The 57,671-nt window shown below is 53.8% G+C and carries 50 protein-coding genes and 1 rRNA gene (1 of these 51 running past the window's edge); 17 read left to right on the top strand and 34 right to left on the bottom strand.

The genetic code is table 11. The features are described 5' to 3' along the window. Both IAE30_RS05405 and gmhB read right to left on the bottom strand, forming a co-directional pair. A 16S ribosomal RNA gene (locus tag IAE30_RS05405) occupies nucleotides 1-524 on the bottom strand; the annotation flags it as partial. A gap of 408 nt (nucleotides 525-932) precedes the next feature. Beyond that, nucleotides 933-1,493 carry a D-glycero-beta-D-manno-heptose 1,7-bisphosphate 7-phosphatase gene (gene gmhB, locus IAE30_RS05410; RefSeq protein WP_045813794.1) on the bottom strand — a complete coding sequence of 187 codons (561 nt, stop codon included), beginning with the start codon at nucleotides 1,491-1,493 and terminating at the stop codon, nucleotides 933-935. Nucleotides 1,494-1,681: 188 nt separating this feature from the next. Between gmhB and metN the strand changes: the two genes are divergently transcribed. The 6 genes from metN (at nucleotide 1,682) to proS (ending at nucleotide 7,239) form a co-directional block, all read left to right on the top strand. Further along, nucleotides 1,682-2,713, top strand: coding sequence for a methionine ABC transporter ATP-binding protein MetN (gene metN, locus IAE30_RS05415; protein WP_038648875.1), 1,032 nt, complete (start codon nucleotides 1,682-1,684; stop codon nucleotides 2,711-2,713). After that, entirely contained in the window at nucleotides 2,706-3,359 is a 654-nt protein-coding gene (locus IAE30_RS05420) for a methionine ABC transporter permease MetI (protein WP_034829428.1), read from the top strand. Before metN ends, IAE30_RS05420 begins: the two co-directional genes overlap by 8 nt. A 37-nt stretch (nucleotides 3,360-3,396) precedes the next feature. Continuing rightward, nucleotides 3,397-4,212 carry a MetQ/NlpA family lipoprotein gene (locus tag IAE30_RS05425; RefSeq protein ID WP_034829430.1) on the top strand — a complete coding sequence of 272 codons (816 nt, stop codon included), beginning with the start codon at nucleotides 3,397-3,399 and terminating at the stop codon, nucleotides 4,210-4,212. 115 nt (nucleotides 4,213-4,327) lie between these two features. After that, nucleotides 4,328-4,729, top strand: a complete 402-nt coding sequence (gene rcsF / locus IAE30_RS05430; protein WP_200678409.1) for an Rcs stress response system protein RcsF — start codon at nucleotides 4,328-4,330, stop codon at nucleotides 4,727-4,729. Next, nucleotides 4,726-5,430 carry a tRNA (N6-threonylcarbamoyladenosine(37)-N6)-methyltransferase TrmO gene (tsaA, locus tag IAE30_RS05435; protein WP_200678413.1) on the top strand — a complete coding sequence of 235 codons (705 nt, stop codon included), beginning with the start codon at nucleotides 4,726-4,728 and terminating at the stop codon, nucleotides 5,428-5,430. The genes rcsF and tsaA overlap by 4 nt, the downstream gene beginning before the upstream one ends. A gap of 90 nt (nucleotides 5,431-5,520) precedes the next feature. Then, nucleotides 5,521-7,239 (top strand): proline--tRNA ligase, encoded by a 1,719-nt coding sequence (proS, locus tag IAE30_RS05440; protein WP_200678415.1) that lies wholly within the window; start codon nucleotides 5,521-5,523, stop codon nucleotides 7,237-7,239. 30 nt (nucleotides 7,240-7,269) lie between these two features. On the opposite strand, the gene arfB is transcribed toward proS, so the two are convergent. Beyond that, a complete protein-coding gene (arfB, locus tag IAE30_RS05445; protein WP_200574350.1) occupies nucleotides 7,270-7,680 on the bottom strand; it encodes an alternative ribosome rescue aminoacyl-tRNA hydrolase ArfB in 411 nt (136 codons plus the stop codon). Nucleotides 7,681-7,896: 216 nt separating this feature from the next. On the opposite strand from arfB, the gene IAE30_RS05450 reads away from it, so the two are divergent. Beyond that, on the top strand, nucleotides 7,897-8,097 hold the full coding sequence (locus tag IAE30_RS05450; protein ID WP_013507964.1) for a YaeP family protein: 201 nt from the start codon (nucleotides 7,897-7,899) through the stop codon (nucleotides 8,095-8,097). After that, nucleotides 8,084-8,347, top strand: coding sequence for a Rho-binding antiterminator (rof, locus tag IAE30_RS05455; RefSeq protein ID WP_200678417.1), 264 nt, complete (start codon nucleotides 8,084-8,086; stop codon nucleotides 8,345-8,347). The genes IAE30_RS05450 and rof overlap by 14 nt, the downstream gene beginning before the upstream one ends. Before the next feature lie 40 nt (nucleotides 8,348-8,387). Here rof and IAE30_RS05460 read toward each other — a convergent pair whose 3' ends face one another. The 21 genes from IAE30_RS05460 to rpsB all read right to left on the bottom strand — a co-directional run bounded on the left by IAE30_RS05460 (nucleotide 8,388) and on the right by rpsB (nucleotide 32,762). Continuing rightward, nucleotides 8,388-8,696, bottom strand: coding sequence for a cytochrome c (locus tag IAE30_RS05460; RefSeq protein WP_200679078.1), 309 nt, complete (start codon nucleotides 8,694-8,696; stop codon nucleotides 8,388-8,390). Between the two features lie 14 nt (nucleotides 8,697-8,710). After that, nucleotides 8,711-10,012, bottom strand: coding sequence for a tRNA lysidine(34) synthetase TilS (gene tilS, locus IAE30_RS05465; protein ID WP_038648894.1), 1,302 nt, complete (start codon nucleotides 10,010-10,012; stop codon nucleotides 8,711-8,713). A 53-nt stretch (nucleotides 10,013-10,065) separates the two neighbouring features. Then, nucleotides 10,066-10,455 (bottom strand): VOC family protein, encoded by a 390-nt coding sequence (locus IAE30_RS05470; protein ID WP_038648896.1) that lies wholly within the window; start codon nucleotides 10,453-10,455, stop codon nucleotides 10,066-10,068. A 72-nt stretch (nucleotides 10,456-10,527) separates the two neighbouring features. Then, nucleotides 10,528-12,678: a lysine decarboxylase LdcC gene (locus IAE30_RS05475; RefSeq protein WP_200678419.1), complete on the bottom strand. Its 2,151-nt coding sequence runs from the start codon at nucleotides 12,676-12,678 to the stop codon at nucleotides 10,528-10,530. A gap of 365 nt (nucleotides 12,679-13,043) precedes the next feature. Continuing rightward, nucleotides 13,044-14,003 carry an acetyl-CoA carboxylase carboxyl transferase subunit alpha gene (gene accA, locus IAE30_RS05480; RefSeq protein ID WP_034829454.1) on the bottom strand — a complete coding sequence of 320 codons (960 nt, stop codon included), beginning with the start codon at nucleotides 14,001-14,003 and terminating at the stop codon, nucleotides 13,044-13,046. Between the two features lie 12 nt (nucleotides 14,004-14,015). Further along, on the bottom strand, nucleotides 14,016-17,498 hold the full coding sequence (gene dnaE / locus IAE30_RS05485; RefSeq protein ID WP_038648903.1) for a DNA polymerase III subunit alpha: 3,483 nt from the start codon (nucleotides 17,496-17,498) through the stop codon (nucleotides 14,016-14,018). 31 nt (nucleotides 17,499-17,529) lie between these two features. Continuing rightward, nucleotides 17,530-18,156 carry a ribonuclease HII gene (gene rnhB, locus IAE30_RS05490; RefSeq protein WP_200678421.1) on the bottom strand — a complete coding sequence of 209 codons (627 nt, stop codon included), beginning with the start codon at nucleotides 18,154-18,156 and terminating at the stop codon, nucleotides 17,530-17,532. Then, nucleotides 18,149-19,297, bottom strand: a complete 1,149-nt coding sequence (gene lpxB, locus IAE30_RS05495) for a lipid-A-disaccharide synthase (RefSeq protein WP_038648907.1) — start codon at nucleotides 19,295-19,297, stop codon at nucleotides 18,149-18,151. The genes rnhB and lpxB overlap by 8 nt, the downstream gene beginning before the upstream one ends. A 3-nt stretch (nucleotides 19,298-19,300) precedes the next feature. Continuing rightward, complete coding sequence (lpxA, locus tag IAE30_RS05500) at nucleotides 19,301-20,089, bottom strand: acyl-ACP--UDP-N-acetylglucosamine O-acyltransferase (protein ID WP_045832791.1); 789 nt, start codon at nucleotides 20,087-20,089, stop codon at nucleotides 19,301-19,303. A gap of 3 nt (nucleotides 20,090-20,092) precedes the next feature. After that, complete coding sequence (fabZ, locus tag IAE30_RS05505; protein WP_013507953.1) at nucleotides 20,093-20,548, bottom strand: 3-hydroxyacyl-ACP dehydratase FabZ; 456 nt, start codon at nucleotides 20,546-20,548, stop codon at nucleotides 20,093-20,095. A 194-nt stretch (nucleotides 20,549-20,742) separates the two neighbouring features. Beyond that, nucleotides 20,743-21,768, bottom strand: a complete 1,026-nt coding sequence (gene lpxD, locus IAE30_RS05510; RefSeq protein ID WP_045813806.1) for a UDP-3-O-(3-hydroxymyristoyl)glucosamine N-acyltransferase — start codon at nucleotides 21,766-21,768, stop codon at nucleotides 20,743-20,745. A gap of 3 nt (nucleotides 21,769-21,771) precedes the next feature. Next, complete coding sequence (locus tag IAE30_RS05515; protein WP_200678431.1) at nucleotides 21,772-22,272, bottom strand: OmpH family outer membrane protein; 501 nt, start codon at nucleotides 22,270-22,272, stop codon at nucleotides 21,772-21,774. A gap of 95 nt (nucleotides 22,273-22,367) precedes the next feature. After that, nucleotides 22,368-24,779 carry an outer membrane protein assembly factor BamA gene (bamA, locus tag IAE30_RS05520; RefSeq protein WP_038648919.1) on the bottom strand — a complete coding sequence of 804 codons (2,412 nt, stop codon included), beginning with the start codon at nucleotides 24,777-24,779 and terminating at the stop codon, nucleotides 22,368-22,370. Between the two features lie 51 nt (nucleotides 24,780-24,830). Then, a complete protein-coding gene (gene rseP, locus IAE30_RS05525) occupies nucleotides 24,831-26,180 on the bottom strand; it encodes a sigma E protease regulator RseP (protein WP_038648921.1) in 1,350 nt (449 codons plus the stop codon). Nucleotides 26,181-26,192: 12 nt separating this feature from the next. Next, nucleotides 26,193-27,050 carry a phosphatidate cytidylyltransferase gene (gene cdsA, locus IAE30_RS05530; RefSeq protein WP_038648924.1) on the bottom strand — a complete coding sequence of 286 codons (858 nt, stop codon included), beginning with the start codon at nucleotides 27,048-27,050 and terminating at the stop codon, nucleotides 26,193-26,195. Nucleotides 27,051-27,068: 18 nt separating this feature from the next. Then, nucleotides 27,069-27,821 (bottom strand): (2E,6E)-farnesyl-diphosphate-specific ditrans,polycis-undecaprenyl-diphosphate synthase, encoded by a 753-nt coding sequence (ispU, locus tag IAE30_RS05535; RefSeq protein ID WP_034829480.1) that lies wholly within the window; start codon nucleotides 27,819-27,821, stop codon nucleotides 27,069-27,071. Nucleotides 27,822-27,987: 166 nt separating this feature from the next. Continuing rightward, on the bottom strand, nucleotides 27,988-29,190 hold the full coding sequence (ispC, locus tag IAE30_RS05540) for a 1-deoxy-D-xylulose-5-phosphate reductoisomerase (RefSeq protein WP_196250123.1): 1,203 nt from the start codon (nucleotides 29,188-29,190) through the stop codon (nucleotides 27,988-27,990). Between the two features lie 238 nt (nucleotides 29,191-29,428). Continuing rightward, a complete protein-coding gene (gene frr / locus IAE30_RS05545; RefSeq protein ID WP_038648929.1) occupies nucleotides 29,429-29,986 on the bottom strand; it encodes a ribosome recycling factor in 558 nt (185 codons plus the stop codon). 143 nt (nucleotides 29,987-30,129) lie between these two features. Continuing rightward, the gene (gene pyrH, locus IAE30_RS05550; protein WP_034829488.1) at nucleotides 30,130-30,855 is read right to left on the bottom strand and encodes a UMP kinase; all 726 of its coding nucleotides are present in this window, start codon (nucleotides 30,853-30,855) and stop codon (nucleotides 30,130-30,132) included. 154 nt (nucleotides 30,856-31,009) lie between these two features. Beyond that, entirely contained in the window at nucleotides 31,010-31,861 is an 852-nt protein-coding gene (gene tsf / locus IAE30_RS05555) for a translation elongation factor Ts (protein WP_038648932.1), read from the bottom strand. Between the two features lie 181 nt (nucleotides 31,862-32,042). Further along, nucleotides 32,043-32,762 (bottom strand): 30S ribosomal protein S2, encoded by a 720-nt coding sequence (rpsB, locus tag IAE30_RS05560; protein ID WP_038648935.1) that lies wholly within the window; start codon nucleotides 32,760-32,762, stop codon nucleotides 32,043-32,045. A gap of 320 nt (nucleotides 32,763-33,082) precedes the next feature. Between rpsB and map the strand changes: the two genes are divergently transcribed. The 5 genes from map to IAE30_RS05585 all read left to right on the top strand — a co-directional run bounded on the left by map (nucleotide 33,083) and on the right by IAE30_RS05585 (nucleotide 39,159). Then, nucleotides 33,083-33,877, top strand: coding sequence for a type I methionyl aminopeptidase (gene map / locus IAE30_RS05565; protein WP_038648936.1), 795 nt, complete (start codon nucleotides 33,083-33,085; stop codon nucleotides 33,875-33,877). 67 nt (nucleotides 33,878-33,944) lie between these two features. Then, the gene (gene glnD / locus IAE30_RS05570) at nucleotides 33,945-36,599 is read left to right on the top strand and encodes a bifunctional uridylyltransferase/uridylyl-removing protein GlnD (RefSeq protein WP_038648939.1); all 2,655 of its coding nucleotides are present in this window, start codon (nucleotides 33,945-33,947) and stop codon (nucleotides 36,597-36,599) included. A 202-nt stretch (nucleotides 36,600-36,801) separates the two neighbouring features. Then, entirely contained in the window at nucleotides 36,802-37,626 is an 825-nt protein-coding gene (gene dapD / locus IAE30_RS05575) for a 2,3,4,5-tetrahydropyridine-2,6-dicarboxylate N-succinyltransferase (RefSeq protein WP_038648942.1), read from the top strand. 293 nt (nucleotides 37,627-37,919) lie between these two features. Continuing rightward, nucleotides 37,920-38,312: a DUF3461 family protein gene (locus IAE30_RS05580; protein WP_034829501.1), complete on the top strand. Its 393-nt coding sequence runs from the start codon at nucleotides 37,920-37,922 to the stop codon at nucleotides 38,310-38,312. A 142-nt stretch (nucleotides 38,313-38,454) separates the two neighbouring features. Next, on the top strand, nucleotides 38,455-39,159 hold the full coding sequence (locus tag IAE30_RS05585) for a FadR/GntR family transcriptional regulator (RefSeq protein WP_038648944.1): 705 nt from the start codon (nucleotides 38,455-38,457) through the stop codon (nucleotides 39,157-39,159). An 8-nt stretch (nucleotides 39,160-39,167) separates the two neighbouring features. Here IAE30_RS05585 and IAE30_RS05590 read toward each other — a convergent pair whose 3' ends face one another. The 4 genes from IAE30_RS05590 to dgt all read right to left on the bottom strand — a co-directional run bounded on the left by IAE30_RS05590 (nucleotide 39,168) and on the right by dgt (nucleotide 44,935). Continuing rightward, entirely contained in the window at nucleotides 39,168-40,436 is a 1,269-nt protein-coding gene (locus IAE30_RS05590) for an alginate lyase family protein (protein ID WP_200678433.1), read from the bottom strand. A gap of 25 nt (nucleotides 40,437-40,461) precedes the next feature. Next, nucleotides 40,462-41,619: a CdaR family transcriptional regulator gene (locus tag IAE30_RS05595; protein WP_100704645.1), complete on the bottom strand. Its 1,158-nt coding sequence runs from the start codon at nucleotides 41,617-41,619 to the stop codon at nucleotides 40,462-40,464. Nucleotides 41,620-41,859: 240 nt separating this feature from the next. Next, a complete protein-coding gene (gene degP / locus IAE30_RS05600; RefSeq protein ID WP_038648951.1) occupies nucleotides 41,860-43,305 on the bottom strand; it encodes a serine endoprotease DegP in 1,446 nt (481 codons plus the stop codon). Between the two features lie 136 nt (nucleotides 43,306-43,441). Beyond that, nucleotides 43,442-44,935 carry a dGTPase gene (gene dgt / locus IAE30_RS05605; protein WP_038648953.1) on the bottom strand — a complete coding sequence of 498 codons (1,494 nt, stop codon included), beginning with the start codon at nucleotides 44,933-44,935 and terminating at the stop codon, nucleotides 43,442-43,444. Between the two features lie 98 nt (nucleotides 44,936-45,033). On the opposite strand from dgt, the gene mtnN reads away from it, so the two are divergent. The 3 genes from mtnN (at nucleotide 45,034) to IAE30_RS05620 (ending at nucleotide 46,893) form a co-directional block, all read left to right on the top strand. Next, nucleotides 45,034-45,732: a 5'-methylthioadenosine/S-adenosylhomocysteine nucleosidase gene (gene mtnN, locus IAE30_RS05610; RefSeq protein WP_038648956.1), complete on the top strand. Its 699-nt coding sequence runs from the start codon at nucleotides 45,034-45,036 to the stop codon at nucleotides 45,730-45,732. Then, complete coding sequence (btuF, locus tag IAE30_RS05615; RefSeq protein ID WP_038648958.1) at nucleotides 45,725-46,534, top strand: vitamin B12 ABC transporter substrate-binding protein BtuF; 810 nt, start codon at nucleotides 45,725-45,727, stop codon at nucleotides 46,532-46,534. The genes mtnN and btuF overlap by 8 nt, the downstream gene beginning before the upstream one ends. Before the next feature lie 107 nt (nucleotides 46,535-46,641). Beyond that, a complete protein-coding gene (locus tag IAE30_RS05620; RefSeq protein WP_200678441.1) occupies nucleotides 46,642-46,893 on the top strand; it encodes a hypothetical protein in 252 nt (83 codons plus the stop codon). Nucleotides 46,894-46,928: 35 nt separating this feature from the next. Here IAE30_RS05620 and erpA read toward each other — a convergent pair whose 3' ends face one another. Then, a complete protein-coding gene (gene erpA / locus IAE30_RS05625; protein WP_034829523.1) occupies nucleotides 46,929-47,276 on the bottom strand; it encodes an iron-sulfur cluster insertion protein ErpA in 348 nt (115 codons plus the stop codon). A gap of 222 nt (nucleotides 47,277-47,498) precedes the next feature. Here erpA and hemL point away from each other — a divergent pair, with 222 nt between their 5' ends. Next, the gene (gene hemL, locus IAE30_RS05630) at nucleotides 47,499-48,779 is read left to right on the top strand and encodes a glutamate-1-semialdehyde 2,1-aminomutase (RefSeq protein ID WP_038648963.1); all 1,281 of its coding nucleotides are present in this window, start codon (nucleotides 47,499-47,501) and stop codon (nucleotides 48,777-48,779) included. A 238-nt stretch (nucleotides 48,780-49,017) separates the two neighbouring features. Here the strand turns inward: hemL and fhuB are convergent, their stop codons facing one another. The 5 genes from fhuB to mrcB all read right to left on the bottom strand — a co-directional run. Continuing rightward, a complete protein-coding gene (gene fhuB / locus IAE30_RS05635; RefSeq protein ID WP_200678443.1) occupies nucleotides 49,018-50,994 on the bottom strand; it encodes a Fe(3+)-hydroxamate ABC transporter permease FhuB in 1,977 nt (658 codons plus the stop codon). Beyond that, nucleotides 50,994-51,872 (bottom strand): Fe(3+)-hydroxamate ABC transporter substrate-binding protein FhuD, encoded by an 879-nt coding sequence (fhuD, locus tag IAE30_RS05640; protein ID WP_200678444.1) that lies wholly within the window; start codon nucleotides 51,870-51,872, stop codon nucleotides 50,994-50,996. Before fhuD ends, fhuB begins: the two co-directional genes overlap by 1 nt. 9 nt (nucleotides 51,873-51,881) lie before the next feature. Further along, a complete protein-coding gene (fhuC, locus tag IAE30_RS05645) occupies nucleotides 51,882-52,676 on the bottom strand; it encodes a Fe3+-hydroxamate ABC transporter ATP-binding protein FhuC (protein WP_160868774.1) in 795 nt (264 codons plus the stop codon). A 92-nt stretch (nucleotides 52,677-52,768) separates the two neighbouring features. Then, a complete protein-coding gene (gene fhuA, locus IAE30_RS05650; protein WP_200537454.1) occupies nucleotides 52,769-54,982 on the bottom strand; it encodes a ferrichrome porin FhuA in 2,214 nt (737 codons plus the stop codon). A gap of 216 nt (nucleotides 54,983-55,198) precedes the next feature. Next, a protein-coding gene (mrcB, locus tag IAE30_RS05655) for a bifunctional glycosyl transferase/transpeptidase (RefSeq protein WP_200678452.1) crosses the window boundary here: on the bottom strand, nucleotides 55,199-57,671 show its 3' portion. 74 nt of this gene lie beyond the right edge of the window; 2,473 of the gene's 2,547 nt are visible here — the last part of the coding sequence; its start codon lies off the right edge, out of view; it ends in the stop codon at nucleotides 55,199-55,201.

Consider the following 57,671-nt stretch of genomic DNA (forward strand, 5'->3'; position numbering starts at 1 on the left):
GGCTGCTGGCACGGAGTTAGCCGGTGCTTCTTCTGCGGGTAACGTCAATCGCCAAGGTTATTAACCTTAACGCCTTCCTCCCCGCTGAAAGTACTTTACAACCCGAAGGCCTTCTTCATACACGCGGCATGGCTGCATCAGGCTTGCGCCCATTGTGCAATATTCCCCACTGCTGCCTCCCGTAGGAGTCTGGACCGTGTCTCAGTTCCAGTGTGGCTGGTCATCCTCTCAGACCAGCTAGGGATCGTCGCCTAGGTGAGCCATTACCCCACCTACTAGCTAATCCCATCTGGGCACATCCGATGGTGTGAGGCCCGAAGGTCCCCCACTTTGGTCCGAAGACGTTATGCGGTATTAGCTACCGTTTCCAGTAGTTATCCCCCTCCATCGGGCAGTTTCCCAGACATTACTCACCCGTCCGCCACTCGTCACCCAAGAGCAAGCTCTCTGTGCTACCGTTCGACTTGCATGTGTTAGGCCTGCCGCCAGCGTTCAATCTGAGCCATGATCAAACTCTTCAATTTAAAGTTTGATTTGCTGCAACAAGTGCAGCGATGCTCATCTGTAAAACGTCATAATGAATTTCATTATGTGTTCACTCGTGAGACTTGATATTTTTTACGTCCGGAGACGCTGATATCAATCCTGCGAGTGCCCACACAGATTGTCTGATAAATTGTTAAAGAGCGGTGCAATCAGCGCCTTAAGCTGCTGTTGCGAGGTGGCGTATATTACGCTTTCCTCCTTCAGAGTCAAACACTTTTTTCAGCGTTTTTCTCCGGCGGGGTGAATCACTTCACTCCCTGCTGAGCCGCTTGCGTTGCCGCTTTGCCGTCTCAGTGGTGGCGCATTATAGGCAGGTTCTGAGGAAGCGCAAGGGCAATTTTCAAGTTTTTATTCGTTCGCTTGAAAATTGCACAAAACCGCCTGAATCAGCCCTTTTTAATGCGTCCAGGCAGCTCTGACAGGCTATTAAGCACCCAATCTGCTGCATTTTCGCCATCAGCGGTAACTGGCTTACCCGTACGCACCAGCACTTTAGTGCCCACACCTGCTGCTGCGGCTGCCTGCATATCTTCTATTTTGTCACCGACCATATAAGAAGCAGCCATATCGATGTTCAGATGCTTCTGCGCAGAGAGCAGCATACCCGGCTGCGGCTTACGGCAATCACATACCTGGCGATACTCTTCAACTGTTGCATCTGGCAGATGAGGACAGAAATAGATGCCATCAAGATCGACATCACGATCCGCCAGAGACCAATCCATCCATTCGGTGAGCTGCATAAACTGGTCTTCGGTAAACATGCCACGCGCAATACCGGACTGGTTGGTCACCAGGACCAGCGCGAAGCCCATCTTCTTTAGCGCCTGCAACGCTTCAATGGTGCCATCGATGAATTCAAAATTATCGATTTCGTGAACATAACCATGATCGACATTCAGGGTGCCATCACGATCTAGAAAAATAGCGGGGACTTTGTTCGACACGTAGAAACTCCTGCTGCAAATAATGCCGCACAGTATCGCATGATTGCATATATAGAGAGAATGGCAGATTGAATGACTTCGATTGATTTAGCCGTCTGGATGCCTTAACATCCATCCAAATTTCACGCAGCGCGATCGCGTGAAACCCGATACACCACGGACAATGCAACACGATAACTATTAAACTAATGATTAAACTCGAAAACATAACCAAAGTGTTCCAGCAAGGTTCACGCACCATTCAGGCGCTTTCCAACGTCAGCCTGCACGTGCCTGCTGGACAGATTTATGGCGTCATCGGTGCTTCCGGAGCCGGTAAAAGTACGCTTATACGCTGCGTTAACTTGCTTGAGCGTCCAACATCAGGACGCGTGCTGGTTGATGGTCAGGATTTGACTGCCCTCTCCTCCTCAAAACTGACGCTGGCACGCCGTCAGATTGGCATGATTTTCCAGCACTTCAATCTTATGAACTCACGTACCGTCGCCGGTAACGTTGCGCTGCCGCTCGAATTAGGCAACTTATCACGTGAGCAGATCAAAAACCGCGTGACTGAACTGCTGGAGTTAGTTGGGCTGGCAGATAAGCACGACAGCTGGCCTGCGAATCTTTCCGGTGGGCAAAAACAGCGTGTGGCGATTGCGCGTGCGCTGGCCACTAATCCAAAAGTTTTGTTGTGTGATGAAGCCACCAGCGCCCTTGACCCAGCAACCACACGTTCCATCTTAGAATTATTAAAAGACATCAACCGCCGTCTGGGGATCACTATTCTGCTGATCACTCATGAGATGGATGTGGTGAAACGCATCTGCGACCAGGTTGCTGTAATCAGTAATGGCGAACTGATTGAAAAAGACAGCGTCAGTGAAGTGTTCTCACATCCTAAAACGCCACTGGCCCAGCAATTCATTCAATCGACGCTGCATCTGGATATCCCAGACGATTACCAGCAACGTATGACACCGCAAGCCACAGCTGAAAGCGTCCCGCTGTTGCGTCTGGAGTTCACCGGCAAATCAGTAGATGCGCCGCTGCTTTCAGAAGCTGCTCGTCGCTTCAATGTGAATAACAACATCATTAGTGCCCAGATGGATTATGCCGGCGGCGTTAAGTTCGGCATCATGCTGGCCGAGATGGATGGCAGTGAAACAGATACACAGGCAGCGATTGCCTGGCTGAAAGAAAATCATGTGAAAGTAGAGGTACTGGGTTATGTCTGAAGCGATGCTGTGGTTACTGACGCGTGGCGTCTGGGAAACGCTGATGATGACCTTCGTCTCTGGTTTCTTTGGTTTTGTACTCGGCCTGCCCGTCGGCGTGCTGCTGTATGTCACTCGCCCAGGGCAAATTCTGGCCAATGGCACACTCTATCGCGTGCTCTCAGCGGTGGTGAATATCTTCCGTTCAATCCCCTTCATTATATTGCTGGTGTGGATGATTCCTTTCACGCGCATGATTGTCGGCACCTCCATTGGTTTGCAGGCCGCTATCGTGCCATTGACAGTGGGTGCCGCTCCCTTTATTGCGCGTATGGTTGAGAATGCGCTGCTAGAGCTGCCAACCGGTTTGATTGAAGCCTCACGCGCGATGGGCGCTACTCCCCTGCAGATCGTACGTAAAGTGCTACTACCTGAAGCCCTGCCGGGTCTGGTGAATGCCGCTACAATTACTCTGATTACGCTGGTCGGCTACTCCGCGATGGGCGGCGCGGTCGGCGCAGGTGGCTTGGGTCAGATTGGCTATCAGTATGGGTACATTGGCTATAACGCCACTGTGATGAATACCGTGCTGATTTTGCTGGTTGTTCTGGTGTATCTCATTCAATTCTGTGGCGACCGCATTGTCCGTGCTGTGTCACATAAATAAGTAAACAACATCAATAGTCCTCTATTAAGGAAGGGATATGTCTTTCACATTTAAAAAGATTGCCGCTGTGGGTGCTCTGATTGGCGCAATTGCGCTGGCAGGATGCGATCAGAAAGCTAAAGATCCAAACCACATTAAAGTGGGTGTGATTGTCGGTGCTGAGCAGCAGGTTGCTGAAACCGCAGTGAAGGTCGCTAAAGAGAAATACGGTCTGGACGTTGAGCTGGTGACCTTTAACGATTACGTGCTGCCGAACGAAGCATTAAGCAAAGGCGATATCGATGTTAACGCCTTCCAGCATAAGCCTTATCTGGATCAGCAGATCAAAGACCGTGGCTACAAGCTTGTACCAGTGGGTAACACCTTCGTTTATCCGATTGCCGGCTATTCAAAGAAAATCAAATCACTGGATGAACTGCAAAACGGTGCACAGGTTGCGATTCCTAACGATCCAACCAACCTCGGTCGTTCACTGCTGCTGCTGCAGAAAGTTGGCCTGATCAAACTGAAAGATGGCGTGGGCCTGCTGCCAACCTCTCTGGATATCGTTGAGAACCCTAAAAACCTGAAGATTGTTGAGCTGGAAGCACCACAGCTTCCACGTTCACTGGACGATCAGCAGATTGCGCTGGCGGTGATCAACACCACTTACGCCAGCCAGATTGGTCTGACGCCAGCAAAAGATGGCATCTTTGTTGAAGATAAAGATTCTCCTTACGTAAACCTGATCGTCAGCCGTGAAGATAATAAAGATGCGGAAAACGTGAAGAAATTTGTTCAGGCATATCAGTCTGATGAAGTTTCTGAAGCCGCGAACAAAATCTTCAACGGTGGTGCAGTAAAAGGCTGGTAATTTTCGCCTTTGATGCCATCCAGGGCGGCTTCGGCCGCCCTTTCTTTTTGCTGACTTGTTATTTAATCCCGTCCTTGTTTCAATAACGCCACTTTTTACTACTGAGGATGTTGCCATGCGTTTTTTACCGCTCTGCTTGTTAGCATTGATGCTAACCGGGTGTGTCCGTGAATATCACCCAATAAGCAGTGCTCCTGCCCGCCCGCAACAATCATCCAGCCAACCAGAACGTAAGCCAGCTCCACGTCCTGCACCGGTAAAAATTTATACCGATGCCACCGATCTGGTCAGTAATCCGTTCCGCGATCTGGGCGAAGTCTCTGCCGATGATTGCCAAAGCAGCAGCCAGGATTCGCCACCGAATATCAATACCGCACGTAAGCGTCTGCAGATTAAAGCTGCCGGGATGAAAGCGAACGCGATATTGCTGCATAAATGCGAAATCGTCACCAGCACGCCAGGCTGCTATCGCCAGGCCATTTGCCAGGGCTCAGCACTGAAAGTTTCCAATCAATGAGTGATTTTGCCTTTGCGCAAATCGGCGTTATTCGTTCGCCGTGGAAAGAAAAATTTGCCGTACCGCGCCAGCCAGGCTTAGTTCAGGATGGCGGAGGCGAGTTGCATCTCTTGCCGCCTTATAATCAGCCAGAAGCGGTGAGGGGGCTTGAAGCCTTCAGCCATATTTGGGTGCTGTTTGTTTTCCATCAGACCATGGAAGGCGGTTGGCGCCCCACCGTGCGCCCTCCTCGCTTAGGCGGCAACGCGCGCATGGGGGTTTTCGCCACCCGATCCACCTTTCGCCCTAACCCCATTGGCATGTCGCTGGTCGAGTTGAAAGGCATTCGATGTGATAAGCAGCAGGTGATTTTGCAACTCGGCAGTCTGGATTTAGTCGATGGCACACCGGTAGTCGATATCAAACCGTATCTGCCGTTTGCTGAAGCCCTGCCCGATGCCCGTGCCGGCTTTGCGCAGAGCGCCCCCGATGCCACCATGCCCGTGCGTTTCTCTGCTCTGGCGCAGCACCAAATCCAGCAGCAGAAAAACTATCCCCATCTGGCACGTTTTATCGCTGACGTTTTAGCGCAGGATCCCCGCCCAGCTTACCGTAAAGGTGAAGCGGGAGATCGTGAGTATGCTGCCTGGCTACTCGACTTTAACGTGCGCTGGCGTATCGATGATATCGGCACAGAAGTGATCGCTCTCGATCCACGCTAAAACAAGCTTTTGAGTGAATGATCTCGCTGGTACACTAGCCGCCAGAAAAATTTTTGTCCGTGTCCTTCCGTACAACTGGAATCGTAATCAATGCGTACTACTCAATATCTGCTCTCTACTCTGAAAGAGACGCCATCCGATGCGGAAGTGATCAGCCACCAGCTGATGCTGCGCGCCGGTATGATCCGTAAACTGGCTTCTGGTCTTTATACCTGGCTGCCGACCGGTGTTCGCGTGCTGCGAAAAGTTGAAAACATCGTACGCGAAGAGATGAACAACGCGGGTGCGATTGAGATCTCCATGCCGGTGGTTCAGCCTGCCGATTTATGGGAAGAGAGCGGCCGTTGGGAGCAGTACGGCCCAGAACTGCTGCGCATTAAAGATCGCCACGAGCGTCCGTTCGTGTTGGGTCCAACTCACGAAGAAGTGGTCACCGATTTGATCCGCAACGAGCTGAGCTCGTATAAACAGCTGCCGCTGAATCTGTATCAAATCCAGACCAAATTCCGTGACGAAGTGCGCCCTCGTTTTGGTGTGATGCGCTCACGTGAGTTCATCATGAAAGATGCCTATTCCTTCCACATCTCACAGGAATCCTTGCAGGAAACCTATGATGCGATGTATCGCGCTTACAGCCAGAGTTTCAGCCGTATGGGGCTGGATTTCCGTGCGGTGCAAGCGGATACCGGTTCGATTGGCGGCAGCGGCTCTCACGAATTCCAGGTGCTGGCGCAGAGCGGTGAAGATGATGTGATCTTCTCCAGCGAATCCGATTACGCCGCCAACATCGAAAAAGCGGAAGCCGTGGCGCCAGCGGGTGAACGTCCAGCGGCAACTCAGGCGATGACGCAGTTTGCTACGCCAAACGCCAAAACCATTGCTGAGCTGGTCGAGCAACATCAGATCCCGGTTGAGAAAACCGTGAAGACGCTGATTGTGAAAGGTACTGAAGAGAGCGGCCATGCACTGGTTGCCTTGCTGGTTCGCGGTGATCACGAACTGAACGAAATTAAAGCCGAGCATCTGGATATCGTTGCCTCTCCACTGGAGATGGGCAGTGAAGAAGCGATTCGTGCAGCCGTTGGCGCAGGCTTTGGTTCAATCGGCCCGGTGGGTTTGAACATGCCTGTGATTGCCGACCGCACCGTGGCAAAGATGAGCGATTTCTCCGCAGGCGCCAACATTGATGGTCAGCACTTCTCCGGTATCAACTGGGTGCGCGATTTGCCAGAAGCCCGTGTGGAAGATATCCGTAACGTCGTCGAAGGCGATCCGAGCCCGGATGGCAAAGGCACACTGCAGATCAAACGTGGTATCGAAGTGGGTCACATCTTCCAGCTGGGTACCAAATATTCTGACGCAATGAAAGCTGCCGTTCAGGGTGAAGAGGGCCGCAACCAGATTATGACCATGGGTTGCTACGGCATTGGTATCACCCGTGTTGTCGCAGCGGCCATTGAGCAGAACCATGACGAACGCGGCATCATCTGGCCAGCCGCGCTGGCACCGTTCGAAGTGGCAATTTTGCCAATGAACATGCAGAAATCGTTCCGCGTGAAGGAGCTGGCAGAAGAGCTGTACAGCCAACTCCGTGCCAAAGGCATTGATGTGATTCTGGATGACCGTAAAGAGCGTCCAGGCGTGATGTTCGCTGATATGGAGCTGATTGGCGTGCCACACACCATCGTCATCGGTGACCGTAACCTCGACAATGAAGAGATCGAGTACAAGGCACGCGCATCAAGCGAGAAGCAGATGATCAAACAGCACGATATTGTCGAGTTCCTGGCAAAAGCGCTGAACAAGTAATACTGAAACGCCTCCAGCTGGAGGCGTTTTTCATTGCACTTTTCCCCGCATCGCTTTCACATTACTGCGCCGTGATTTCCCCTCCAGCCTCCGCTCTTTAGAGGCACGCGTGGGTCGTGTCGCCCGCCGAGCTTTTTCTACCGTGGTTAATTCACGAATCAGATTGATCAGCCGCTGCAAGGCCGCCTCGCGATTCATTTCCTGGCTGCGATACTCCTGAGATTTGATGATCACCACGCCTTCTGCCGTGATCAAATGGTGGCTCGCCGCCAACAGACGTTCCTTGTAGAACGGTGGCAGCGAAGAGGCATGGATATCAAAACGCAGATGGATAGCGGTGGACGTTTTATTCACATGCTGCCCGCCGGCACCTTGTGCACGAATGGCACTGAGCTCGACCTCGTTGTCTGCAAGTGAAACTGAACGCGACAGCACGATCATCTGTCACCTGCCTTTAAGAACGATGTTGTGTCGCGGAATAACCTGTTCATCAACTTAACCTTTTGTGCGCCGCCTTCCTGCTTAAGGCCAGCGCTGTGTGTCACTTTTACACTTTTCTTTGCACAGATCGCGGCTTCCCCTGGCTGATTTCCATGAAAATCCTGTGATATAGTCGCTTATCTACCAGAGTATTTAAGCTCTGCTGAGGGGGTGTATGTGCAAAAGTATTGTGAGTTAGTTCGCCAGAAGTATGCCGAAATCGGCAGTGGCGACCTGGGGTATGTGCCAGACGCGATAGGTTGCGCGCTAAACGCACTCAACGATATTGCCGCTAATTCTGCGCTAAACTCTTCTGTCAGGGAACAAGCAGCTTATGCTGCTGCTAACTTATTGGTGAGCGACTATGTTGACGAATGAAGCCTACAAACCCATCAACTGCGATGACTACGATAGCCTCGAGCTCGCCTGCACCAAACACTGGACGCTGTTTTTGGAGTTAAAAAACGGCGATCAGCTTAAGGTGAAAGCCGTTGACATGGTCTCACGTAAAAACGTGGAGTACCTGACGGTCGATCTCTCCGGTGAAACCCGCGAACTGCGTCTTGACCATATCGCCAGCTTCAGTCATCCCGAGCTGGGCACCGTCATCGTTAGCGAAGACGAATAACTACCACATCCGGGCGGGAATGCTATCCCGCCCTCCTCGCTTACGGCTTCAGCGAACTGTAATACGCCGATAAATCTTCCATATCCTGATCGCTCAATCCTGCCACAAACGCTTTCATCACTTCGGCCTGACCACCGCTGCGCTCCCCTTTTTTATATGCCTGCAAGGAGTGCAGCAGGTAAGGCGCATGTTGCCCGGCAAGATTGGGATAAAGCGGCACAGCACTTTTTCCTTCCGCACCATGACACGCCAGGCAGGTTGCTGCTTTTTGCGCGCCTGCATTCACATCGCCGTCGGCAAAAGCCGGCAACGCAGCGGCCAGCAATGCTGCCGCTATCCAATGTTTCATCATTGCTCTCCATCTTATTGTTGTTGTAACCAGATCGCTTGCCAGCCTTGCTCATCACTGGCTGCACCCTCTCGGGTAACAAAAAGTCCCGGTGCGCAGATCAGCGTCTGGTTGTAGTAAATCAAAGGAATACGTTCACGCTGCCAGGGTGGCACACCTAACTCCTGCCACAGTTTTTTTATCTCCCGCCCTCCGGCGCGGCCCAGCAGATGATAATAGCCGCTGGCCTGAAAACGAACGTTGATCGATTCGTCCTCGGTGGGCTGACGCAAGGTGGCGATCGCCGGGTTTGCCTGTAATACGCCTAAATTCTCGGGCAACCGCAGCAGTTGTTCACGATCATGCCAGGTTAGCGAGTGCTGACTCAGCGATGCATGCGCGTTAAGCCAATACAGCCGCTGGCGATAACGGCGGAGTGTAAAGGCAGCAAAACTTAGGCTGGGATTGGCATCTTCACGGCTACACATCACTTCATCGGTGATACGTTTTAAGGCATCACGTGAAGGCATCGCGCCGCCCTGCTGTGCAATCCAGCGACGCAAAAGCGCATGCCGTCGCGCTTCGCTCATCGCCAGCAATGGCGGAAAATGCAGTGTGCCCTGTTCATCAGTGAGCTGGGCCAACTGTTCTGCCAGCAATTCATCCAGCAATTGCTCCTGCTCACCACACAGCGCGGCACTGCGGGCGCTGGCGGCGCTAAAATGTGGCCAGCGCGTCTGCAGCAACGGCAGAATGTCCTGACGAAGAAAATTACGGTCATAGCGGCTGTCGGCGTTACTCTCATCGTCAATCCAGCCTAAGCCGTGTTCCGTCGCATAGGCTTCGAGTTGCTGACGACTGATATCCAGCAACGGACGCAGGTGCGAATGTTTCCCCACCTGACGCTGGATGGGCATCCCCGCCAATCCTGCTGGACCACTGCCCCTTTTTAACGCCAACAACAGCGTTTCACACTGATCGTCAAGGTGCTGAGCCGTAAGTAAGTGCTCACCGGGTTGCAGCTGACGAAATAACGCCTGGTAGCGTGCTTCCCGGGCCGCCGCCTCAATGCCCTTTACACGACCATCCACCTGAACACGCAATACTTCGCAGGGAATCTGCCACTGCTGGCAGATATGCAGGCAATGTGACGCCCAGCGCTCCGCATTTGGGCTTAATCCATGATGGACGTGCAACGCGCGCACCTGCAACTCGGGCACCTGGCTTTGCCAGCTCACCAGCTGATGCAGCAATACGGTGGAATCCAACCCGCCACTGAACGCCAGCACACAGCGGGCGTCGGGTGTCAGTAACGAAGCAAGATGGGAAAAGGACATAGCGTAATCCGTCAACGCGAACCGCCTGATTGCGGCCCGCAGCGGTGGCTAGTTTACGCTTGATACAGCTCCAGCGGCAAACCGTCTGGATCCGGAAAGAAAGTGCACGCTTTGCCGGTCAGGGCGTCAATGCGGATGGGTTCGCACACCACGCCTTTCGCAGCCAACGCCACAATCGACTGTTCAACATCATCAACACAAAACGCCAGATGACGCAGACCGCAGGCTTCCGGCCCACTGACGCGTGGCGGCGGCGAGGGGAACGAGAACAGTTCGATGGTATAAACCCCGTTTAGTCCCAGATCCCCTTTCCACGAATCACGCTCGGCGCGGTAATACTCACCCAGCAAATCAAAACCTAACACGTCACAGTAAAACGCCTTACTGCGCTGATAATCGGTGGCAATAATGGCAATGTGGTGGATCTGTTTTATCTGCAGCATAGCGGCTCCTAAAGAATCAGCCGCTAAGCCTACGTGCTCGGTAGCGCGCTGAAAAGAGGCAATTGTCCGAAGTTAACGGCTGTTTTCCTCACGTAGTACACGCACCAGATAGCGCCCATCGTCGGTGAGCGTTGCACCATGGATATCGGTTTCAAATCCAGGATAGTGCCGTCCAATAGTGCAGAGCATCAGCAGAAAATCGAGCACTGCACGGCTCTCCTCCGTGATCATCTCGCCAGGCATCACCAACGGCACGCCCGGCGGATAAGGCAGAATCATGTTGGCAGAGACCCGGCCCACTAACTCACGGATATCGACGGTTTCGACTTGCCCCTGCACCTGGCGCTGGAAGGCCTGATGTGGCGTCATTTTTGATTCAGGTAATACGTCGAAAGCCTTCAGCATCAGGCGTGGCAGATCGTGTTGTCGGATCAGATTATGGATGCCCTGCGCCAACGTCTGAATGCGCATATTGCGATAGAAATCGGGATCTTCGGCATATAGATCCGGCAGCATGTTTTTCACCCGCAGATTAAGATCGTAGGCGCGTTTGAATTCTGTCAGACCACGCAGCACGCTCATGGCTTTGGTTTTATCGATACCGATGCTGAACAGGAACAGCAAATTGTACGGCCCGGTCTTCTCTACCACCACGCCGCGCTGATCGAGGAACTTCGCCACCAGCGCCGCAGGAATGCCCTCCTCCGCCATCTGTCCTAATTCACTCATGCCTGGCGTCAGAATCGTGACCTTGATCGGATCGAGGTACATGTGATCGCGATCGGCGTGGGTGAATCCATGCCAGTCCTCTTCGCCTGGCTGGATCGGCCAGCACTCGGCTTCATCAATCTGCTCAGGCTGCCAGATGTCGAAGAACCAGCCATCGCACTCTTCACGCAGTCGCTGAATCTCACGACGGAAATGCAGAGCGCGCTCAACTGAGCGATTGATTAATCGCTTACCCGGATTACCGCGCAGCATCGCCGCCGCCGTTTCAATTGATGAGACAATCGCGTAACTCGGCGATGTGGTGGTGTGCATCATGTAAGCTTCATTGAAGGTGTCGTGGTCGTAATCACCTTTGATGTGAATCAGCGAGGCCTGCGAAAACGCCGCCAGCAGTTTGTGCGTCGACTGCGTTTCATAAATCACTTTGCCGGGAATACGCTCGCCGCTCATACCACTTTTGCCGCTGTAGATCGGGTGGAAGTTAGTGTACGGCACCCAAGCTGAATCGAAATGAATCGACGGCACATCCAGCGTCTCTTTGATGTACTGGGTGTTATACAACAGGCCGTCGTAAGTGGAGTTGGTGATGACGGCATGCATCGGCCAACTGGCGCGTGGTGTCTGATTAACTTTCTGCTGAATGCTATCACGCGTGAACTCCCGCTGCGGGATACCGCCCAAAATACCGAGTGCGTTGCGTGTCGGCTTGAGCCAGATCGGGATGATGTCGCTCATCATCAACAGATGGGTGAGTGATTTGTGGCAGTTACGGTCAATCAGCACCGTACTGCCTGCGGGTGCAGCGTACATCCCAACAATTTTGTTCGAGGTTGAGGTGCCATTGGTCACCATATAGCTTTGTTCAGCACCAAATGTACGCGCCACATACTCTTCTGCTTCGAGGTGCGGGCCGGTGTGATCGAGCAGAGACCCCAGTTCGGTGACGGAGATGGAGACATCCGCCTTGAGCGTGTTTGCACCGAAGAAGTCATAGAACAGGCTGCCCACCGGGCTTTTCTGGAAGGCGGTGCCACCCATGTGGCCCGGCGTACAGAAGGTGTATTTGCCCTCTTTCACATAGGTGAACAGCGCTTTAGTCAGCGGCGGCATGATTTTATCGATGTATTCATCGGTGTACTGGCGGATGTGCAAGGCGATGTCGTCAGCGGCATTGAGCGCGTACTCAAAGAATTGCAGCGCCATGCGCATTTCGTTAATGCTGACATCCATCTGCGAATGGGTGTTGATAAAGGCATACAGCGGCAGATATTCGTTGAGTTGATTGATGTCGCTGCACAGCGCCAGACTGTAATCGTCCCAGTCAAAAACCACGCCGCAGATACGCGGGTTGTGTTCTATCAGTTTCAGCAGGTCGCTGGCATTGTTGGGATAAACGGTCTGGAAGCCTTGCAGCTTGAGGGCTGCGTCCAGTTCGCGAATCGGTTCATCTTTGTAGAACGCGCCGTGCGGTCCCATGATCGCGATAATATTCAATGCTCACCTCCTGTGGTGTTATGGCACTGAATAAGGATAGCGAAAAGTAAGAGGTGAATGTTCTGGAATGCGGTGTTGTTGATAGTAGATGTAACGCTGGGATGCGAGAGACCGTTGTTTAGGGGGGTGCTGAGAGTTGGGTGCAAAGGCCAGAAAAGGCCAGCCCGATCGCAAAGGAACAACGCATCCATGCAGATCGGCTGGGCCGTCCATGGCCCAGACGCTTTGCTATTCGGGCTGGCCTTCTCTGTCCGGTTAGACTGTCATTGCTGCCCGACTCATAGCGGTCCGTACGATCGCGCTCAGTAATCAACGGACATAAAAAAAGCGGACCGGAGTCCGCTTTTCTTTATGAGCAAGCAGGCTTACGCGTAGCCGTAGCTCATCAGGCGCTGATAACGACGGTTAAGCAGCTCTTCCGTGCTCAGCACGTCGAGATCCGCCAGATCCGCCAGCAGTTGCTTTTTCAAGCTTGCCGCCATATCCACTGGTTGACGATGCGCGCCACCCAGAGGTTCAGGGATGATCGAGTCGATCAGCTTCAGCTCTTTCAGACGATCGGCGGTGATGCCCATCGCTTCAGCAGCCAAAGGCGCTTTATCAGCGCTTTTCCACAGAATAGAAGCACAGCCTTCCGGTGAAATCACCGAGTAGGTGCTGTACTGCAGCATGTTCACTTTGTCGCCCACGCCAATCGCCAGCGCACCACCGGAACCGCCTTCGCCAATCACGGTACAGATGACCGGAATTTTCAGACCTGACATTTCACGCAAATTGCGTGCGATGGCTTCTGATTGACCACGCTCTTCGGCGCCCACACCAGGGTATGCACCCGGGGTGTCGATGAAGGTGATCAGTGGCATTTTAAAGCGTTCAGCCATTTCCATCAGTCGCAGCGCTTTACGGTAGCCTTCTGGTGCTGGCATACCGAAGTTACGACGGATTTTCTCTTTGGTTTCACGGCCTTTCTGATGGCCAATGACCATCACCGGACGACCATCTAGACGGGCAATCCCGCCGACAATCGCTTTGTCATCGGCATAAGCGCGGTCGCCAGCCAACTCATCGAAATCATCAAACGCGTTGCGGACATAGTCCAGCGTATAAGGGCGCAGCGGGTGACGCGCGAGCTGCGCAACCTGCCATGCACCTAAATCGGAGAAGATTTTACGGGTCAGCTCAACGCTTTTTTCGCGCAAACGCTGCACTTCTTCATCCAGATTAATATCGTGTTTCTCATCCGAACGGCCAATTGACTTCAGCGAGTCGATTTTCGCTTCCAGTTCTGCGATTGGCTGTTCAAAATCCAGGTAATTAAGACTCATAATGTTCCTGTTTTAGTCAAACTCCAGTTCCACCTGCTCCGATCCTACTAACGACCGCAAATCGTTGAGTAAACGATCGCTGGGCGAAATACGCCACGCTGCACCAAAGCGCAGCTTCGCCCGCGCATCTGCTCTCTGATAATAGAGATGCACCGGAATGGTCCCGGAGCGATGAGGCTCCAGAGACTGGCGGAGACGGTTTAAAAGCTGGTCATCAATTTGCCTGTCCGTCAGCGAGATAGCAAGTCCGCGCGCGTATTTTTCCCGCGCTTCGTCGATGTCCATCACTTCTCGAGCGGTCATTTTAAGGCCACCGCTAAAGTCATCAAAGCTGACCTGTCCACTGACGATCAGGATACGGTCTTTCTCCAGCAACTGCTGGTATTTATCTAACGCATCGGTAAATAACATCACTTCCAGACGACCAGAGCGATCGTCGAGAGTACAAATACCAATTCGGTTGCCGCGTTTCGTGACCATCACGCGGGCGGCAATCACCAGCCCCGCCGCGATGGTTACTTTACCACGATCCGTCGGATGCATGTCCTTCAGGCGCATGCCGCCAACGTAGCGATCAATTTCTTTAAGATACTGATTAATTGGGTGGCCGGTGAGATACAAACCCAGCGTCTCACGCTCACCGTCCAGTTGAATCTGTTCCGGCCATGGCGTGATGTTGGTGTATGACTTCTCCACCTGCTCAGGCTCTTCGGCCAGCACGCCAAACATGTCGGCTTGTCCGGTGGCTTCTGCTTTTGCGTGCTGATCCGCAGCTTTTAATGCATCGCTGAGCGCGCTCATCAAGGCTGCGCGATGCGGACCGAGGCGATCAAAAGCCCCCGACATGATCAGCTTTTCCATCACACGGCGGTTAATCTTTTTCGTATCGGTGCGCGCGCAGAGATCAAACAGCTCTTTGAAGTAGCCGCCTTCGTTACGTGCTTCGATGATGGCTTCAATCGGCCCTTCACCCACGCCTTTAATGGCGCCGATCCCGTAGACGATTTCGCCTTCATCATTCACATGGAACGGATACAGACCGGAGTTGATATCGGGCGGCAGCACTTTCAGGCCCATGCGCCAGCACTCATCCACCAGGCCAACGACCTTCTCGGTGTTGTCCATATCGGCGGTCATTACCGCGGCCATAAATTCTGCTGGGTAGTGCGCTTTCAGCCACAGCGTCTGGTAAGACACCAAAGCATAGGCTGCCGAGTGCGACTTGTTAAAGCCATAACCCGCAAACTTCTCTACCAGATCGAAGATCTTCATCGAGAGTTCACCGTCCACGCCCATGCTTTCTGCACCGTCCTGGAACACCGAACGTTGCTTAGCCATCTCTTCGGGTTTCTTTTTACCCATTGCACGGCGCAGCATATCCGCACCACCCAGGGTATAACCCGACAGCACCTGAGCGATCTGCATCACCTGTTCCTGATACAGGATGATGCCGTAGGTCGGTTCCAGTACCGGCTTCAGGGTTTCGTGCTGCCACTGAATATCCGGGTACGAAATTTCTTCACGGCCGTGCTTACGGTCAATGAAGTTATCAACCATGCCCGATTGCAGCGGTCCTGGGCGGAACAGTGCCACCAGTGCGATCATATCTTCAAAGCAGTCCGGCTTCAGACGCTTAATCAGATCTTTCATGCCGCGTGATTCAAGCTGGAAAACCGCTGTGGTTTCCGAGCGTTGCAGCATATCGAAGCTTTTCTTGTCATCCAGCGGGATGGCGGCGATATCAATCGGCTCCAACCCTTCTTTGGCGCGGCGCGGGTTAATCATCTTAAGCGCCCAGTCGATGATGGTCAGCGTACGCAAGCCGAGGAAGTCAAACTTCACCAGGCCGGCATATTCCACATCATTCTTATCAAACTGGGTTACCGGGAATTGGCCATTCTCGTCACAGTAAAGCGGCGCAAAATCAGTGATTTTGGTCGGTGCGATAACCACCCCACCGGCGTGTTTACCGGCGTTACGCGTGACACCTTCCAGCTTGCGCGCCATATCGATCAGCGCTTTGACCTCTTCATCTGCCTCGTAGATTTCCGGCAGCTGCGGTTCCGCTTCAAAGGCTTTTTCCAGCGTCATCCCGGGATCTGGCGGGATCAACTTGGAGATACGATCCACAAAGCCATACGGATGACCGAGCACGCGTCCTACGTCGCGGATAACCGCTTTCGCTGCCATCGTACCGAAGGTGATGATCTGCGAAACCGCTTCGCGCCCATACATCTCGGCAACGTGATCGATCACCTGATCGCGCTTCTCCATGCAGAAATCGACGTCGAAGTCAGGCATTGAAACACGTTCCGGGTTAAGGAAGCGTTCGAACAGCAGGTCAAATTCCAGTGGATCGAGATCGGTGATCTTCAGCGCATACGCCACTAATGAACCCGCACCCGAACCACGGCCGGGTCCAACCGGGATACCGTTATCCTTCGACCACTGGATAAACTCCATCACGATCAGGAAGTAGCCAGGGAATCCCATCTGGTTGATAACGTTAAGTTCAATCTCAAGACGTTCGTCATATTCTGGCCGCTTTTCCGCACGCAGCTTGTCATCCGGGAACAGGAATTCAAGACGCTCTTCCAACCCTTCACGAGATTTCATGACGAGGAAATCTTCGGTCGTCATTTCACCGGTGGGGAACTGCGGCAGGAAGTACTCACCCAGGCGTACCGTGACGTTACAACGCTTAGCAATCTCTACGCTGTTTTCCAGCGCTTCCGGGATGTCCGAAAACAGCTCGCACATCTCCTCTTCGCTGCGCATATATTGCTGAGGACTGTAATGACGTGGGCGTTTTGGATCGTCCAGCGTGAAGCCATCATGAATCGCCACGCGAATTTCATGGGCGTCAAAATCTTCTTCGTTGAGGAAACAGACTTCGTTAGTGGCCACCACCGGCACACCTTCGGCAATCGCTAACTCAACGGCGGCATGCAGATAAGCCTCTTCATCAGCGCGTCCGGTCCGCGTCAGTTCGAGGTAATAACGATTAGGGAAGTGTTCCTGATAGAAACTGAGGCACTGCGATACCAGGGCACTGTTGCCGCGCAGGAGACTGCGGCCAACATCACCCTTGCGTCCACCGGAGAGCAGAATGATGCCTTCACCCAGTTCGACCAGCCAGTCACGGTCAATAATTGGCCCGGCAATACCATACCCACGCTGATACGCTCGCGAAATCAACAACGTCAGGTTCTGATAGCCAGTGTTGTTGGCGGCAAGAACCGTAAGCTGTGTCAGCTCATCGCCCATCAATTCGCTGGCGACGTGGAAATCCGCACCAATAATCGGTTTGATGCCTGCATCGTGCGCACTGCCGTAAAAACGCACCAACCCGCAAAGATTGATGTAATCGGTAATCGCAATCGCCGGCATACCAAGCGCAGCCGCCTTCTTGACCAATGGCTTAGTTTTCGCCAGGCCATCGACCATCGAATAGTCGCTGTGTACGCGCAGATGTATAAAACGAGGTTCAGCCATATCAGTTTCCGATTAAAACAGCGTCAGGCTATTAAAGCGTAGTCGGCTGGCGCGCGGCCAGCACATCAGCATCAATCAGGGCATTACGCACCGGTGCAAAGCTGCGGCGATGATGTGGCGTGGCACCAAACTGGGTCAATTTTTCCATATGCAACGCAGTTGGATAGCCTTTGTGCTGGGCAAATCCATATTCCGGGAACAACAAATCCAGCTCGGCCATTTCACGATCGCGTGTAACTTTGGCAATGATCGAGGCTGCACTGATCTCTTGTACCAGGCTATCGCCCTTCACAACCGCTTGCGATGGCATCGCTAACGCAGGGCAACGGTTGCCATCGATCAACACAAAATCAGGCGTAACTGGCAGACCCGCTACCGCACGCTGCATCGCCAGCATAGTGGCGTGCAGAATGTTGAGCTGGTCGATCTCTTCAGGCTCTGCACGGCCCAGACTCCAGGCCAGCGCTTTCTCTTTGATCTCGTCATACAGCGCCAGCCGACGCTTTTCTGAGAGCTTCTTTGAGTCAGCCAGCCCTATAATCGGATTCGCGGGATCGAGGATGACTGCTGCCGTAACAACGGCACCTACCAGCGGACCTCGCCCCACTTCATCCACGCCAGCAATGCGCTGTGCGTTTGGGTAGATAAAATCAGCCATTGGCAATCTCCAGTACGGCGTCCGCGGCTTGCTCATCAGCATTCCAGCGAATCTGTTGATGCAACTCATTGAAGGTATTCAGCAGGTCATCGCGCTCTGGTCCGGCATGCAACAGAGGTTCCAGCGCAGCCGCCAGTGCCTCTGGCTGGCACTCTTCCTGCAACAGTTCTTTGACCAACTCCCGACCCGCCAGCAGATTGGGCAGTGAAACGTACGGTGTTTTCACCAAACGCTTCGCCAGCCAGAAGGTAAAGGGTTTCATGCGGTAACCGACCACCATCGGACACTTCGCCAGCATGCACTCCAGCGCAGCAGTGCCGGATGCGAGAATCGCCGCATCGCTGGCGATCATCGCCTGACGGCCTTTGCCATCCAGCAAATGCATCGGCAGCTCGGGTGCCACTTCAGCTTTAATCTGTTCAAACTGTTCGCGGCGTTTGGCATTGACCAGCGGCACAACGATTTCCAGCGCGGGATAACGCTGACGCAACAACTGTGCCGCACGCAAGAAATCCGCGCTCAGCATTTCCACTTCTGCACCACGGCTACCCGGCAGCAAGCCCAGGCAGATCGCATCCTCCGCGATGCCTAACTCACGTCGCGCTGCCGATTTATCTGGCTGCAGCGGCATGGCATCCGCCATCGTGTGGCCGATAAAGCGGCAAGGTACGTTGAATCGATCGTAAAACGCTTTTTCAAACGGCAGAAACGCCAATACCAGATTGGTGTTGCGGCCAATTTTGAACACGCGTTTTTGTCGCCACGCCCATACAGAAGGACTGACGTAATGAATGGTGCGAATGCCTGCGCGCTTCAGGCTGCCTTCCAATGTGATATTGAAATCTGGCGCATCAATGCCGACGAAGACATCAGGCTTGAGTTCGGTGAAGCGCTGCGTCAAATCCTTGCGAATTTTCAGCAAGCGGCGCAAGCGGCCGAGCACTTCAACAATGCCCATCACCGCCAGCTCTTCCATCTCATACCAGACTTCACAGCCTTCGGCCTGCATCAGCGGACCGGCAACGCCGACAAAGCGAGCATCGGGATGACGCGCTTTGAGCGCACGGATAAGACCAGCACCAAGAATATCGCCGGAGGTTTCTCCGGCGACCAGGGCAATCGTTAAGGGACGCACTGACATGGATTAACGAATCAATCCACGCGTCGAACGGGCAAAGAAGTCATAGAAAGGCTGCACTTCGCTGTGTTGTTTTGCCAGCTCTTCAATCTCTGGTTTCACTTCATCCAGCGTTTTGCCACTGCGATACAGCAGTTTGTACGCATTGCGAATCGCGTGCAGTGCTTCTTTGCTAAAGCCACGGCGTTTGAGGCCTTCGATGTTGATACCGAACGGTGTTGCGTGGTTGCCCTGCGCAATCACGTACGGTGGGACATCCTGCGCTACGCCTGAACAACCGCCAACCATCACGTGTGCACCAATGGTGCACCACTGGTGTACTGCCGTCATCCCGCCGATAATCGCGAAATCATCCACGGTGACATGACCGCCCAGCGTGGCGTTGTTGGCAAAGATGCAACGGTTACCGATCACGCAGTCATGCGCGATATGCGCATTAACCATCAGCAGGTTATCACTGCCGATTTTGGTGAGGTTGCCACCCTGCGTAGTGCCACGGTGAATGGTGACGCTCTCGCGGATGCGGTTGCGATCGCCGATTTCAACACGGGTCGGCTCACCGGCATATTTCAGGTCCTGGTTCACTTCACCAATCGAAGCAAACTGATAGATCTGATTATCTTTACCGATACGCGTGTGGCCATTCACCACCACGTGCGATTTGAGCACCGTACCTTCACCAATTTCCACGTTAGCGCCGACAAAGCAGAACGGGCCGATGTGAACATTGGCGCCGATAACGGCACCTTCTTCAATGACGGAACTGGGATGAATATTGGCGGTTGAATCAATCACTAATTATGCCTCCCGGCTACGGGCACACATCATGGTCGCTTCACAGACAATCTTGCCGTCTACCGTTGCCACGCCTTTAAAGCGCGTCAGACCACGACGAGTTTTCTCGAAGGTGACTTCCATAATCATCTGATCGCCCGGTACCACTGGACGTTTGAAGCGGGCTTCGTCGATACCGGCGAAGTAATACAGCTCGCCGGGTTCCAGTTTTCCAACGCTTTTGAACGCCAGAATACCGGTTGCCTGCGCCATTGCTTCCAGAATCAGAACGCCTGGGAAAATCGGCTTACCAGGGAAGTGTCCCTGGAAAAACGGTTCATTAACAGAAACGTTCTTCACCGCACGCAGATATTTATGCTCTTCAAATTCCAGCACGCGGTCAACCAGCAAGAACGGATAGCGGTGCGGCAGCAGTTCTAAAATCTCTTCGATTTTCAGAGTATGCGTTTCAGTTGTCAAAATACTCTTCCTGTCCTAAAAAATCTGATGGCAATAATAACACGGCCTGCACAGATCAAAATGATCCTCCGCAGGCCGCAAATCAGTTCGGTGGCGTAACGCTTTCCTGAGAGACCTTCTAACGCTTTCGGGTTAAGCCGAAGTTGTGAAAAGGCACGCTGCTTTATTATGAAAGCGGGTAGCAAGCGATGCGTTTAGTCGTCTTTGCCGACCTTACGTTCGATGGCTTTTAAGCGTTTGCTTATTTCATCGATATTCATCACCAGCGCTGCCGTTTTACGCCAGGTTTTGTTGGGTTGCAGTGGGATACCCGATGAGTATACCCCCGGCTCTGTGATGGGGCGCATTACCATGCCCATGCCCGTTACGGTCACTTTGTCACAGATTTCCATATGGCCGTTAATGACGCTGGCGCCGCCAATCATACAATAACGTCCAATCTTCAGACTACCCGCCATGATCACACCACCCGCAACGGCCGTGTTATCTCCAATCACAACGTTGTGCGCAATCTGACACTGGTTGTCTATGATAACACCATTGCCGATCAGAGTGTTATCCAGTGCACCGCGATCGATAGTGGTACAGGCACCAATTTCTACCCGATCCCCAATCACGACAGTACCCAGCTGAGGGATTTTCACCCAATTGCCACGGTCGTTAGCATACCCGAAACCATCGGCACCGATCACGGTACCCGACTGAATCAGACAATCCTGACCAATCTCGATCTCATGGTAAATCGTCACGTTAGCCCACAAACGTGAGCCGCGACCGATACGCGTCTGCTTACCCACAAAACATCCTGCGCCAATCACGACGTCGTCGCCCAGCTCAACGCCAGACTCGATCACCGCATTCGCGCCCACCGAAACGTTCTTGCCCAGCGTCGCTGTCGGATCGATCACCGCACTGGGCGCGATATTCTGCGCGGGCTGCGGCGTTGTGTCCAGCAGTTGTGCCATGCGAGCGTACGTTAGGTAAGGATTTTTCACCACCAGGGCAGCGGTTTTACACCACTCCAGATCCGCTTCCGTCAGCACCACGGCTGAAGCCTGGATATGAGCGAGCTGCTCGCGGTAGCGGCTGTTTGCAAGAAAAGTGATTTGACCAGTGGTGGCGGATTGCATAGAAGCAATGCCGGAGATGGCGATATCGCCATCTCCGTGCAATTCTGCATCCAACTGCTGGGCTAAATCAGCCAGTCGAATTGATGACATCGATTATTTAACCTGTTTTACAACGTCAGCAGTGATGTCTTTAGCATCAGCAGAAGAGTACAACACGGCCTGAGAATCCAGCACCAGATCGTAACCATCGCTTTTCGCTACAGACTGAACAGCGGTCTGGATTTTAGCCAGCAGCTTGTTACGCTCCTGCATCTGACGAGTCTGGTTGTCTTTGTCGAAAGCCTGCGCTTTCTGTTCAAAAGCAGCACGCTCAGAAGCAATCTGCTTCTCTTTCTTGGTGCGGTCGCTGGCCTTCATGGTTGACGCATTGCGCTGCAGATCCTGGATTTCACCCTGGATTTTCTGCTGCTGCGCCTGGAGGTCAGAAGCACGGCTTGAGAACTCGCCCTCAAGCTGTTTAGCAACAGCGGCACGCTGCGGAGACTGCTGAAATACCTGGCTCAGGTTCACGACGGCGATTTTATCGGCCGCCTGGGCACCCGCAGAAGCAGTTAATGCAACACCCAGAGCAGCAGCACAGAACAACTTTTTCACTATAAACTCCTTACCTCAACGTGTGTGTTTGCAGCGTGTCACGCCAGAGCGCGACACGGATGCAAGACGGTATTTTCACTTCCTTGTTCAGAGCCTTACCAGGTTTTACCAATGTTAAACTGGAACTGCTCTGACTTGTCTCCTTCGACTTTCTTCATCGGCTGAGCATATGAGAATACCAGCGGACCTAATGGCGACATCCATTGCAGTGCAACACCGGCAGAGACACGAATGTTATTCGGATCGCTGTAGTCCGGAATGCCCGCCGCACGTGTTTCTGCGGTGTTCTGCCATTTGGTATCCCAGACAGTACCGGCATCCATAAACACCGAGGTACGGACTGAGTTAGCGTATTTCTCGCTCAGGAACGGCGTTGGCGTGATCAGCTCAAGGCTGGCAATTGCCATTGCGTTACCACCCACCGCATCATCTGACTTACAGACGCCATTGGCATCCGTCAGGTTACAGGTGGAGGAGTGATCGTTCAGGTAAGCCGCTTTCGGACCAATGGTATTGGACTGGAAGCCACGAACCGTACTAGAACCACCGCCGTAGAAGTTCTCATAGAACGGCATCTCTTTTCCACCGAGCCCGTCACCATATCCGACACGGCCACGTCCCAGCACCACCCAGGTGCCATCACGGTTCAGTGGCACGTACTGCTGAGAATCCAACGTCGCTTTGTAGAAGGCGTTATCGGAACCTGGAATGGTCACTTTGCCGTTCAGGTTGGTACGGTTACCCCTGGTCGGGAAGAAACCGCGGTCCAGCGTGTTGTATGTCCAACCGTAGTTGAAGGTGAAGTCATCTGCAGAGAAATCACCTTTATCATTCAGCTCCTGATGACGGCCAACCGAGTCAAGATAACGCCACATCGCAATCTGTGGTTGCATGTTGGACAGGTCGTTATGTACGTAACCCAGGCCGACACGCAGCGTGTTATTCTCGTTAATTGGGAAGCCTAACGTGCCATCAACACCATAACTTTTGTTGGTGTAATCGGACAGGTCAGCATCATTCGCTTTAAAGTCGTTGTAGAACAAACGACCACCCAGGCTGACACCATCGACCGTGAAGTACGGATCGGTCAGTGAGAATTCAGCATAGGTCTGATAATCGTTTTTAGTCCCGCTGATGCCAACGGTATTACCGGTACCGAGCCAGTTATCCTGGGTTACACCCACCTGGAAGCTGACGCCACTTTCGGTGCCGTAACCCACACCAAAGTTGAAGGTACCGGTGTTACGCTCTTTCACTTTGTAAACCACATCGACCTGGTCAGGAGAACCTGGCACGCGCTGCGTGTCTACATCAACCGTTTCAAAGTAACCGGTACGGTTCAGGCGTTCTTTACCCTGATCAACCAGGTCGCTGCCCAACCATGCGCCTTCCATCTGACGCATCTCACGGCGCAGTACGGAATCTTTCGACGTATCGTTACCTTCGAAGCGCACTTTACGCACGTAATAACGGTTACCGGCATCCACATTGATATGCAGTTTAACGGTTTTGTCTGCATCGTTAATTTCCGGCTGTGTCACCACACGCGGATAGGCATAGCCATAACGACCCAGCAGTTTTTTGATGTCGTCTTCCATCTGGGTGACTTTGGTGCCGTTGTACAGCTCACCCGATGGAATACGCGTCATCTTTTCGATTTCCGCAGAGTGGCCCGCCATGCTGCCGTTCACGATCACGCCAGCAATCTTATACTGATCGCCTTCGTTGATGTTCACGGTGATGTAGATGCCTTTTTTATCTGGCGTCAGGCTCACCTGAGTGGAATCGATGTTGAAGCGCGCATAACCGCGATCCAGATAGAAGCTACGCAGAGTCTCAAGATCCCCGGCCAGCTTTTGTTTCTGGTATTTACGATCGCCTACCACGTTCCACCACGGCACTTCATCACGCAGAGAGAAGCGCGAGATCAATTCGTCAGAACTAAAGGCTTTGTTGCCAACGATGTTGATCTGCTGAATCTGAGCAGACACGCCTTCCTGGAAGACGAATTTCAGATCCACACGGTTACGGGGCAGCGGTGTCGCAATCGCTTTCACGCTGGCGGTGTATTTACCGACGCTGTAGTAGAAGTCTTCCAGGCCCTTCTCAATCGAAGAAAGCGTGGTGCGGTCGAGTGCTTCACCGACGCGCACACCAGAAGCTTCAAGGTTCTGCTTCAGCTGATCTTCTTTCACCGCTTTGTTGCCGGAAAAAGTGATGCTGGCAATGGTCGGACGCTCTTTCACCTGAACAATCAGGGTTGTTCCATCACGCAGAACCTGAACATCTTCAAAGTTGCCGGTGGCGAACAGAGAGCGAATGGTGTTTCTGACGTCATCGTCAGAAATGGTATCACCGACACGTACGGGCATGCTGAGCAGAGCCGCGCCGACGGCGACTCGCTGGAGACCTTCGAAATGAATGTCCTTCACTACGAAATCGTCTGCACCGTAAACGGTGGCGCTGCTAAACAGCAGCGACGCTATGAGCAACTTTTTCATCGCCATCGTTGTTATGCGTTTTCCTAACACATCCCGCGCCTGTCCGCAGTCCAGCTATTACAGACGTGAGAAATCATTGAAAAGTGCAAGCCCCATTAATAACACCAGCAGAATTGAGCCAATGCGATAACTGAAGTCCTGAACTCGCTCGGACACCGGTCCACCTTTGATCTTTTCGATCGCCAGAAAGAGCAGATGTCCACCATCTAATACCGGCAGAGGGAACAGGTTGATGATCCCCAGATTGACGCTGATCAGCGCCAGGAACATCAGATAGTAAATCACCCCGTATTCCGCTGATAACCCTGCACCTTGCGCAATCGAAATTGGCCCGCTCAGATTATTCAGCTTCACATCCCCGGTAATCAACTTGCCCAGCATTGAGACCGTTAACTTCATCAGTTGCCAGGTTTTGACACTGGCTTCACCGATAGCGGCAAAGGGCCCATACTGCCTAACCGTTTTATACTCGTCCGGCAGCGGAATGACGCGTGGAATCACTCCCGCAAAGCCTTCCGCTTCATTGCCCGGTTTCGCTTCTGGCGTTAACGTCAACGCCACGAGTTCGCCGTTACGTTCCACATCCAGCGCCATGTTTTTGCGCGGATTATCGCGTACCTGCGCCGCAAAAGCCTGCCATTGTGTTAACGGCTGACCATCGACTTTAACGATCCTGTCGCCTGCTTGCAAACCGGCAGCGCTGGCCGGCGAATTTGCCTGCACTTCAGCTAAGGTCGTTTCGATTTGTGGCCCACGAGGACGAATCCCTAATGCCACAACCGGGTCCTGTTTATCCGGTTCGAACTGCCATTCGCGCAAATCGACCTGCTTCTGCTGCGTGGCATCTTCACCGAATTGCGAGACGGTAAGCGTGGTACTGCTGTCGCCGATTTTTCCGATCAGCGCCATGCGCACTGCATCCCAATCAGGCGTTTCGATACCATCTACCGCTTTAAGTTCCATGCCGGAGGTAATTTGCGCTTCAGCCGCGACGGAACCGTTCAGAATTTCGCCAACAACCGGACGCACACCGGGTACGCCGTGGATAAAGACGACCCAATAAGCGAAGACGGCAAAGATGAAGTTAGCAATGGGACCGGCCGCAATGATCGAAGCACGCTGCAGCACAGTTTTATTGTTGAAGGCCTGATGGCGAAGTTCAGCGGGAACGCTCTCTACGCGCTCGTCGAGCATTTTGACGTAGCCGCCAAGCGGGATCAGGGCAATGACGTATTCAGTGCCCTGACGGTCGCTACGACGCCACAACGCTTTGCCAAAGCCAATCGAGAAACGTTCGACTTTGACACCGCAGCGGCGGGCGACCCAAAAGTGGCCGAATTCGTGCACGGTGATGAGTACGCCAAGTGCCACGATAAAGGCGACAAAACTCCAGAGTATGCTCAACATTGTCGCTAATCCTCAGAGGGTGCGGAACACCAGCAGCAGCAGGCAGGCAAAAACCGGCACCGCAGCGGTCAGGCTGTCGATACGATCGAGGATACCACCGTGACCCGGAATCAAGTTACCGCTGTCTTTGATGCCCGCTTCACGTTTGAACATGCTCTCGGTCAAATCACCCAGTACCGAAGCCAGCGTAGCAATAACGGCACAGATAATCAGCGTACCCGGCGCCACGGAAAGCGGAGCCAGCAGCGCAAACAGCCAGGCGATAATCGCGGATGACAGCAGGCCGCCAAAGAAGCCTTCCCAGGTTTTACCCGGTGACACTTTTGGCGCCAGCTTATGTTTACCAAACAAACGGCCAAACATGTAAGCGCCAGAATCTGCGCCCCAGACCAGCAGCATCACAAACAGCAGCCACCATGCTCCCGCAAAGTGATCGGTATCGTAATGATACTGGCGCAGCGCCATCATTCCCCAGAAGAAGGGAATCACGGTCAGGATGCCGAATAGCACGCGGAGTGGGCGCGAAGTGCGCCACAACGCCGCAGAGGCAGGATAAAACAGCACGAGAAACAGGGCGACAATCCACCATCCCAGCGCGGCCCAAAGTGAGCCTTCCATCTGGAACTGGTGCAAATTGCGTTGATAGGGTTGCAGAGTGAACAGCATCACTGAGAGCAATAGGCCGCATAGCACGGCGAGCCAGATACGCTGCTGACGTGTCTTCATACCCGCCAGCTGCCCCCATTCCCAGGCGGCAAGCATACAGATGATGATGGTGGTAATCGCAAATCCGGACAGCGGCAACCAAAACAGAGCAGCGATCACCAGCGGAATCAAAATAAGCGCGGTGATCAGACGAGACTTCAGCAAAGGTTACCCCCAGATTGCTCAGGCGCCGCCTGGTGCCGCGCCGCCAAAGCGTCGCTCCCGCGAAGAGAATGCATTCAGTGCACCTTCAAAAACGTGTTCATCAAAATCAGGCCAAAGAACATCGGTAAACCAAAACTCAGCATAGGCGATCTGCCACAGCAGGAAGTTGCTAATCCGATGCTCTCCCCCGGTCCTTATCACTAAATCCACCGGCGCCAGCTCCTGCATACACAGATAGGGAGCCAGACTTTCTTCGGTTATCTGGTCAGGACGTAATAAACCTTCCTGAACCTGTTCAGCCAGTTTTCTGGCACCCTGGATAATATCCCAACGGCCGCCATAGTTGGCAGCAATGTTGAGGGTGAGTCCATTATTTTGCTGAGTCAGTTCCTCGGCGCGACGAATGCGTTCCTGAATACGATTATTGAAACGACTGATATCGCCAATCACGCGCAGACGCACGTTGTGTTTGTGCAGGCTTTTGACTTCGCTGTCGAGCGCCCAGACAAACAATTCCATTAAGGCCGTCACTTCCTGTACCGGTCGGCTCCAGTTTTCACTGCTGAACGCATAGAGCGTGAGCGCTTCCAGTTTATGGCTGACCGCAAAGCTGACGGCCCGGCGTACTGATTTTACCCCGGCTTTGTGGCCTGAAATACGCAGTTTGCCCTGATTTTTTGCCCAGCGACCATTACCATCCATAATGATGGCCACGTGACGTGGCGTGCAGTACGACTCGTCATCGATTGTGTTGTGATTGTTGGACGACATAACGCGTAATAATTCCTTTCATCAGAAATGCTGTGGTTTCTGAATACATTGCGCCTGCGGCAAACCCCGGCATCGCTACCAGATGACATCGAAACAATGTCGGGCCGAAAAACGCGAGCGAGCGACTATACCATTTTCACCCTGAGCGAACAAATAGCGGGAAGTATCAACCTGCTAAACGAAAGCGTGGTAGCAATTCTGTGGCACAGATACGCGCTAACCGATCGATCTCCATCACATCCTCAATGCTGCCCGGTTCCTGGCACATCAGGGACGCCAGCACTTCGCTGTTGATGGCGGCGATGTCGGTAAAGCGAATCTGATGCTGCAGAAATGCCGCGACGGCCACTTCGTTTGCCGCATTCAGCGTGGTGGTGGCGGCCTGCCCTGTTGAGCAAGCATCGATTGCCAACTTCAGGCAGGGATAGCGCTCATAGTCCGGCTCTGCAAACGTCAGTGACTTCATTCGCGTGAAATCGAGTGGCGTTACGCCGGCCGAAATACGTGCTGGCCATGCCATGCTGTGCGCGATGGGGGTTCGCATATCAGGCGATCCCAGCTGCGCCAGCACACTGCCATCGCAGTAACGCACCATGGAGTGAATCACCGACTGCGGATGCAGGATGACTTCCATCTGTGCGTCAGTGGCATTAAATAGCCAGCGGGCTTCAATGTATTCAAGACCTTTATTCATCATGGTGGCCGAATCAACGGAGATTTTACGTCCCATTGACCAGTTCGGATGCGCACACGCTTGATCTGGCGACATAGCGGCCAAATCCGCTAATGGCGTGTCACGAAAAGGGCCACCCGATCCCGTAAGGAGAATAGAATCAATGCCATTCTCTCGCAGATCAGCGTACCCCAACTGATGCTGTATGGAAGCGGGTAAACTCTGAAAAATGGCGTTGTGCTCGCTGTCAACCGGCAACAGCTGCGCCTTGTGATGACGCACGGCCTCCATAAACAGGCGGCCGCACGTGACAAGTGACTCTTTATTCGCGAGTAAAACGGTTTTGCCAGCACGAATCGCGGCAAGCGTGGGTTGCAGCCCGGAGGCGCCAACAATAGCCGCCATCACCTGATCCACTTCATCGAGTGCAGCCAGCTCGCAAGCCGCCTGAACGCCGGAGAGCACTTCGGTAGGAAGATTCAATGCTCTCAGTCGCTCACGCAGCGCTTGTGCGGAGGCTTCATCAGACATCGCCGCATAGCGTGGGGTAAATTGCTGACACTGTTCAGCCATCAGCGCTACGTTTTGACCCGCCACCAGCGCGGTGACCTGGTACAGATCTGGATTGGCTGCGATGACGGCCAGCGTGCTGGTACCAATCGAGCCGGTGGAACCCAGCAGAGTTAATCGCTTCATCATGCTATCCCTGTGACGTCGTGGATCGTGCCTGCAACAGCGCCAGGCACAATGTAAAACGCCGCCAGAGTCGCACAACGTCTCTGAACGGCGTTTTATACCCGTCATACTTCAAGCTGCAGGTGCGTTGGCTACGCTCATTCACCCCAGTCACTTACCTGAGTAAGCTCCTGGGAATTCATTCTCTTGCCGCCTTCCTGCACCCTGAATTATTTTGGGTATAGGTAATCTGATGGAATTAGAAATCCATCAGTTCCTTTTCTTTTTCGGCCAATGCGACATCAACATTTTTGATGTAGCCATCGGTCATTTTCTGGATCTCATCCTGCGAGCGACGTTCGTCGTCTTCGCTGATCTCTTTGTCTTTCAGCAGTGCTTTGATCTTGTCGTTAGCATCACGGCGCACGTTACGAACAGAAACACGCCCCTGCTCCGCTTCACCACGCACGACCTTGATCAGATCTTTACGACGCTCTTCGGTCAGCGCTGGCAGTGGCACACGAATATCGGTACCTGCTGAGCTTGGGTTCAGACCCAGGTCAGATGCCATAATCGCTTTTTCAACGGCCGGGCTCAGTGAGCGGTCAAACACGTTGATTTTCAGCGTACGAGAATCTTCTACCGTGACGCTAGCCAGCTGACGCAAAGGCGTAGGTGTACCGTAGTAAGGCACCATAATGCCGTCGAGCAGTGAAGGCGAAGCACGACCGGTGCGCACTTTGCTGATTTGGTTTTTGAATGCATCCACGCATTTTTCCATGCGCGTGTCGGCATCTTTTTTAATGTCGTTAATCACGTTAAAACCCTTGGATTCGGTTTGACCTGGCCATTTCCGGGCAACCCGGAAGTGGTATCGATAAACATCGATCATCCTGAAAGCTGCGCGATGCCACTGCATCGCGCCAACAGAATATACCTTATTTTATCTTGCGTCGGGTATTAATGCGTAATCAGAGTGCCTTCTTTTTCACCCATCACTACGCGACGCAGTGCGCCAGGCTTGTTCATGTTGAAGACGCGGATCGGCAATTGATGGTCGCGAGCCAATGTAAAGGCCGCCAGATCCATCACTTTCAGCTCTTTATCCAGTACTTCGCCATAGGTCAGCTGCTCATACAGCGTCGCGTCCGGGTTTTTCACCGGATCATCTGAATAAACACCGTCAACTTTGGTGGCTTTCAACACCACATCGGCTTCGATTTCGATGCCACGCAGACAAGCGGCGGAGTCAGTGGTAAAGAACGGGTTGCCAGTACCGGCGGCGAAAATCACCACGCGGTTATTGCGCAGCAGGCTGATTGCTTCTGCCCAGCTGTAGTTATCACACACGCCATTCAGCGGAATCGCGGACATCAGACGCGCGTTAACATACGCACGGTGCAATGCGTCTCGCATTGCCAGACCGTTCATCACGGTTGCCAGCATACCCATATGATCGCCGACCACACGGTTCATGCCTGCCTGTGCCAGGCCAGCGCCACGGAACAGGTTACCGCCACCAATAACCACACCCACCTGGATGCCCAGCTCAACCAGCTCTTTCACCTCTTGCGCCATACGGTCAAGCACGCTCGCGTCAATACCAAAACCTTCGGCACCTTGCAGTGCTTCGCCACTCAGTTTTAGCAGGATACGTTGATATACAGGTTTTGCGTTGGTCGCCATGGTCAATTCTTCCTGGAAGATATGATGAATGAGAAGTTAAATCTGATCGATCATCCGCTTAGCGAACGAAAAAAGCTATTGGGATGAGACTGAAAAGTGGTCCACGCAAAACGCAGACAAAAAAGAACCGCCTTCCGGCGGTTCTTTCGGAGCATTAAGACTGTTTGGACATTGCAGCAACTTCTGCTGCGAAGTCAGCTTCAACTTTCTCGATGCCTTCGCCCACTTCGAAGCGGATGAAGTTAATCACGTCTGCGCCTTTCTCTTTCAGAGCCTGGCCAACAGTTTTGCTTGGATCGATAACGAAAGCCTGACCGGTCAGAGAAACTTCGCCGGTGAATTTCTTCATGCGGCCTTCAACCATTTTCTCTGCGATTTCTTTAGGCTTGCCAGACTGCATGGCGATGTCCAGCTGAACCTGGTACTCTTTCTCGACCACATCAGCAGACACGTCTTCTGGCTTAACAAATTCTGGCTTGCTTGCAGCTACGTGCATAGCAACTTGCTTGCTCAGCTCTTCATCAGCACCGGTGGTTGAAACCAGAACGCCGATACGTGCGCCGTGCTGGTAGCTGTTCAGCTGTGCACCTTCCAGGATAGCAACACGACGGATGTTGATGTTCTCACCGATTTTAGCAACCAGCGCTACGCGTTCTTCTTCGAACTGCGCTTTCAGAGCTTCAACATCAGTCACTTTACCTGCAGTGGCTGCATCCAGCACTTTGTCAGCGAAAGCCTGGAAACCAGCATCTTTAGCTACGAAGTCGGTCTGGCAGTTAACTTCCAGAATCACTGCGTAACCGTCAGCAATTTTGGTTTTGATCACGCCGTCAGCAGCAACGTTGCCTGCTTTCTTAGCGGCTTTGATCGCGCCAGATTTACGCATGTTCTCAATCGCCAGCTCGATGTCGCCGTTCGCTTCGGTCAGCGCTTTTTTGCAATCCATCATGCCTGCGCCAGTACGCTCACGCAGTTCTTTTACCAATGCAGCGGTAATTTCAGCCATTCCAGAATCCTCGATTCGTCTCTGTGTGCGTTAACACTGTCAGAAACTTGTTGCGGAAAATTTACTCTGCCCCGCTTACCCGAAAGAAGCGTGACAAACTTAGATAAATAAAAGGGGCCTGTGCGGCCCCCTTAACAGATAACATCTGATGTCTAAGGGCTCTTAGAAAGAGCGAACCTTATTAAGCTTCAGCAGCTTCTTCAGCCTGCTCAGCCAGATCCTGTGAACGGCCTTCGCGCACGGTAGTCGCAACAGCAGTCAGGTACAGGCTTACAGCACGGATCGCATCGTCGTTACCAGGGATAACGAAATCAACGCCATCTGGATCAGAGTTGGTATCAACGATAGCAAATACTGGGATACCCAGGTTGTTTGCTTCTTTGATTGCGATGTGTTCGTGGTCAGCGTCAACAACGAACAGTGCATCCGGCAGACCGCCCATATCTTTGATACCGCCCAGGCTGTTTTCCAGCTTGGCCAGTTCACGAGCACGCATCAGTGCTTCTTTTTTGGTCAGTTTGTCGAAAGTACCGTCCTGAGACTGAGTTTCCAGATCTTTCAGACGCTTGATTGACTGGCGAACAGTTTTCCAGTTGGTCAGCATACCACCCAACCAGCGGTGGTTAACGAAGAACTGGTCGCAGCTCAGAGCTGACTCTTTTACAGATTCGGCAGCAGCGCGCTTAGTACCAACGAAAAGGATTTTGCCTTTACGTGAAGAGATCTTCTGCAACTCAGCCAGAGCTTCGTTGAACATTGGTACAGTTTTCTCAAGGTTGATGATGTGAACCTTGTTACGAGCACCGAAGATGAATGGCTTCATTTTCGGGTTCCAGTAACGGGTCTGGTGACCAAAGTGAACACCAGCCTTGAGCATGTCGCGCATTGAAACAGTTGCCATGATTACCTCTAAAGTATGATTGGGGTTGGGCCTCCATGTATCCCATACAACCGACCTCTTTCAAGGCACCCCGGCGTATGTGTCGATACATGTGTGTTTTAGTACACATAATGAGTTTTATGCGTTTCCTGCCAGCCAACGAAACGAAGGTGACAGAGAATCGTCGGCGCGCTTTATACCATAATGCGCAGGAATACGCCAACAGTTGTTAGCAGCTTGAGCGAGGAGTCATCCCGATTTGGCAGCCTAATGACTGACTGCTAACATGACTGCCACAGAACTCATTATTGTCGAAAATGTCGGCAATTGCGGATTATTTAATGGCCATTTCAATCAAAACCCCTGAAGAAATCGAAAAAATGCGCGTGGCGGGCCGTCTGGCTGCTGAAGTGCTGGAAATGATCGCCCCGCACGTGGTGCCGGGTGTGACCACAGGTGAACTCGACCGTCTCTGCCACGATCACATCACGAATAAGCAGCAGGCTATCTCAGCCTGCCTTGGCTATCACGGCTTTCCGAAATCAGTGTGTATTTCGGTTAACGAAGTGGTGTGCCACGGCATCCCGAGCGATGATCGCGTATTAAAAGATGGCGATGTGGTCAACGTCGACGTCACCGTGATCAAGGACGAGTATCACGGCGATACCTCGAAAATGTTCATCGTCGGCAAACCGACTATTCAAGGCGAGCGCCTGTGCCGTGTCACCCAGGAAAGCCTCTACATTGCGCTGCGTCTGGTTAAACCGGGCATCCGCCTGCGTGAGTTGGGCCGTGCGATTCAGCAATATGTTGAAGCACAGGATTTCTCTGTGGTACGTGAATACTGCGGCCACGGCATCGGCAAAGGTTTCCACGAAGAGCCACAGGTGTTGCACTATGATGCCGATGACGGCGGCGTGGTGTTGCAGGCGGGGATGACTTTCACCGTTGAGCCGATGGTCAATGCCGGTGATTATCGTATCCGCACCATGAAGGATGGCTGGACCGTAAAAACCAAAGATCGCAGCTTGTCCGCGCAGTATGAGCATACTATTGTGGTGACAGAAAACGGCTGTGAGATTCTTACGCTGCGTGAAGATGACACCATTACTGCGGTGCTTGAAAACAACGCGTAACGTTCTTCAAGACAGTACCAGGCCGGCATAATGCCGGCCTTTTTTATGGCGCTTACGAGGCATGTCGATGAGTGGTAGCGTGACCGAAGCAGTACACAAAGGCCTGACTGATTCCCCCGCCAGCTGGCCCGATGAAGCCCTGACGCGTGACAAATTAAAACTCTATCTGGAGCAATTCCAGCAGCATCTCGGTATGGCCTTTGATGCCGGTACTGACGTTGAATCACTGATTGATGCCCGCACGCTATTTATCGATCGTCTGTTGCGCCGACTGTGGCGCTTCTACGGCTTCGATAAAATGAAAGAGATTGCGTTGGTTGCGGTGGGCGGTTATGGCCGTGGTGAACTGCATCCGCTCTCCGATATCGATGTCTTGATACTCAGCCGCCAGCCACTGGATGACGCGGCCGCGCAACGCACCAGCGAACTCCTGACGCTGATGTGGGATTTAAAACTCGAAGTTGGCCACAGTGTGCGCACGTTGGAAGAGTGCTTGCTGGAGGGCTTGTCCGATCTTACTGTCGCCACCAACCTGATTGAATCCCGCATGCTGACAGGCGATGTCGCCCTGTTCCTTGAGTTGCAGAAGAACATTTTCAGCGATGGCTTCTGGCCGTCCTCTCGCTTTTTTGCGGCAAAGATTGAAGAGCAACAGGAACGTCATCAGCGCTACCACGGCACCAGCTACAATCTCGAACCCGATATCAAAAGCAGTCCCGGCGGCCTGCGCGACATCCACACCTTACAGTGGGTGGCGCGCCGCCACTTCGGTGCCACCACCATGGATGAGATGGTGGGGTTTGGCTTTATCACGGAGGCCGAGCGCAATGAAATTAATGAATGCCAGGAGTTCCTCTGGCGGATTCGCTTTGCGCTGCACTTAACGTTACCACGCTACGACAACCGCTTATTGTTTGATCGCCAGCTCACTGTGGCACAGCGGCTCAACTATCTCGGCGAAGGCAATGAGCCGGTTGAGCGCATGATGAAAGATTTTTACCGGGTGACGCGCCGCATCGGTGAGCTCAATCAGATGCTGCTACAGCTGTTTGATGAAGCGATCCTCGCACTCTCCACCACCGAGAAACCGCGCAGCATTGATGATGATTTCCAGCTGCGCGGCAATTTAATCGATCTGCGTGACCCCACGCTGTTCGAACGTGAACCGCAGGCCATTCTGCGCATGTTCTATGTGATGGTCCGTAATGAGAACATCACCGGCATTTACTCCACCACGCTACGTCACTTGCGCCATGCGCGTCGTCATCTGAAGCAGCCGCTGTGCCAGATTGCCGAAGCGCGTGACACCTTTATGGCGATTCTGCGCCATCCGGGCGCGGTAAAGCGAGCGCTGGTGCCGATGCATCGCCACAGTGTCCTTTGGGCGTATACGCCGCTGTGGGGCAATATTGTCGGCCAGATGCAGTTTGACCTGTTCCATGCTTACACGGTGGATGAGCACACCATTCGCGTCCTGCAAAAGCTGGAAAGCTTCGCCAACGAAGCCACGCGTCCGATGCACCCATTGTGTGTAGAACTCTGGCCGCGTTTGCCACAGATCGAACTGCTGCTGATGGCTGCCTTGCTGCACGATATCGCCAAAGGGCGCGGCGGTGACCACTCGATTCTGGGGGCGCAGGACGCGCTTGATTTTGCCGAATTGCATGGGCTCAACTCGCGGGAAACGCAGTTGGTGGCCTGGCTGGTGCGCCATCATCTGTTGATGTCGGTCACCGCCCAGCGTCGCGATATTCAGGACCCAACGGTGATTCAGCAGTTCGCTGAAGTCATGCAGAATGAAAACCGCCTGCGTTATCTGGTGTGTCTCACCGTGGCCGACATCTGCGCCACCAACGAAAGCCTGTGGAACAGCTGGAAGCAGAGCCTGCTGCGTGAACTGTTCTTCGCGACCGAAAAACAGCTGCGTCGCGGCATGGAAAACAGCCCGGACTTGCGCGAACGCGTACGTCATCATCGCTTACAGGCCCTCGCGCTGTTGCGGATGGAAAACCTCAACGAAGAGCGCCTGCACCATATCTGGAGCCGCTGCCGTGCTGACTATTTCCTGCGTCACACGCCGAATCAGCTGGCATGGCACGCGCGTCATCTGATCGACCACGATCTCACCAAACCCCTGGTGCTGGTCAGCCCGCAGGCCACACGCGGTGGGACTGAAATCTTTATCTGGAGCCCGGACCGCCCTCACCTGTTTGCCGCAGTAGCCGGTGAACTGGACCGCCGAAACCTGAGCGTGCACGATGCCCAGATCTTTACCAGCCGCGACGGCATGGCGATGGATACCTTCATTGTGCTGGAGCCGGATGGCAGTCCGCTGGCCGCCGATCGTCATCCGATGATTATGCAGGCACTGGAGCAAGCGATTACCCAAACCGAGTGGGTGCCGCCGCGCACTCGTCGCCAGTCTGCACGACTTAAGCACTTCAGTGTCGATACCGAAGTGAATTTCCTGCCGACGCACACTGACCGTCGCAGTTATCTGGAATTGGTGGCGCTGGATCAGCCAGGCTTACTGGCGCGTGTAGGGGAAGTGTTTGCCGACCTCGGCGTTTCTCTGCACGGCGCGCGCATCAGTACGATTGGCGAACGAGTTGAGGATCTTTTCATCCTGGCGGACAGCGAACGGCGCGCACTTGATGTAGAAATGCGCAATGTGCTGCAACAACGGTTGACAGAGGCCCTCAATCCAAACGATAAACTGTGACCTGGCTTCCATCCTTAACGCTGCAGGTGCGTTGGCTTTATTGCCCGGCCCTTCCATGGGCCTCACCCCTGCGGGGCCAGCGCGAGCGCTGTTCAAAACACACCTCGTGTTTTGTCCTGCAACGTGAATGATGTTTGCCAGGCAATTTTACTATGTACGCTTTTTTGCGTGCATTCCGTTATGACAGAATCAGGAAAAAAATATGCAACAGTTACAGAGCGTTATCGAATCTGCCTTTGAGCGCCGCGCCGATATCACGCCAGCCAGCGTGGACAGCGTGACCCGTGAAGCCATTGAACAGGTTATCGGCCTGCTGGATAGCGGCGAACTGCGCGTGTCTGAAAAGATCAACGGAGAGTGGGTAACGCATCAGTGGCTGAAGAAAGCAGTGCTGCTGTCGTTCCGCATCAATGACAACCAGGTGATGGAAGGCGCAGAAACCCGTTTTTACGACAAAGTCCCAATGAAGTTCGCGAACTGGGATGAAGCACGCTTCAAAAATGCGGGCTTCCGCGTTGTCCCACCTGCTGCCGTGCGTCAGGGCGCGTTCATTGCACGTAACACCGTGCTGATGCCTTCTTACGTCAACATCGGCGCTTACGTTGATGAAGGCACCATGGTTGACACCTGGGCCACCGTAGGTTCTTGTGCGCAGATCGGTAAAAATGTTCACCTGTCTGGCGGCGTCGGCATCGGCGGTGTTCTGGAGCCACTGCAGGCTAACCCAACCATCATCGAAGACAACTGCTTCATCGGCGCACGTTCTGAAATCGTTGAAGGCGTGATCGTTGAAGAAGGTTCAGTGATCTCCATGGGCGTTTACATCGGTCAGAGCACCAAAATCTACGATCGTGAAACTGGTGAAGTGCATTACGGCCGCGTGCCAGCGGGTTCAGTGGTGGTATCGGGCAACTTACCGTCTAAAGATGGTAGCTACAGCCTGTACTGCGCCGTGATTGTGAAGAAAGTGGACGCTAAAACGCTGGCGAAAACCGGCATCAACGAACTGCTGCGCACCATCGACTAAGTCAGACTTGAGTCAAAACATCCGCCAACGGGCCTGTATTCAGGCCCGTAATTTTTTCTTTACACTCTTGCCTTAACTACCTGCTTCGCGCCGCGAATTATCTGGTGCGTTTATTTTTCAAACAGTTCATAATCCGCGCCAGTTAACTCCGGTCGCGCACTGTTCATCCCGGTTTTTGTGTCTACAGTTGATTAAGTATGCCGTAAGCGTTCCGGTTGCTGCGTATCTGCCGCATCCCGAATGATGATGATAGTCCTGCGCGCTCACCCACTCTTAGATGGAATATAAACGCTATGTACGACAACCTGAAAAGCTTAGGTATCAGCTCTCCTGAAGACATCGACCGTTACAGCCTGCGTCAGGAAGCCAGCAACGACATTCTGAAAATCTATTTCCGCAAAGACAAAGGTGAATTCTTCGCCAAAAGCGTGAAATTCAAATACCCGCGTCAGCGTAAAACCGTTGTGGCCGATCACACCAGCCAGGGCTATAAAGAAGTACAGGAAATCAGCCCGAACCTGCGTTACGTGATCGATGAACTGGACCAGATCTGCCAGCGCGATCAGGTTGAAGTCGATCTGAAGCGCAAAATCCTCGCCGATCTGCGTCATCTGGAAAACGTGGTATCGAATAAGATCGCTGAAATTGAATCCGATCTGGATCAACTGACCCGCAACGGTCGTTAATTTCCCTCCGCGTTCCCAGGGCCAGCTTATGCTGGCCTTTTTTTTGCCTTGTTTCAGTTTTATCTGGGCCTGTTTCACCTATCTGAATTCATAATCCCTGGCTAGTATCGGGTTATGTCTGACTTCAGGTATAACAAAAACTATGCAATTCGCAGCCATCATCTCAGGACAGCGCGGTCTGGATGTTCATATCGCCGGTGACCTCGCGCAAAAAATTCTCTCAGGAACGCTTAAAGCCGGTGATGTTCTGCCCAGTGAAGTGGAACTGTGCAGCCACTTTGGCGTCAGCCGAACGGCCGTGCGTGAGGCGCTCAAACTGCTCTCTTCGAAGGGATTAATAGAATCGCGCCCCAAGCTCGGCACACACGTTCGCGACCGCACATACTGGAATCTGCTTGATGTGCAACTGCTGGAATGGATGCAGAGCATCGAATCTACGGCAGAGATGTATCAACAGTTTCTGGCCTTCCGTGAGGCTATCGAACCGCAGGCCGCCAGACTGGCTGCACTTCACGCCACGCAGGCTCAACGCACCGAACTTTCTCTGTTATTCCGCGAAATGATCGCTGTATGCGCGGCGAGTACATTCGATCTTGCTCGCTGGCTTGAGGCAGACAGTGCCTTTCATCGCCTGATCTTTCACTCAACGGACAACTGTTTTTACATCCCGTTCGGTAATTTGCTGGAAACCATCTTTAAATGCTTCTTTACCTGGCCTTCCAGCGCACAGGATATTTTTTTGGACGAACACCGTAAGATTTATGAAGCGATCATGATTGGTGATGCCGATGCTGCGCACAGGGCATCGATGAGTCTAATGCTTAACAGCACGCAGCCTCGGATATAACCTTCCCATCACCGATACGTGGGTGGCCGCGATAACAACCACACATCACGCAGCGCTTCTCTTTCCGCTCCGCGCGCTGCAGGGCTGGTATTGGCCGTCGATTGCGTTTCGATCGCGCGATGGATCCAACGCTGATAGCGGTCGCTGTTCAGGCTGTTATCTGTGAGCGTAAGAAGCGGAATCAAGCGCAGACTGACACGATCGCGATTTTTCCATGGCCAGGTTTTGCTGCTATCACTGAAAGGTGCCATGTAATCCAGCGCACTCAACAGCGAACCACCCTGCTGATGATAGTGCCAGAGATCGCCGGTTCCGCTTCGCTGTGACAACTGCGCAAGGCTCGTCAGTGCCTGCAAATTGAAATAGCTATAATGGAACGAGCGCGTGCGCGCCAGTTCCAGTGGCTGCGTTCCGTCCGCACGAATTTGCCCGGCGATTTTATCCTGAGCTAAAACCACCATCTGCTGAATGACCTGAGGTTGATACAAATACCACGCGATGCCCGCCACCTGAGCCGCATACCAACTGCCATGGTTATTGGGCGCATCACGCTCGCCTTGTGCCAACTGACTGTGCAATAGCCAGTCGAGATAATCGCTAAACCATGCCTGCAGTGCAGCCTGATCCTGTTGGCGCCAGCCGGGCGAATCCTGCAGTAGCTGCAGTGCATCCACTATGCGCGTGGCAAAGTAACGCCCATCCAGCACACCGGTGTGGCGGCCCTCAGCCTTACCCGGCACGCCCTGAGCATAATTAAGATTGGGATTCATGCGGGTGGCGGGATCGATAAACCAGCTGCGAATCATCGATTGGGCTTTGGCTGCATAACGGGTTTCGCCGGAGAAATACCAGGCAAGCGCCAATGCCTGCACGTCTGCGGTGAAACGAGCCAGACGCACACCATCGCTTTGATCGTTTTTACTCGCCGGATTGACCGCACCATCACGACGTTCCCATGGCAAGCCATTGGGCTTGTCGGGATTCGGCCACCAGTAAGCACTCAGGCTGAGATAATCATGGCGGGAACCGCTGGGAGGTAATATCTCTTTCTGCGTCACGCTGGGATTGGGCTGTTTAAGCGCGCGATCGGCAGCCTGCTTGAGTTGCTGCCACGCCTGCTCAGTCTGTGGCGCAGCCTGATGATTTTGCAGCACAGTTCGCGTCTGTTGCATCTCTTCGCCAGATAAAAAGGCCAGCGAAACAGCTTTGGCATGACAGGTCGCAGTCACCAGCAAGCCGGCCAACAGCCAGACCAGGCGCACATTCAATCGGGACATCTTCCTCTCCTGGCCATGCTAAGGGCTAGCTCTGTTCATCCAGTTGCAGCGCCACATACAGCAGCAATCGATCGTCAAAATTGCCGAGGTTCAATCCGGTCAGCTCGGAAATGCGGTTCAGGCGATACTCGAGCGTATTACGATGGATAAACAGTGCGCGTGCCGTGGCGCTTGGCTGCACGTTATGACTGAACCACGCCACCAGCGTACGCCGCAATAATCCATTATTATCATTGGCTTTGAGTTTCGCCAACGGACGCGCCAGTTCATTCGCTTGCCAGCCACCGCGCAGGCTATCCAGCAGTACGGGGAGCACCAAATCCTGATAGAAGAAGCTGCGCTGTTCCGGCATGCGCTGTTTACCCACCATCATGGTGGTGCGCGCCGTACGGTAGGAACGCGCAATACTGCCAGGACCGGTAAAGAAATTACCCAGCGCGATGCGCATTCGCACCTGCCCACTCTCTTTCATACGCTGTAATAACTGATCCACGCGACGGCGATGATCGTCTTGATCGTAACGGCCGTGGGCGTTGAGCGCCGGTTTCAACACCACCATTTCAGTGAGTGAGACGATAGCAATCAGGTTGTCACGATCCGGCGTTGTCAGCAGTGTTTGTAACTGCTGCAATTCCGACATCGCACTGTCAACGCCAAGCTGGCCGCTGTCGACTTCCACCACCGCCACCACGCGCGGTTGATTGAGATCGATGCCCAGGCGCTGCGCCCACTCGCTCAACGCCGGTGAAAGCGTATCGCTACGAATCAGGTTCAGCACCAGCTCTTCGCGCAAACGGCTATCCTGCGCCAGCATGTGCAACAGCCGCGCTTGTTCCAGCATCATTTCGGCGGTCATACACACCAGTTCACCGTAGTGACGCAGCGCTGTCGGCTGGCCGGTCAGGCCAATTACACCGACAATCTCACCATCAATACGCAACGGCAGGTTAATGCCAGGACGCACGCCGTGCAGATGTTTCGCCACGGCCTCATCAATGTCCACTACCCTTCCCTGCGATAACACTAGCAGCGCACCTTCGTGCAATTCGCCAATACGCTCACGATCGCCGCTGCCAATAATACGGCCGCGTGCATCCATCACGTTGACATTACTGTCAATAATTTGCATGGTGCGGGCAACAATATCCTGAGCCAGTCGCGCATCGAGATGATAGGTGGCCATCAATCACTCCAGAGAAAGGGAAGAATTGACAGAATACGCATCCCACGCACGCCTGGCATTGTGCAACTGCACATAGCCGGATAGAGAATACGGGAATTGCGGTAGGCGTCACATTGCGAAACGGACATCTGCACAATGTGGACCACACTAAAATGGTGTTGATGCTAGCCAATGGCGCAGTTCTGCTGACAAAAACAAAAAAGGCGAGCCGAAGCTCGCCTGTACTCAATTATCTAAGACTTACTGCATCAGCAGATAAAGGCTGCTGTCACCACGCTGCACGTTCAGGGCCAGCACAGACGGTTTGGTGTCGAGAATTTTGCGCAGTTCACCAAGGTTGGCAATCGCCTGCTGGTTAACGCCCATAATCACGTCACCTTTCTTCAGACCAATACGCGCTGCAGCACTGCCCGCCTTCACATTATCCACGCGCACGCCTTTCTGGCCGTTGCTGTCGATATTGCTCAGGTCGGCACCTTCAATGCCAGTGTAGATAGTGGCGGACTGCACTTTTTCCTGCGAACTCTGCTGCAGTTCAACCGTGATAGTCACCGGTTTACCGTCACGTAAAAGACCCAGCTGCAGTTTGGTGCCCACTGGCAGTGAGCCCACTTCTGCACGCAGCGCGGCAAAACTGGTCAACGGTTTGCCATTCATCGACACCACGACATCGCCGGCTTTCACACCCGCTTTTGCCGCTGCTGAGTTAGGCAGAACCTGGCTAACAAAGGCACCACGCTGGGCATCGACTTTCATCGCTTTCGCCAGCTCCGAGTTTAACTCGGTACCCATAATGCCCAGCTCGCCACGCTTAACCTGGCCATACTCGATCATCTGCGCCGTCAGGTTTTTCACCATCGCACTTGGGATAGCAAAGCCGATACCGATATTGCCGCCGTCTGGTGCCAGAATCGCGGTGTTAATCCCGATCAGCTCACCGTTCAGGTTCACCAGCGCACCACCAGAGTTACCACGGTTGATGGCGGCATCGGTCTGGATGAAGTTCTCGTAGTTCTCGACGTTGAGGCCGCTACGACCCAGTGCAGAAACAATACCGGAGGTCACCGTTTCACCGAGGCCATACGGGTTACCGATCGCGACCGTGTAATCACCGACGCGTAAGTCATCGGAGTCAGCGATCTTAATCGCCGTCAGGTTCTTCGCGTCCTGCAGTTGAATCAGAGCGATATCAGACTGCGGATCTTTACCAATCACTTTGGCGTCATAGCGACGGCCATCGCTCAGCTGCACCTGAATTTTGGTGGCGTTATCCACCACATGGTTGTTGGTGACGACATAGCCTTTATCGGCATTAATCACGACACCCGAACCGAGCGCACGGAATTTTTGCTGTTGGGTGTTGGCGCCGCCGTTGTCACCGCCCTGGCTACCATCACCGCCGCCCTGGCACATTGGCGAGCTTTGGAATGGCGAACCGTCCTGGCAGAATGGCGAGTTATCACCAAAAAATTGCTGGAATTGCTGCGGCATGCGTGGGGTTTTCACCGTGGTGCTGCCTTCAACGCTAATACTCACCACGGAAGGCATCACTTTTTCCAGCATCGGCGCCAGGCTTGGCAACTGTTGGTTCGAGGAGGAAGCACTTTCCGCCGCGAAACTGACAGGGCTCAATGCCATGCCCAGACTAAGCGCCAGCGCACTTAACATTAATGTGCTTTTTTTCATTTGTCTGTGTCTCTCTAAGATTTACGGCCAGACCATTGCTGTGGTCGTGATGGTGAGATTAAGTTTTTAGCGCGAAGTTCCTAATGAAGTTTTGGGCAAAGGTAAAAATTTATTCTTCATCTTTACAAAACTCAGCTTATTCCACGGCCATCAAACGACGATACTCATCCCACGCATAATTGTCTGTCATCCCGCTGATATAGTCCTGAATCAACCGCGAACGATAATAACGCTCCCACAACAAGCGTTGATATTTATGCTCGACAATCAGTGCCCGCATCTGCTGCTGATAAGCTTTTCGATGTTTTCCTGAAAGCTTATGAAACAGTCGCGTTTCAATCGGATATTTCGGCAGAAAATCGTCGTTCATCAGCGTAGTAAATTGTTCATAATCCAGCAACATTAATGACTGATAGATTTCCAGCAGCCCTTTTATCACCCGATAGCCTTGTAATTCGAGCTGTTCAACTTCTGGATGATTAAATACCTGCTGGCGCGCCACGGTTTTAAATAATTTCAACAGACGGCCTTCATCACCGTCATCTTCCAGCAGCGCATGATTGAAATTCCCTTCAAAAATAGCCGGAAGGTTATCGACAAAACGGCGCACGGCATGGCTAACCAACACATTTTGCACGTTAACTCGTAATGACATGAAAAATTGATCGCTCAGGCTACGGCGTTTTTTCTGGTTGGCTTCCTTCCATGCCTCGCTCACTGTGCGACTGAACGCATCACCACTATTTACCGTCCCCCAGGCTTTAAGCAGAGACTTATACAAGGTCTCAACATCAAAAATGTCTTTTTCGACCGCGTCATCTAAATCGGCAATACAGTATGAGATATCGTCAGCGGCTTCCATAATCCAGGTAAGTGGATAGCGATGATGCTCTTTAATATGGGTGGCTGCGCGTAAGTCAGCCACATATTCACGTTCGGACAAATAAAAACCCGGTTTTTTCATCAGCACGCTAAATTCTGCCGGCTTATCGCCCTGCCACCATGCGGGGGCAGTATATTTTAAAATACAGGCCACCTGCGCATAGCTAAGATTGAGCTGCAGCAGCGTATGCACCAGGCGAATTGCCTGTGCATTGCCTTCGAAGTGGCACAAATCCTGACGAATCATTGCATTTAGCTGGTTAAAATCGGCGCGCTGATGCTCATCTGCCACGCCCGCCACCAGCGGGTCCACGAGTTCAAGAGGCAGGTTGTCGTCAAACCAGTCATTGATGGCGGCTTCACCAAAGTGACCAAACGGCGGATTACCCACGTCATGCAGCAGGCAGGCCATCTCAATCAGACTCTCAAACGCGCCTTCAAACTCATCCAGCCCGTAATGTGCCAGTCCGCCGCCTTGCGTTTTCAGGTATTGCAGGATCTCTTTGGTGATATAGCGCCCGGTTTGCTGCACTTCCAGCGAGTGGGTCAAACGCGAACGCACCGCTGCATTACGCTCCAGTGGAAATACCTGAGTCTTTTGTTGCAGACGGCGGATCGCGGCAGAATTGATGATGCGGCCACGGTCACTCTCAAAGTGCCGTGTAATAAAGTATTCGCCCTCAGGATCTTTGCGGCTGGTATAAGGGCGGGTGAAACTGATCTTATTTTTGAAATTGATCGGCGCCATCATTACCCCTTATTTTTTGGTGAATTCATCCTCTGCCAGCCATGGTAGACTATGCCTCACTTTTAAGCTTTACATCCATAACTACAGCGAGATTCTTTATGAAAGCAGGCATTATTGGCGCGATGGAGCAGGAAGTCACCCTGCTGCGTGACAAAATCGAAAACCGTCAGACGCTGACGCTGGCTGGTTGTGAAATTTATACCGGCACGCTGAACGGTGTTGAGGTTGCTCTGCTGAAATCAGGCATCGGTAAAACCGCGGCGGCGCTCGGCACGACCCTGCTGCTGGAGCTGTGCAAACCCGATCTGGTGATCAATACCGGCTCTGCGGGTGGTCTGGCCGCTTCACTGAAAGTGGGCGATATCGTGGTCTCCGATGAAGTGCGTTATCACGATGCCGACGTTACCGCATTTGGTTACGAACCGGGTCAGATGGCCGGTTGCCCGGCAGCCTTTGTGGCGGATGAAAAATTGATCGCCGCTGCAGAGCAGGTGATTAAGCAGCTGGATCTCAAAGCGGTGCGCGGTTTAGTGGTCAGCGGTGATGCCTTCATCAACGGTGCTGAGCCACTGGCACGCATTCGCACCACCTTCCCACAGGCGATCGCCGTGGAGATGGAGGCCACCGCCATCGGTCACGTTTGCCACCAGTTCAAGGTGCCGTTTGTTGTGGTGCGTGCAATTTCCGATGTCGCGGACAAAGAATCCCACCTGAGCTTTGATGAGTTCCTGGTTGTTGCCGCTAAGCAATCGTCGCTGATGGTGGAAAACCTGCTGGCACAACTGGCGCGTGGCTAAATATTGGCTTCTGGGGCTATTGCTGATCGGCAATAGCCTGTTTGCCGCTGCCCCGCGCGTTATCACGCTATCGCCCCATCTCACCGAACTGGCTTTCGCTGCAGGCATTACGCCGGTAGCGGTCAGCGCCTATTCAGATTTTCCGGCGCAGGCCCAACAGCTAGAGCAGGTGGCAAACTGGCAGGGCATCAACGTTGAACGCATCCTGCAACTGAAACCGGATGTGGTGCTGGCCTGGCGCGGCGGCAATCCGCAGCGGCAGATCGATCAACTGCAACGTCTGGGCATTAAAGTCGAATGGATTGATCCGCAGACCATTGATCAGATGATTGATGCGCTAGCAGCGCTCAAACCGTGGAGTCCACAGCCTCAGCAGGCGGCGGCTGCCGCACAGGCGCTGCGCCAGCAAGAGGATGATCTGCGTCAACAGTATCAACAACGCACGCCGATCCCCCTGTTTTTGCAGTTTGGTCAACAGCCGCTGTTTACTGCATCGCGTAATACGTTGCAAAACGAAGTGATCACGCTGTGTGGCGGTAAAAATATCTTTGCTGACAGTCGCGTAAGCTGGCCACAGGTGAGCCGTGAGCAAGTGCTGGCGCGTCATCCCCAGGCGATTGTGATTGGCGGTGACCGTGCGCAAGCCGCGAATATTGTGAAATTCTGGCAACCACAACTGGCGGTGCCGGTGATTGCCATTAACGATGACTGGCTGAGCCGACCGGGTCCGCGTATCCTGCTGGCAGCCAAACAGCTGTGTGCAGATTTACATCCGGCGAAAAATAGCACCAAAAAAGATTAAAGATTCGGCAAAAATTGTCGAAAATCAAAATACAAGGCACTGCGGCCACGTATGCTCGGTGCCCTTTTTGCGCAACGCGCAACTTTTGACTTCACCAGGAATTATCAATGACCAGAGCACTGCTCCTGGCCATAGGGCTCGCGATGGCTGCGCCAATTGGCGCGGCGACCTCCACCGGCTCTATTGCCGTCACGCTGACACTCTTTTCCCGCTGCGATATCTCGCGCCAAAGCGAACAAACATTGCCATCGATTGATTGTGGACGTCACTTCAGTGCACAGCCGCGCGTGACCGAAAGCGTGCTTAAACGCGATGGGAAGCGTCGTGAGACGTCACGATTAGTGACTGTTGAGTGGTAAAGTTCTGACCGCCAGAACGGCGGTCAGAAAAGGGATCAGATGCTGAAGGAAGAGCCGCAACCGCAAGTGGTTTTCGCGTTCGGGTTTGTCACGATAAAACGTGAACCCTCAAGACCTTCGGTGTAATCAACCGAACCGCCCACCAGATACTGCAGGCTCATTGGATCAACAACCAGCGCCACGCCCTGCTTTTCAATGGTCATGTCGCCGTCATTCATTTGATCGTCAAACGTAAAACCGTACTGGAATCCACTGCAACCGCCACCGGTGATGTACACGCGCAGTTTCAGCTCTGGATTTTCTTCATCCGCGATCAAATTTTTTACTTTTTTCGCTGCTGCTTCAGTGAATTGCAAAGGCAGCGCTGCTACGTCGTCACTCATGTTTTACTCCGGGTAAACGTCCAGGTCAGAAAACGACCTTAATTCCGCTATTATCTGCCAGCCGCCCAGTGCAATCAAGTACTGCGCTTGACACTGTGTGCCGCCTGCGCTGCGCTAAAGTATAGCTTTAAAAGGCTTTCGCACCCGCTTGCCTTTCTAATCAGGCGACTCTTCCCTTAGAATGGCGCCAGAATTTTTTTCCAGAACAGCAGGAGCCGAGCAATGAGTAAGTCAGAAAACCTGTATGCCGAAGCGCAACGCCTGATCCCTGGCGGTGTGAACTCCCCGGTACGTGCTTTTACCGGTGTGGGCGGCGTGCCGCTGTTCATCGAACGCGCCGACGGCGCTTATCTGTATGACGCCGATGGCAAAGCCTACATCGACTATGTCGGTTCATGGGGCCCAATGGTGTTGGGGCATAACAACGCCAATATCCGCAATGCGGTGATTGAAGCGGCATCTCGTGGTTTAAGTTTCGGTGCCCCAACCGAAATGGAAGTGAAAATGGCCGAGCTGGTGTGTGAGCTAGTGCCAAGTATGGACATGGTGCGTATGGTGAACTCCGGCACCGAAGCCACCATGAGCGCCATCCGTCTGGCCCGTGGCTTCACCCATCGCGATAAAATCATCAAATTTGAAGGCTGCTACCACGGCCACGCCGATTGCCTGCTGGTGAAAGCCGGTTCCGGCGCGTTGACTCTGGGCCAGCCAAATTCTCCGGGTGTTCCCGCTGATTTCGCTAAACACACCCTGACCTGCACCTATAACGATTTGGCGTCCGTGCGCGAAGCCTTCGAGCAGTATCCTGACGATATCGCCTGTATCATCGTTGAGCCGGTTGCCGGTAACATGAACTGCATCCCACCGCAGCCAGACTTCCTGCCGGGCCTGCGCGCACTCTGTGATGAATTTGGCGCACTGCTGATTATCGATGAAGTGATGACCGGCTTCCGCGTGGCGCTGGGTGGTGCTCAGGCTTATTACGATGTGACGCCGGATCTGACCTGCCTCGGCAAAATCATCGGTGGCGGCATGCCGGTGGGCGCATTTGGTGGTCGTCGTGATGTGATGGCTGCACTGGCGCCAACGGGTCCGGTTTACCAGGCGGGTACGCTTTCCGGTAACCCGATTGCCATGGCGGCCGGTTTTGCTTGTCTGACGCAGATTGCTCAACCAGGCACGCACAGCACCCTGACCGACCTCACCACCCAACTGTCTGAAGGCTTGCTGGCAGCAGCAAAAGCAGAAAACATTCCGCTGGTGATCAACCACGTTGGCGGCATGTTCGGCATTTTCTTCACCGATGCCGAGAGCGTAACCTGCTATGCCGACGTGACAAAATGCGACGTTGAGCGCTTCAAGCGCTTCTTCCACCTGATGCTGGAAGAAGGCGTTTACCTCGCACCTTCTGCTTTTGAAGCAGGCTTTATGTCACTGGCACACAGCCAGGAAGATATTCAGCGTACCATTGATGCGGCACGCCGCAGCTTTGCGAAGCTGTAAGCCATTAGCGGGCGCCATGAACGGCGCCCCTGCATTGATGTGCACGTCTGTCCCTTAGGCGCTGCTGCTCCGCATACACCTATTGCCGTAATTTGCGCATTTATCCTCAGCCGCCTTACAGACACCAAATGCCGTAGCTTGCGCATTTATCCGCAGCCACCTTACAGACACAGAATGCCGTAGCTTGCGCATTTATCCGCAGCCGCTTTACAGGCACCGAATGCCGTAGCTTGCGCGTTTATGCGCGACGCAACAGCCAGATAAAATACGGCGCGCCGAAGAAGGTCGCCATTAAACCTGCCGGGATCTGATCCGGGAACGCCAGCATCCTGCCGCACCAGTCTGCAAACACCATCAATCCGCCACCTAATAATCCCGCCATCAACACCTGCGGTAATGCGCGCCTGAACCCCAGCATGCGCACGATATGCGGCGCCATCAAACCGACAAAACTCAACGGGCCGATGGTCAAGGTCGCCGTGGCCGTTAACGCCGCCGCCAGCAGCAGCAGGGCCAGACGCGAACCCGTTAATGCCATCCCCGCTGAACGTGCCGTCGCACTACCCAGCGGCAGCAGTGTGAGCCAGCGGCTCGCCAGTGGCGCGAGCGCAATGAATACGATACCCACCACGGCGCTTTGCACTGCCTGCGGCATATTGATGTTGTAAGTTGAACCGGAAATCCAGCTCAGCAGGCCGCCCATGCGCGGATCGCCACTCGCCATTAGCACCATCAGCAAGGTGACAAAGGCACTGTTGAGCGCCATGCCCGCGAGCAACATACGCTCCGGTGAGAAACCTCCGCGACTGGCGACCAGCATAATCACCAGCAGTGTCAGCGCCGCGCCTAATGCGCCAGCGGGCAGCAACCACGCCACGGCGTCACCCGGCACAAAGAACATCATCACGACCACACCACAGGCCGCGCCGGAACTGATGCCTAACACTTCCGGACTTGCCATCGGGTTACCAGTGAGACGCTGAATCAACGCACCTGCCACACCCAGCATCATCCCCACGACTAACGCCGCCAGCACACGTGGTGCACGCCAAGGCAGCAGTTGATGTAGCATCTCGCCACTCACCCAGGTCCAGCTGTGTGCATCACGACCAAAGGAGATACCGATAACGCTCAGCAGCGCCAGCACCCCAAGGCCAATGACACACCACAGCATTACCTTTTGGCGTTCTGCCGGCACCTTGTCACCCATATTCATCGCCGGTGGAACCGAGCCGGTACGTAAACGCGGCAACAGCCACAGCAGAATCGGTACGCCAATCAACGCGGTCGCTGTGCCAGTGGAAACCTCGCGCCAGTGGCTGGTTAGCCATAATACGCACTGATCGGCCAGCCACAGCAGTAAGGCACCAATCAGCGGAGCCAGCAGCATGCGGCTGAGTAAGCGACGCCCTCCGAGCATTTTCGCCAGCAGTGGTGCAAACAGCCCGATAAAACCGATAATCCCGGCGACGTTCACCAACTGCGCACTCAACAGAATCGCCAGAGCGAGTGCGCCGACGCGCGCAGCAGACAGTGCCAGACCGAGGTTTTTTGCTACGCCGTCATCAAGCCCCATGAGCGTCAGGGGACGCAGCAATGCCAGCGCCACGACAAAAGCCAGCAACAGACGCGGCCACAGCATGGCGACGTTGTGCCCATCCATCTGATTCAGTGCGCCGGTGCTCCACAGGAACATATTCAGAAGTTGGTCGTGATTAAAGATGGCAAAGATTTGATTCACCGAGCCGGCATACAGGCTCAGGACCAGCCCGGCGAGGATCAGCGTCACGGGTGACAGCCGTTTGCCCCAGGCCACGCCAAATACCAGGATGCCCACCAGCACTGCGCCCGCCATCGCAGCAAATTGCTGCGTCAGCTCACCGCCCGGTAAGTGCCAGAGCGTGGCGACCGTAATACCGAGCTGTGCGCCGGATGACACACCCAACGTGGTCGGTTCCGCCAGCGGATTGCGCAGCACCTGCTGAAACAGTAAACCGGCCAATCCGAGACCTGCCCCCACCAACAGCGCCAGCGCCAGACGCGATAACAGGCTGTGATGGAACACCACCTGTTGGATACTGTTGATGTCCGGCGCAAAGAAGGCTTGTGACCACTGCGCCGTTGGCAGCGCGTCACGCAGATTGATAAAGGTCAGCGCCAGCGCCAGTAAAAACATGCTGCTTAGCAGCATCACAGGAAAGAGACGATGGCGCATCAGTGCGACTCCAGCGCGTGTTCCAGCACGCGGACAAATTTCAGCGCTGAATAGGTCGCGCCGTAATACCAGACGGCAGGCACACGCTGGAAGCGGCCCGCGCGGATAAACGGCAGCGCCTGCCACAGCGCAGTTTTCATCACCTGCTGCATGTCACGATCGTTATCGTGATCAAAACAGATCACCTGCACATCGCCGACATCGGCTAATCGCTCAAGCCCAACCACGGCACTGCCCCAGAAATTGGTTTCACCCTGCCAGGCGTTACTCAGGCCAAGGATTTCCATCACTTCGAGGAACAGACTGTTGGTGCCAAACGTGATGGCGTGACGGCTGTCCATCAATGACATCAGCAGCACCGGACGATCTGCCCAGGGTTTAAGACGCTCGCGCGCTGCCGCGAGCTGCTCATCCAGGAATTGCAGATGCTGTACCGCCTGCGCTTCCCGTCCCAGCCGGGCACCGAGCGCATGCAGTGATTTGCGAGCAGTACTTAACGGTTTGCCGTCCCCGCTATTCAGATCAAAGCCCATGGTCGGCGCGATGCGATCGAGTTTATCCAATCCCGGACCGTAGCCGTTGGAGTGCAGAATTAAGGAAGGTTCGAGCTGCGTCATCAGTTCCAGATTGGGTTCGGTGCGCAGGCCGAGATCGATGGTGCTGGCGGATAGCATCGGCTCGCCAACCCAGATGTTGTAGTTGCGCAAATCAGCCACACCGAGCGGCGATACACCGAGCGCCATCAGTAGCTCAACGGGTAGCCATTCCAGCGCCAGGATGCGCTGCAGATCGGGCGTTGCCGCACGCATTGGGGCAACGTTCATCAGTGGCGTCAGTGCCAGCGCCGTCAGCAAGCGACGGCGTGAAATGTCGAACATGGCGAGGCCTCAGTAAACAAAACTGACGGGAGCACCGCCTTGTGGATGGGGTAAGATGCCCATCGGAATACCGTAGATATTGCCCAGCACATCGGCCTGCATGATGACTTCAGGCCCGCCTTCCGCAATCATTTCGCCGCCTCGCAGCGCCACCAGACGGTCGCAATAACGTGCCGCCATGTTGATGTCATGCAGTACGGCAATCACCGTTAACCCGCGCTCACGGCTGAGACGTTGAATCAGTGCCAGCACATCAACCTGATGGGCGATATCCAGCGCTGAAGTGGGTTCATCCAGCAGCAGGCAGCGGCTATTTTGCGCCACCAGCATCGCCAACCACGCACGCTGACGTTCGCCGCCGGACAGGCTATCGACCAGACGCCCGGCAAACGGTTTCAGTCCCACCAGCGTAATCGCTTCCTCTACGCGGTCGCGATCTTCCTGGCCATAGCGGCCTAGCGCACCGTGCCAGGGATAACGACCAATCGCCACCAGCTCACGCACCGTCATCCCTTCTGCCGCCGGTAACTGCTGCGGCAAATACGCCACCTGGCGCGCAAAATCTTTGCTGCCCCAGTTCTCCACCGCATCGCGGTTCAACAGCACCTGGCCTTCACTCGCCGCATGGTGACGCCCCAGCATTTTCAGCAAGGTGGATTTACCCGAGCCGTTGTGGCCAATCAGCGCCGTCACTTTACCCGGCGCAAAGGTGAGTGAAAGTGGATGCAGCAACGTGCGCCCAGGCACGCGAAAGCTGACATTATCCAGCGTGAAGGTGGTTTCTTCGTGGTGCGGATGCTGCATGGTGATTCCTGGTTAATAAGCACAAAACCGATTTGATTCTGAAGGGGCGGCCCTGAGGCCGCCCAAAATCACAACATCTTCGTCCTGACGAATCAGAAGCGGAAGGTGGCAGTACCAACGATTTGACGTTCAGCGCCCCAGTAGCAAGCGTAATCACGGTAGCAGCTGGCCACGTATTCACGATCGAACAGGTTGTTGATATTAACACCCACAGAAGAGCCTGGCAGACCGAAACGGCCGAGGTCATATTTCAGCGCTGCGTCGACGGTGGTGTAACCTGCTACGTCGAAGTTTTGGTTTGAGTTACTGCCATTCTGTGTATTCTCTGCATATAACCCTTTGCTTTCACCTACATAACGCACACCTGCACCCAGTGTCACACCTGACAATGCAGTTTCGTGGAAGGTGTAATCCCCCCACAGCGATGCCATATGCTTCGGCACCTGCACTGGTGTTCTACCTTTCAGCACTGTGTCTTCAGTGTATTCGGCATCGGTATAGGTATAAGACGCCGTCATGTTGATGTTGGCGTTCAGTGCTGCCTTGGCTTCCAATTCAACACCGCGTGAACGGATTTCACCGCTCTGCACGCTAAAGTTAAGGTTGTTTGGATCGGCGGTGAGGTTCTTGGTTTTAGTCAGCTCATACACTGCTGCTGTCACAACAACCGGACGATCTTTTGGAACGTACTTCACACCGGCTTCATACTGCTTAGCACGCGATGGATCAAACGGCTGGCCAGATGCGGTGGTGCCTGAGTTAGGGATAAAGGACTCGCTGTAGCTAAAGTACGGCGCAATACCGTTATCAAACACATAGTTCAAACCACCACGCCAGGTGAAAGCCTGATCGTGATTTTTTACTTCGGTATTGCCATTACGATTTAGTGCTGAAGTCATCGCATAATCGTAGCGGCCGCCTAAGGTCAGAACCCAGCGGTTCCATTCCATCTGGTCTTGAGTATATAGGCCGGTTTGCTCCTGGCGATTCAGATATTGATAAGGGAACGCAGCACCATCTAGTGCATCATTACCGTAATGAGGATTGGTCGCACTAATAGGAAATGCTGAGCCAAACGCCGCATCAATGTCATTACGCGTACGCTGATAATCGACGCCCATGAGTAATGTATGGTCCAATGCGCCAGTTGCGAATTTCGCCTGTGCCTGAGTATCGACAGCAAATTGATTAAGCTTTTCGTCGGAAACGGCTGAACCACGATTTATCTCAAGTGTATCGGCATTGAAACTGCTGCCATAAATACTGCGGTAATTGGTTCTCAAATCCGCATAACGCAGATTCTGGCGCACCGTCCAGGTATCATTGAAGCTGTGTTCGAAGTTGTAGCCCACCATTTTTGTGTTACGCGAAATCTTATTGCTGTCTTCGCCTTCATCAAAGTTGGTGGGCAGTTTGTAGCTGCTACCGTCCGGGCGGGTAATGCCGACCACGGTGCCCTGACGCGGCAACCAGCCGTAATAACCGGTTTCCGGCTCGTTCTGGAAGTAGGTCAGCAAATCAAAGCGGGTATTGGCATCCGGACGCCAGCTGAACGAAGGCGCGATGGTATAACGCTTCTCTTTGTTCATATCCTGCTGCGCGTCTGCACTGCGAGCCAGACCGGTCAGGCGATAGCTGTACACGCCGTCATCATCCAGCGATCCTCCGAAATCGAAGCCGGTAGAGAACAGGTTATCGGTGCCCATCTGGAACTGCACTTCACGCAGTGTTTCCTGCGTCGGGCGCTTGCTGACCAGTGACACCACGCCGCCTGGGTTGCTCTTGCCGTACAACACTGAAACCGGGCCACGCAGCAGTTCCGCACGCTCAAGGAAGTAAGGATCGATGGCGAACTCGGAGTAGTTGTCACCCTGCAGTTTCAAACCATCGAGATACTGGTTGGTGTTGGTTTCACTAAAGCCACGAATCGACAGCGCATCGATCACACTGGAGCTACCGCGGTTACCGGTCAGCACACCCGCCGTGTAATTGAACGCCCCTTTCACGCTGGTCACCGCGTGCATCGCCATCTCTTCCTTCGTCACCACCGAAACCGACTGCGGGTTTTTCTCAATGGGCGTATCCGTTTTCGTGCCGGTGGCACTGTGCCTGGCGGCAATGGTAGGAGCCGGGCCCCAGGCGCTTTCCTGCGCAACGGTGTTACCGCCATTGGCGGTCACCACCACGGTATCTTCTGCCAGCGCCTGCGCGCTCAGCGTACCCAGTGTTAAAGAAATCAATAAAGCGAGCGGACGACGGGAAGTCGCAGCACGCGCAGAACAAGGATTGAAATTTCGCGCATTCATAAAAAAGGATCTCTCGAAAAAGGAAACGATGCAGGCGAATGAAAACGAGAATGATTATTAGACGCACGAATTTTAGGCGAAGTCCTGCAAGATCCGCAAGATGTAATGGCTATTGGCGGTGCGTTTGCGACCAGATCGTGCATATCCATGATTGCGAATAACAATCGTGCAGACGTAAAAAAGGGCGCCGAAGCGCCCTGTGCTTTCTGCAGCTAACTATTTGCTGCCGAACATATCTTTGATCCAGCCTGCTACGCCATCAGCATCTTTTTGCTCGTCCTGCGGCTGCTGAGGTGACTGCTGCTGCGGTTGCGACTCTTGCTGCGGTTGCGACTCTTGCTGCTGTTGGATCTGCTGCTGCTGTTGCTGGCACAGCGAGGCAGGATCCAACGTCCACACCGGCAGCGAACGCCAGGTGCTGCTGCCCGAACCACAGACGAAGTTACCGGCGGAATCGACATTCATCTGCGTAATATCTTCCGGCGGTGTCAACTGCAGCGGCATCGGGGCCTGGTTATCGAGATAGCGACGATAAATTTGCATCGCTCCGCTCGCACCATACAGCTTCGAGGTTTGGTTATTGTCGCGGCCCACCCAGGTGATGGCCACTTCTTTGCCATCAACGCCCGCAAACCAGCTGTCGATCAGATCATTGGTGGTACCCGTTTTACCTGCCAGATGGGCATTAGGATAACGCGCGCCCAGCGCCCGCGCCGTACCGTGATCGGCGACCTGCTGCATGCTGTACAACGTCAGATAAGCCGCCTGTGCCGGTTCGACACGCTGCGCCTGCGGGAAGCTCTGATACAGCACAGTCCCATCTTCCGCAATCACCGAGCGCACCGCAGAGAGATCTGCGCGGTTACCGCCACTGGCAATCGACTGGAATGCCTGAGCGACTTCAATCGGTGTCAGGTTCAGGGCACCCAGCAGCATCGCTGGCACCGGATTCAGCTGATCCTTCGGTACGCCGAGCTTCGTCCAGGTATCAACCACGGAATTCAGCCCTAACGTCATACCCAGATTAACCGTTGGCACGTTCATTGAGTTGGTCAGCGCATCCACTAACATCACTTTGCCACTGAAGCGCTTGTCGTCATTCATCGGTTTCCAGATCGATCCATTAGGCTGTTTCAGCGCAATCGGTTCGTCGGCAATCCAACTGTTCAGACGATAGGTATTGGGTTGGCCTAAGGCAGTGAGATAAGTCGCCGGTTTAGCCAGTGAACCGATAGAACGACGCGCCTGCAGCGCACGGTTGTAACCGGCAAACTGCGGATCGGCACCGCCCACCATCGCGCGCACTTCGCCGCTGAAGCGGTCAACCACCACCATCGCGGTTTCCAAATCCTTCAGACCGCGCTGTTTCTTCAGTGCCGGAATGCCATCTTCCACCGCTTTTTCTGCGGCATCCTGCGAAATCGGATCCAGCGTAGTGAAGATCTTCACGCCAGAGAGATCTTTCACCTTGTCGCCCAGTTTAGCCTGCAATTCGTTACGCACCATCTGCATAAACGCAGGCTGAGGCGTAATCACCCCGCCTTTCGGCTGCACGCCCAGCGGACGCGCTGACAGCATGTCGTACAGCTCCTGATCGATGACATTCTGCTGTTGCAGCAGACGCAGGACCAGGTTACGACGCTCCAGCGCCAGTTTCGGGTTGCGCCATGGGTTATACAGCGACGCCCCTTTCACCATGCCGACCAGCATCGCCTGTTGATCGAGGCTCAGCTCATCCACCGGACGACCAAAGTAATACAGACTTGCCAGCGGGAAACCACGGATCTGATCGTTGCCTGCCTGGCCGAGGTACACCTCGTTGAGATACAGCTCAAGGATGCGATCTTTGCTGTAGCGCGCATCCATGATCACCGCCATGTAAGCTTCACGCGCTTTACGCCAGAGTGAACGCTCGTTGGTCAGGAACAGGTTTTTCACCAGCTGCTGCGTCAAGGTACTGCCGCCCTGCACCGCTTTACCGGCGGTGATATTGGCAAGGAATGCACGACCAATCGAGTACGGGCTAATGCCGTCGTGTTCGTAGAAGTGGCGGTCTTCGGTCGCGATCAGCGTGCTGACCAGCAGATCCGGGAAGCCCGCGCGCGGCACGAACAGACGCTGCTCACCGTTCGGCGATTGCAGCATGGTGATCAAGCGCGGATCGAGGCGGAAGAAGCCAAAATCACGCCCGGTATCGAGGTTTTTAATCTCGCTCAGTTCGTTGTTGCTGAACGTCAGACGGGCGTTGATCTGGCCCTCTTTGCTGTCCGGGAAATCAAACGGACGACGCAGCAGATCGATGGTGTTGCCTTTGACGCTAAATTCGCCCGGACGGGTAATGCGCGACACTTCGCGATACTGCGTGCCTTCCAGCAGCGCAATCATCTCTTTTTTGTCGTACGACATCCCCGGCTCAAGGCTCACCATGCGGCCGTAAACAGCGGCAGGCAACTGCCACACTTTACCGTCGATGCGGCTGCGGATTTCTGAGTCGAGATAGATGCCCCAGGCAACCATCACTACCACAAAGACCAGGAAAAGCTTAATTAACCAGCCTAACCAACGACGTTTGCCGCGTGGCGGACGTTTTCCTTTCCCTTTACCTTTTGGTGGCACCGGTGTGCTCTCCTCATCATCTTCGTCAAAATCGTCCTGATCGATATCATCATCAAGCTCCTTGCGGCGACCC

The organism is Pantoea sp. S61 (assembly GCF_016625145.1).
In the GTDB taxonomy this organism is placed as follows: domain Bacteria; phylum Pseudomonadota; class Gammaproteobacteria; order Enterobacterales; family Enterobacteriaceae; genus Pantoea; species Pantoea rwandensis_B.

Excerpts from the sequence above, each read along its gene's own strand:
- tilS (WP_038648894.1), bottom strand. The coding sequence starts at position 10,012 with ATGTCCTTTTCCCATCTTGCTTCGTTACTGACACCCGACGCCCGCTGT.
- metN (WP_038648875.1), top strand. The coding sequence starts at position 1,682 with ATGATTAAACTCGAAAACATAACCAAAGTGTTCCAGCAAGGTTCACGC.
- rpsB (WP_038648935.1), bottom strand. The coding sequence starts at position 32,762 with ATGGCAACTGTTTCAATGCGCGACATGCTCAAGGCTGGTGTTCACTTT.
- rcsF (WP_200678409.1), top strand. The coding sequence starts at position 4,328 with ATGCGTTTTTTACCGCTCTGCTTGTTAGCATTGATGCTAACCGGGTGT.
- IAE30_RS05425 (WP_034829430.1), top strand. The coding sequence starts at position 3,397 with ATGTCTTTCACATTTAAAAAGATTGCCGCTGTGGGTGCTCTGATTGGC.
- fhuD (WP_200678444.1), bottom strand. The coding sequence starts at position 51,872 with ATGTTCGACATTTCACGCCGTCGCTTGCTGACGGCGCTGGCACTGACG.
- IAE30_RS05580 (WP_034829501.1), top strand. The coding sequence starts at position 37,920 with ATGTACGACAACCTGAAAAGCTTAGGTATCAGCTCTCCTGAAGACATC.
- rseP (WP_038648921.1), bottom strand. The coding sequence starts at position 26,180 with ATGTTGAGCATACTCTGGAGTTTTGTCGCCTTTATCGTGGCACTTGGC.
- IAE30_RS05590 (WP_200678433.1), bottom strand. The coding sequence starts at position 40,436 with ATGTCCCGATTGAATGTGCGCCTGGTCTGGCTGTTGGCCGGCTTGCTG.
- ispC (WP_196250123.1), bottom strand. The coding sequence starts at position 29,190 with ATGAAGCGATTAACTCTGCTGGGTTCCACCGGCTCGATTGGTACCAGC.
- mtnN (WP_038648956.1), top strand. The coding sequence starts at position 45,034 with ATGAAAGCAGGCATTATTGGCGCGATGGAGCAGGAAGTCACCCTGCTG.
- rof (WP_200678417.1), top strand. The coding sequence starts at position 8,084 with ATGTTGACGAATGAAGCCTACAAACCCATCAACTGCGATGACTACGAT.
- fhuB (WP_200678443.1), bottom strand. The coding sequence starts at position 50,994 with ATGCGCCATCGTCTCTTTCCTGTGATGCTGCTAAGCAGCATGTTTTTA.
- proS (WP_200678415.1), top strand. The coding sequence starts at position 5,521 with ATGCGTACTACTCAATATCTGCTCTCTACTCTGAAAGAGACGCCATCC.
- fhuC (WP_160868774.1), bottom strand. The coding sequence starts at position 52,676 with ATGCAGCATCCGCACCACGAAGAAACCACCTTCACGCTGGATAATGTC.
- hemL (WP_038648963.1), top strand. The coding sequence starts at position 47,499 with ATGAGTAAGTCAGAAAACCTGTATGCCGAAGCGCAACGCCTGATCCCT.
- IAE30_RS05595 (WP_100704645.1), bottom strand. The coding sequence starts at position 41,619 with ATGGCCACCTATCATCTCGATGCGCGACTGGCTCAGGATATTGTTGCC.
- dapD (WP_038648942.1), top strand. The coding sequence starts at position 36,802 with ATGCAACAGTTACAGAGCGTTATCGAATCTGCCTTTGAGCGCCGCGCC.
- pyrH (WP_034829488.1), bottom strand. The coding sequence starts at position 30,855 with ATGGCGACCAACGCAAAACCTGTATATCAACGTATCCTGCTAAAACTG.
- glnD (WP_038648939.1), top strand. The coding sequence starts at position 33,945 with ATGAGTGGTAGCGTGACCGAAGCAGTACACAAAGGCCTGACTGATTCC.
- rnhB (WP_200678421.1), bottom strand. The coding sequence starts at position 18,156 with ATGGCTGATTTTATCTACCCAAACGCACAGCGCATTGCTGGCGTGGAT.
- dgt (WP_038648953.1), bottom strand. The coding sequence starts at position 44,935 with ATGGCGCCGATCAATTTCAAAAATAAGATCAGTTTCACCCGCCCTTAT.
- arfB (WP_200574350.1), bottom strand. The coding sequence starts at position 7,680 with ATGATCGTGCTGTCGCGTTCAGTTTCACTTGCAGACAACGAGGTCGAG.
- IAE30_RS05460 (WP_200679078.1), bottom strand. The coding sequence starts at position 8,696 with ATGAAACATTGGATAGCGGCAGCATTGCTGGCCGCTGCGTTGCCGGCT.
- lpxD (WP_045813806.1), bottom strand. The coding sequence starts at position 21,768 with ATGTCATCAATTCGACTGGCTGATTTAGCCCAGCAGTTGGATGCAGAA.
- IAE30_RS05620 (WP_200678441.1), top strand. The coding sequence starts at position 46,642 with ATGACCAGAGCACTGCTCCTGGCCATAGGGCTCGCGATGGCTGCGCCA.
- lpxB (WP_038648907.1), bottom strand. The coding sequence starts at position 19,297 with ATGTCAGTGCGTCCCTTAACGATTGCCCTGGTCGCCGGAGAAACCTCC.
- IAE30_RS05585 (WP_038648944.1), top strand. The coding sequence starts at position 38,455 with ATGCAATTCGCAGCCATCATCTCAGGACAGCGCGGTCTGGATGTTCAT.
- dnaE (WP_038648903.1), bottom strand. The coding sequence starts at position 17,498 with ATGGCTGAACCTCGTTTTATACATCTGCGCGTACACAGCGACTATTCG.
- fhuA (WP_200537454.1), bottom strand. The coding sequence starts at position 54,982 with ATGAATGCGCGAAATTTCAATCCTTGTTCTGCGCGTGCTGCGACTTCC.
- IAE30_RS05470 (WP_038648896.1), bottom strand. The coding sequence starts at position 10,455 with ATGCTGCAGATAAAACAGATCCACCACATTGCCATTATTGCCACCGAT.
- ispU (WP_034829480.1), bottom strand. The coding sequence starts at position 27,821 with ATGTCGTCCAACAATCACAACACAATCGATGACGAGTCGTACTGCACG.
- accA (WP_034829454.1), bottom strand. The coding sequence starts at position 14,003 with ATGAGTCTTAATTACCTGGATTTTGAACAGCCAATCGCAGAACTGGAA.
- map (WP_038648936.1), top strand. The coding sequence starts at position 33,083 with ATGGCCATTTCAATCAAAACCCCTGAAGAAATCGAAAAAATGCGCGTG.
- tsaA (WP_200678413.1), top strand. The coding sequence starts at position 4,726 with ATGAGTGATTTTGCCTTTGCGCAAATCGGCGTTATTCGTTCGCCGTGG.
- bamA (WP_038648919.1), bottom strand. The coding sequence starts at position 24,779 with ATGGCGATGAAAAAGTTGCTCATAGCGTCGCTGCTGTTTAGCAGCGCC.
- IAE30_RS05420 (WP_034829428.1), top strand. The coding sequence starts at position 2,706 with ATGTCTGAAGCGATGCTGTGGTTACTGACGCGTGGCGTCTGGGAAACG.
- degP (WP_038648951.1), bottom strand. The coding sequence starts at position 43,305 with ATGAAAAAAAGCACATTAATGTTAAGTGCGCTGGCGCTTAGTCTGGGC.
- tsf (WP_038648932.1), bottom strand. The coding sequence starts at position 31,861 with ATGGCTGAAATTACCGCTGCATTGGTAAAAGAACTGCGTGAGCGTACT.
- erpA (WP_034829523.1), bottom strand. The coding sequence starts at position 47,276 with ATGAGTGACGACGTAGCAGCGCTGCCTTTGCAATTCACTGAAGCAGCA.